This window comes from Pseudomonas sp. M47T1, assembly GCF_000263855.1.
Lineage (GTDB): Bacteria > Pseudomonadota > Gammaproteobacteria > Pseudomonadales > Pseudomonadaceae > Aquipseudomonas.
This window is the reverse complement of the sequence record NZ_AJWX01000016.1, coordinates 110517-157671: the sequence shown is the minus strand read 5'-3', so window position 1 is coordinate 157671 and position 47155 is coordinate 110517. Positions and strand designations below refer to the sequence as shown.

Annotated in this window: 40 protein-coding genes and 1 pseudogene (1 of these 41 running past the window's edge); 29 read left to right on the top strand and 12 right to left on the bottom strand. The window is 62.5% G+C overall.

What is annotated here, in order from left to right:
• The 6 genes from tssI to edd form a co-directional block, all read right to left on the bottom strand.
• Positions 1 to 919, bottom strand: a 919-nt coding sequence (gene tssI / locus PMM47T1_RS17700) for a type VI secretion system tip protein TssI/VgrG (protein WP_008371382.1), incomplete at its 3' end; no start/stop codon positions are given.
• Positions 920 to 1141: 222 nt separating this feature from the next.
• The gene (locus PMM47T1_RS17695; RefSeq protein WP_008371381.1) at positions 1142 to 1408 is read right to left on the bottom strand and encodes a DUF3077 domain-containing protein; all 267 of its coding nucleotides are present in this window, start codon (positions 1406 to 1408) and stop codon (positions 1142 to 1144) included.
• Between the two features lie 555 nt (positions 1409 to 1963).
• Positions 1964 to 3364, bottom strand: a complete 1401-nt coding sequence (locus tag PMM47T1_RS17690; RefSeq protein WP_008371379.1) for a sensor histidine kinase — start codon at positions 3362 to 3364, stop codon at positions 1964 to 1966.
• Between the two features lie 31 nt (positions 3365 to 3395).
• Positions 3396 to 4115 (bottom strand): response regulator, encoded by a 720-nt coding sequence (locus PMM47T1_RS17685; protein WP_008371377.1) that lies wholly within the window; start codon positions 4113 to 4115, stop codon positions 3396 to 3398.
• A 63-nt stretch (positions 4116 to 4178) separates the two neighbouring features.
• Positions 4179 to 5135: a glucokinase gene (locus tag PMM47T1_RS17680; protein ID WP_008371375.1), complete on the bottom strand. Its 957-nt coding sequence runs from the start codon at positions 5133 to 5135 to the stop codon at positions 4179 to 4181.
• On the bottom strand, positions 5132 to 6961 hold the full coding sequence (gene edd / locus PMM47T1_RS17675) for a phosphogluconate dehydratase (RefSeq protein WP_008371373.1): 1830 nt from the start codon (positions 6959 to 6961) through the stop codon (positions 5132 to 5134). The genes PMM47T1_RS17680 and edd overlap by 4 nt, the downstream gene beginning before the upstream one ends.
• A gap of 282 nt (positions 6962 to 7243) precedes the next feature.
• Between edd and gap the strand changes: the two genes are divergently transcribed.
• The 3 genes from gap to PMM47T1_RS17660 all read left to right on the top strand — a co-directional run bounded on the left by gap (position 7244) and on the right by PMM47T1_RS17660 (position 9943).
• Entirely contained in the window at positions 7244 to 8245 is a 1002-nt protein-coding gene (gene gap / locus PMM47T1_RS17670) for a type I glyceraldehyde-3-phosphate dehydrogenase (RefSeq protein ID WP_008371370.1), read from the top strand.
• A gap of 121 nt (positions 8246 to 8366) precedes the next feature.
• A complete protein-coding gene (locus tag PMM47T1_RS17665; protein WP_008371368.1) occupies positions 8367 to 8882 on the top strand; it encodes an RNA polymerase sigma factor in 516 nt (171 codons plus the stop codon).
• A gap of 158 nt (positions 8883 to 9040) precedes the next feature.
• Entirely contained in the window at positions 9041 to 9943 is a 903-nt protein-coding gene (locus PMM47T1_RS17660; RefSeq protein ID WP_081492677.1) for a FecR family protein, read from the top strand.
• A 98-nt stretch (positions 9944 to 10041) separates the two neighbouring features.
• Here the strand turns inward: PMM47T1_RS17660 and PMM47T1_RS30390 are convergent, their stop codons facing one another.
• Positions 10042 to 10305: a hypothetical protein gene (locus PMM47T1_RS30390; RefSeq protein ID WP_238536632.1), complete on the bottom strand. Its 264-nt coding sequence runs from the start codon at positions 10303 to 10305 to the stop codon at positions 10042 to 10044.
• Here PMM47T1_RS30390 and PMM47T1_RS17655 point away from each other — a divergent pair.
• From PMM47T1_RS17655 to PMM47T1_RS17635, 6 genes and pseudogenes are all read left to right on the top strand, one after another.
• Positions 10232 to 12739 carry a TonB-dependent receptor gene (locus PMM47T1_RS17655; protein WP_238536631.1) on the top strand — a complete coding sequence of 836 codons (2508 nt, stop codon included), beginning with the start codon at positions 10232 to 10234 and terminating at the stop codon, positions 12737 to 12739. The genes PMM47T1_RS30390 and PMM47T1_RS17655 overlap by 74 nt on opposite strands.
• A 113-nt stretch (positions 12740 to 12852) precedes the next feature.
• On the top strand, positions 12853 to 13467 hold the full coding sequence (locus tag PMM47T1_RS17650; RefSeq protein ID WP_008371360.1) for a biliverdin-producing heme oxygenase: 615 nt from the start codon (positions 12853 to 12855) through the stop codon (positions 13465 to 13467).
• 58 nt (positions 13468 to 13525) lie between these two features.
• Entirely contained in the window at positions 13526 to 13921 is a 396-nt protein-coding gene (locus PMM47T1_RS17645; RefSeq protein ID WP_008371356.1) for a YbaN family protein, read from the top strand.
• 132 nt (positions 13922 to 14053) lie between these two features.
• A pseudogene (locus PMM47T1_RS30935) lies at positions 14054 to 15334 on the top strand (PDC sensor domain-containing protein); the annotation flags it as partial.
• A 102-nt stretch (positions 15335 to 15436) separates the two neighbouring features.
• Positions 15437 to 16192 (top strand): methyl-accepting chemotaxis protein, encoded by a 756-nt coding sequence (locus tag PMM47T1_RS30930; RefSeq protein ID WP_425224434.1) that lies wholly within the window; start codon positions 15437 to 15439, stop codon positions 16190 to 16192.
• A 78-nt stretch (positions 16193 to 16270) separates the two neighbouring features.
• A complete protein-coding gene (locus tag PMM47T1_RS17635) occupies positions 16271 to 17635 on the top strand; it encodes a CoA transferase (protein WP_008371352.1) in 1365 nt (454 codons plus the stop codon).
• Between the two features lie 109 nt (positions 17636 to 17744).
• Here the strand turns inward: PMM47T1_RS17635 and arcD (PMM47T1_RS17630) are convergent, their stop codons facing one another.
• Positions 17745 to 19172, bottom strand: a complete 1428-nt coding sequence (arcD, locus tag PMM47T1_RS17630; RefSeq protein WP_008371350.1) for an arginine-ornithine antiporter — start codon at positions 19170 to 19172, stop codon at positions 17745 to 17747.
• A 435-nt stretch (positions 19173 to 19607) separates the two neighbouring features.
• On the opposite strand from arcD (PMM47T1_RS17630), the gene arcD (PMM47T1_RS17625) reads away from it, so the two are divergent.
• From arcD (PMM47T1_RS17625) to PMM47T1_RS17570, 12 genes are all read left to right on the top strand, one after another.
• Positions 19608 to 21035 carry an arginine-ornithine antiporter gene (arcD, locus tag PMM47T1_RS17625; protein ID WP_008371349.1) on the top strand — a complete coding sequence of 476 codons (1428 nt, stop codon included), beginning with the start codon at positions 19608 to 19610 and terminating at the stop codon, positions 21033 to 21035.
• 31 nt (positions 21036 to 21066) lie between these two features.
• On the top strand, positions 21067 to 22323 hold the full coding sequence (gene arcA, locus PMM47T1_RS17620; protein WP_008371347.1) for an arginine deiminase: 1257 nt from the start codon (positions 21067 to 21069) through the stop codon (positions 22321 to 22323).
• A 70-nt stretch (positions 22324 to 22393) separates the two neighbouring features.
• Positions 22394 to 23404, top strand: a complete 1011-nt coding sequence (locus tag PMM47T1_RS17615) for an ornithine carbamoyltransferase (RefSeq protein ID WP_008371345.1) — start codon at positions 22394 to 22396, stop codon at positions 23402 to 23404.
• A 116-nt stretch (positions 23405 to 23520) separates the two neighbouring features.
• The gene (arcC, locus tag PMM47T1_RS17610) at positions 23521 to 24450 is read left to right on the top strand and encodes a carbamate kinase (protein ID WP_008371343.1); all 930 of its coding nucleotides are present in this window, start codon (positions 23521 to 23523) and stop codon (positions 24448 to 24450) included.
• A gap of 60 nt (positions 24451 to 24510) precedes the next feature.
• Positions 24511 to 24882, top strand: coding sequence for a DUF5064 family protein (locus PMM47T1_RS17605; protein ID WP_008371341.1), 372 nt, complete (start codon positions 24511 to 24513; stop codon positions 24880 to 24882).
• A gap of 180 nt (positions 24883 to 25062) precedes the next feature.
• On the top strand, positions 25063 to 26568 hold the full coding sequence (locus PMM47T1_RS17600; protein WP_008371339.1) for a sigma-54-dependent transcriptional regulator: 1506 nt from the start codon (positions 25063 to 25065) through the stop codon (positions 26566 to 26568).
• A gap of 317 nt (positions 26569 to 26885) precedes the next feature.
• Positions 26886 to 27263, top strand: coding sequence for a glycine cleavage system protein GcvH (gene gcvH, locus PMM47T1_RS17595; RefSeq protein WP_008371337.1), 378 nt, complete (start codon positions 26886 to 26888; stop codon positions 27261 to 27263).
• A gap of 10 nt (positions 27264 to 27273) precedes the next feature.
• Positions 27274 to 30120: an aminomethyl-transferring glycine dehydrogenase gene (gene gcvP / locus PMM47T1_RS17590; protein ID WP_008371335.1), complete on the top strand. Its 2847-nt coding sequence runs from the start codon at positions 27274 to 27276 to the stop codon at positions 30118 to 30120.
• A gap of 135 nt (positions 30121 to 30255) precedes the next feature.
• A complete protein-coding gene (locus PMM47T1_RS17585) occupies positions 30256 to 31632 on the top strand; it encodes an L-serine ammonia-lyase (protein WP_008371333.1) in 1377 nt (458 codons plus the stop codon).
• Between the two features lie 30 nt (positions 31633 to 31662).
• Positions 31663 to 32784, top strand: a complete 1122-nt coding sequence (gene gcvT / locus PMM47T1_RS17580) for a glycine cleavage system aminomethyltransferase GcvT (protein WP_008371330.1) — start codon at positions 31663 to 31665, stop codon at positions 32782 to 32784.
• A gap of 369 nt (positions 32785 to 33153) precedes the next feature.
• Positions 33154 to 33366 (top strand): cold-shock protein, encoded by a 213-nt coding sequence (locus PMM47T1_RS17575; protein ID WP_007931076.1) that lies wholly within the window; start codon positions 33154 to 33156, stop codon positions 33364 to 33366.
• Between the two features lie 76 nt (positions 33367 to 33442).
• Positions 33443 to 33928 carry an RDD family protein gene (locus tag PMM47T1_RS17570; protein WP_008371327.1) on the top strand — a complete coding sequence of 162 codons (486 nt, stop codon included), beginning with the start codon at positions 33443 to 33445 and terminating at the stop codon, positions 33926 to 33928.
• Positions 33929 to 34048: 120 nt separating this feature from the next.
• Here the strand turns inward: PMM47T1_RS17570 and lptG are convergent, their stop codons facing one another.
• Both lptG and lptF read right to left on the bottom strand, forming a co-directional pair.
• Entirely contained in the window at positions 34049 to 35110 is a 1062-nt protein-coding gene (gene lptG, locus PMM47T1_RS17565) for an LPS export ABC transporter permease LptG (protein WP_008371325.1), read from the bottom strand.
• On the bottom strand, positions 35103 to 36218 hold the full coding sequence (gene lptF, locus PMM47T1_RS17560; RefSeq protein ID WP_008371323.1) for an LPS export ABC transporter permease LptF: 1116 nt from the start codon (positions 36216 to 36218) through the stop codon (positions 35103 to 35105). The genes lptG and lptF overlap by 8 nt, the downstream gene beginning before the upstream one ends.
• Before the next feature lie 302 nt (positions 36219 to 36520).
• Here lptF and PMM47T1_RS17555 point away from each other — a divergent pair, with 302 nt between their 5' ends.
• From PMM47T1_RS17555 to rlmF, 5 genes are all read left to right on the top strand, one after another.
• A complete protein-coding gene (locus tag PMM47T1_RS17555) occupies positions 36521 to 38011 on the top strand; it encodes a leucyl aminopeptidase (protein ID WP_008371321.1) in 1491 nt (496 codons plus the stop codon).
• 124 nt (positions 38012 to 38135) lie between these two features.
• The gene (locus PMM47T1_RS17550; RefSeq protein ID WP_008371320.1) at positions 38136 to 38564 is read left to right on the top strand and encodes a DNA polymerase III subunit chi; all 429 of its coding nucleotides are present in this window, start codon (positions 38136 to 38138) and stop codon (positions 38562 to 38564) included.
• A 6-nt stretch (positions 38565 to 38570) separates the two neighbouring features.
• On the top strand, positions 38571 to 38954 hold the full coding sequence (locus PMM47T1_RS17545) for a hypothetical protein (RefSeq protein WP_008371319.1): 384 nt from the start codon (positions 38571 to 38573) through the stop codon (positions 38952 to 38954).
• Between the two features lie 122 nt (positions 38955 to 39076).
• Positions 39077 to 41923, top strand: a complete 2847-nt coding sequence (locus PMM47T1_RS17540) for a valine--tRNA ligase (protein ID WP_008371318.1) — start codon at positions 39077 to 39079, stop codon at positions 41921 to 41923.
• 119 nt (positions 41924 to 42042) lie between these two features.
• Complete coding sequence (gene rlmF, locus PMM47T1_RS17535) at positions 42043 to 42987, top strand: 23S rRNA (adenine(1618)-N(6))-methyltransferase RlmF (RefSeq protein ID WP_008371317.1); 945 nt, start codon at positions 42043 to 42045, stop codon at positions 42985 to 42987.
• Positions 42988 to 43071: 84 nt separating this feature from the next.
• Here rlmF and PMM47T1_RS17530 read toward each other — a convergent pair whose 3' ends face one another.
• Positions 43072 to 43353: an HU family DNA-binding protein gene (locus PMM47T1_RS17530; protein WP_008371316.1), complete on the bottom strand. Its 282-nt coding sequence runs from the start codon at positions 43351 to 43353 to the stop codon at positions 43072 to 43074.
• A 407-nt stretch (positions 43354 to 43760) separates the two neighbouring features.
• Here PMM47T1_RS17530 and yejK point away from each other — a divergent pair, with 407 nt between their 5' ends.
• From yejK to PMM47T1_RS29160, 3 genes are all read left to right on the top strand, one after another.
• Positions 43761 to 44768 carry a nucleoid-associated protein YejK gene (gene yejK, locus PMM47T1_RS17525; protein ID WP_008371315.1) on the top strand — a complete coding sequence of 336 codons (1008 nt, stop codon included), beginning with the start codon at positions 43761 to 43763 and terminating at the stop codon, positions 44766 to 44768.
• A 4-nt stretch (positions 44769 to 44772) separates the two neighbouring features.
• Positions 44773 to 45129 (top strand): glutaredoxin family protein, encoded by a 357-nt coding sequence (locus tag PMM47T1_RS17520; RefSeq protein WP_008371314.1) that lies wholly within the window; start codon positions 44773 to 44775, stop codon positions 45127 to 45129.
• Between the two features lie 360 nt (positions 45130 to 45489).
• Complete coding sequence (locus tag PMM47T1_RS29160; RefSeq protein WP_081492676.1) at positions 45490 to 46785, top strand: DUF2599 domain-containing protein; 1296 nt, start codon at positions 45490 to 45492, stop codon at positions 46783 to 46785.
• 48 nt (positions 46786 to 46833) lie between these two features.
• Here the strand turns inward: PMM47T1_RS29160 and PMM47T1_RS17505 are convergent, their stop codons facing one another.
• Positions 46834 to 47155, bottom strand: the final stretch of a protein-coding gene (locus tag PMM47T1_RS17505) for a glutathione S-transferase family protein (RefSeq protein ID WP_008371312.1). Its footprint extends 614 nt past the window's final position; only the last 322 of its 936 coding nucleotides appear in the window; its start codon lies beyond the right edge, outside the window; it ends in the stop codon at positions 46834 to 46836.

Sequence of the window (47155 nt, the reverse complement as noted above, 5' to 3'; positions counted from 1 at the left end):
GGTCGGCCAGGGGCAGGAAGTGGCCGCTGACCAGGGTGGTTTGGTCGCTGCGGCCTTCGGCCAGGCGATAGTCGGCGCGGTGGCGTTCCAGGGCGCGTTGGCTCAGCTGCTTGCCGCGGGTGCGGTCGGTGAAGCGGCCGGGGTAGTCGTAGTCTTCCAGGTCGGGTTCGGCAGCGCTTTGGGTGCTGGGCCTGTAGGCCGATTCCAGGTCCAGGCGCGGCTTCTGGAAGTCATGGTCGCGACGGGTAACGCGGCTGGTACGGGTTTCCACGCGCACGCTGAAGCGTTTGATGACCGGATTGTCGGCGGTCATGCCGGTGTCCTGCACGTAGGAAGTGGGCGCGTCCAGCTTGGGAAAAAAGGTCTGGTCGTCGCCGAACACCAACAGGTGGCCGTCGTTGCTGTGCTCGAAGTGGTAGTGGATACCTTCTTCTTCGCACAGGCGCTGGACGAAGTGCAGGTCGGATTCGTCGTACTGCACGCAGTAGTCGCGGTCCGGGCAGGGTGCGCTCAGTTGGAACTGGTAGGCGTTGCCGAGGATGCCGTGTTCTTCGAGGATCAGGGCGATGATCTTCGGCGCGCTCATCTGCTGGTAGATGCGCTGGTTGATGCGGTGTGCCAGGTAAACCAGTTGCGGTGTCAGCACCACCTTGTAGCGGTGCAGGCGCTTGCCGTTGTCGCCCTGGGCGATCTGGTAGACCTGGCCGTGAATGCCGCTGCCGTTGGCGTCCAGGGCGAAGAACGCCTGCTGGTGCAGGAAGGTTTCGATGTCCACGTCGGGCCGCTCGCTGACCAGGTCGATCTCGAAGCGGTAGGGTTGGCTGATGCCCTCGATGCCGGTGAACGCGAGGACCTGGAAGTCGCTTTCCAGGCCGTCGAAGGTGATGCTGAATTGGGTCTGATCCGCGGGTGCGAACATTCCGTGTCCTCTCGGTGCTGCGGGTGTTGAACGGGCAGGGAGGTGTTGGATCCAGAGCTTCCTGCGCGGGGCGCGGATCTTAACATCAAAGAAAGTGCGCAACTTTTTGCGCACATGGGGTGCAGGCCACGGTTGGCAAGGGCTGGACGATTTTGTAACAGGAATATTTTGGGGGTTTGAGGGCGAATCTGCTCCCCACCAAGAGCAGATTCGCAGTTATCGCTACGCTTCGAGCCTGTCGATTGAGGCATCCACTAACGCTTTCCCCAACTGCACTAATTGAGCCGTGACCACCCCAAGCGAGCGGCTTAGCTGCAGGTCCGCATCACAATTCTCAGCGGCCAGCAGTTCGGCACAACCGAAAAACACGCTGGCCTGGGCCAAGGCTTCATGCACGGGGATGCCCGGCTGAACGCTGAATAGCGGGACGCCGTTGGCGGTTGGGCAGAAGGGAAGATGCTGCGTAAGAAGCATTGTTTCGTCTTGCATGGCTTGTACTCTGTGATTGATCAATAGATCACCCACACGGCCCGGTCACCAAGAAAACCGGCGCACGCGAAGGTGCCCTCACACGCAGCCGCCATCGAATGCAGCATGCGGTGTTTCTTAGTGATAAATCGGAGCCGTCAAACCCCATCACGGGTGTGCCGTGACGGGGTGGAGGATAGGGATCGAGGGAGTGTAGGTCAATCGATCGGCGGTGGGTTTTAGAGGTGCATGTCTTGGGTTTTTTGGTGTTCTTGAGATCGAGCGCCGCCCACGCGGCGCTTCCCGCCTCGCGCGCAAGCCCGGTCCCACGTTTCGGGCCAGTTTTGCCTGTGGCATCACCTGGTTCGCCTTGGTGCACCAACACAAATCCGCAGTGAACAAACAACGCGGACCAGGTGATGGCCCAGACATAATTGGCCCGAAACAAACGTGGGAGCGGGCTTGCGCGTGAGGCGGCGAAGCGCCGTGCGGACGGCGCTCGATCTCAAGGGCGCCAGAACAACAACGCCATGCACCTGTGCGCCCTCATGCGATCTCAAGCCAGGCCTGTAGCCGCTACGTGCGAGGCAGGTACAGGGTCACCCGCAACCCACGCTCAGGCAGGTTCTGCAGGCTGACTTCGCCGCCATGGCTGTGCGCGATGTTGCGTGCGATGCCCAGCCCCAAGCCGTACCCCTGCTGGTTGCTGGACAGGCGAAAGTGCGGTTCGAAGACTTTTTCCAGGCGCAGGGCCGGCACGCCGGGGCCTTCGTCGTCGACGTGGAGGATGAAAGCCTTGGCGTTGTCTTCGACGAACAGGTGCGCCCGCTCGCCGTATTTCAGGGCGTTGTCGATCAGGTTGCCCATGCAGCGCTTGAGCGCCAGCGGCTTGCCTGGGTAGGGCTTCCAGGCGCCGCCTTGCAGGGTGACCTGGCCGTTGCCTTCGGGGGCCACGAAGGGCTCGATCAGGCAGTCCAGCACGTGGTTGAGGTCCACCGGTTCGATGTTTTCGTGAATGTCGGTGTCTTTCACGCATTGCAGCGCGCCCTTGACCAGCAGTTCCAGCTCGTCCAGGTCGCGGCCGAACTTGGCCGCCAGGGCCTCGTCTTCCAGCAGTTCCACGCGCAGGCGCAGGCGCGTGATGGGCGTGCGCAGGTCGTGGGAGATGGCGCTGAACAGCTGGCTGCGCTCGGTCAGGTAGCGGCTGATGCGCCCGCGCATGGCGGTGAAAGCGCGGCTCACTTCGATGACTTCGCTGCCACCGCCCTCCACCTCCGGCTCTTCGGGCTCAGCCCCCAGCGACAGCTCGCGGGCAGCCCGTGCCAGACGCTTGAGGGGCCGGCTTTGCCAGTGCACCAACAGGCCGATGAACAGCAACAGGAACGAGCTGGTGAGCAGGATGAACCACCATTGCTGAGCCGGCAGGCCTTCTTCTTCAAGGCTGGTGTAGGGCTCGGGCAACAGCGAGGCGATGTACAGCCATTCGCCCTCGCCCAGGCGGATCTGGGTCACGAGCACCGGCGGGTTCACCGGTTCAAGGGTCAGCGAATAGTGCGCCCAGGACCGCGGCAACTCATCCAGCGCCAGGCCGCTGTTGAAGATGCGCAGGTCCTGGGGGCTGACGAACTCCACCGAGATGTCCATCTGCGAGCCCAGGCGCTCGTGCAGCACTTCGTCCACGGCGTTGATCACCGCCGCCTTGCGCGGCGTGGCCTCCAGTACGCGCATGTCCAGGGGCTTGTCGTTAAGCGACACCACGAAGCGCGTGCCGCCCATGCTGCGCAGCTGGTCCAGCACCATAGGCCGGTAAGCCAGCGGCAGGGAGCGGAAGTAGCTGACGCTGGCCGACATTGAATGGGCCAGGCTGCGGGCGCTGGTGACCAACCCTTCAAGCTGGGTGGCGCGCAATTGCGACACCCAGATCAGGCTGGACAATGCCTGCGCCAGCAGCACCACCAGCAGAGTCAGCAGCAGCATGCGCCCCAGCAGCGAGCGTGGCACCAGCCGGTTAAGCCGTGACAACGTTGGCCGCCAGCAAGTAACCACTGCCACGCACGGTGCGGATCAGCCGCGGCGGTTTGTCGGTGTCGCGCAAGCGCTGGCGCAGGCGGCTCACGGCCATGTCGACAATACGGTCCAGGGGCATCAGGTCGCGGCCACGGGTGGCGTTGCCGATGGTGTCGCGGTCGAGGATCTGCTGGGGATTGTCGAGAAACAGCTTGAGCAGGGCGAAATCGGCCCCCGACAGGAACACTTCCTCGCCGTCGGTGTGGAACAGCCGATGGCTGATCATGTCCAGGCGCCAGTCGTCGAATGCCATGATTTCACCCGAACGCTCCTGGCCAAACTGCGCCCGTCGCAGCAGCGCCTTGATGCGCGCCTGCAACTCGCGGGGGCTGAAGGGTTTGCCCAGGTAATCGTCGGCGCCCAGCTCCAGGCCGATGACCCGGTCGGCCTCGTCGGAACTGGCCGTGAGCATGATGATCGGCATCTGCGCCTGGCGGGGGTGCTGGCGCACCCAGCGGCACAGGCTGAAGCCGTCCTCGTCGGGCAGCATGACGTCGAGGATGGCCAGGTCCGCCGGCGCTTCGTTCAAGGCTTGGCGAAATTGCTGGCCGTCACCCGTGGTGCGGACGGTGAAGCCCGCGCGGGTGAGGTAGGTGTCCAACAGTTCGCGGATTTCCTGGTCGTCGTCGACCAGCAGAATCGTTTTGCCGGCAGTGGTCACGTGCTGCGTCCTTGTGTCCAGCGTCGGGTCGAGGCGCCCGATCAATAAACGCAGATTAAACGCCTACCCCCGTGCTTGCTGCAAGGCCACACCTGCACCAATCAGCCCCGAGAACTCGGCAGTCACAACCCACACGGGAATGCCCTGGAAGTATTCGCTCATGCAACCCTTGTCGGCGAAGCTGTCGGCGAAGCCGCTGGCCAGGAACAATTCCAGGAAACGCGGGATCACCCCACCCACAATGTACACGCCGCCTCGACCGCCAACAGTGAGCACGTTGTTGCCGGCCACACGGCCCAGGAAGCGACAGAACTGCTCGATGGTGGCCAGGGCCACCGGGTCGCCGGCCAGGCCGGCCGAGGTGATGGCCGCAGGCGTTGCCAGGCTTGCCGGGTGGCCGTCGACCGCGCAGATAGCCTGATACAGGCGCAGCAGGCCGCCACCGCTGAGAATGGTCTCGGCGCTGACGTGGCCGATCTCGTTCTGAATGTGCTGGCGCAACTGCGCTTCACGGGCATTGCCCACCGGCAAGTCCACATGACCGCCTTCACCCGGCAACGCCATGTAGCGCTCGTCGCCCAGGTTCAGCAGGGTGCCCACACCCAGGCCGGTGCCTGGGCCAATCACTACCGCTGCGCGCTCAAGGTCGGGCACGCCAGGGCAAACGGTCTTGAATTCGCCGTCTTCCAGGCGCGTCATGCCCAGGGCCATGGCGGTGAAGTCGTTCACCAGCAACAAGTGCTCTACCTGCAAGGTTTCGCAGAACGCCTTGCGGCTCAGGCGCCAGTGGCTGTTGGTGAAACGGAATTCATCACCACTGACCGGGCCGGCCACGGCCAGGCACACGGCGCCAATGGCCCCGCGCTCATGGCCCAGGTCCTTGAGGTAGACGCCAATGGCTTGCTCGGGGCTGGTGTAGTCCGCGGTAGGGAATACCCGTACAGAGTGCAGGTTGTTGTCTTCCCACAACGCGAAACGCGCGTTGGTACCGCCAATATCGCCAACAAGGGCGAGCTTCATTTGAGAATCTCCAGGCCGGACGTGAAGGCGCTGGCGCCCTGCTCCGCCGAGCTGAAGGCCAGTCGCATGAAACCGAACAGCTCGCGACCGCAACCCACGGCATTGGCCAGCTGGCCGACGGCAGGCGTGCGCGCGGCGAATTCGGCGGCGTCTACCAGCACCTCCAGGGTGCCCTTGACGCCATCGACACGAATCATATCACCGTCGCGCACTCTGGCCAGCGCGCCGCCATCAAAGGCTTCCGGGCACACATGGATGGCCGCCGGGATCTTGCCCGACGCGCCCGACATGCGCCCGTCGGTCACCAGCGCCACCTTGTAGCCACGGTCCTGAAGCACCCCCAGGAAGGGGGTCATCTTGTGCAGCTCGGGCATGCCGTTGGAACGCGGGCCCTGGAAACGCATCACAGCGACGAAATTGCATTCCAGCTCGCCGGCCTTGAAGGCATCGGCCAGGTCTTGCTGGTCTTCGAACACCCGCGCCGGGGCCTCGACCACCTGGTGCTCAGGGGCCACGGCGGAGACTTTCATCACGCCACGGCCCAGGTTGCCTTCCATCACGCGCAGGCCGCCTTCAGGGGAAAACGCACGGGCCACCGGGCGCAGGATGTTCTCGTCCAGGCTGTCCACTGGGCCTTCGCGCCATACCAGCTTGCCGTTATCCAGAAACGGTTCCTGGGTGTAGCGGCTCAGGCCATGGCCGGCCACGGTGTTGACGTCTTCGTGCAGCAGGCCTGCGGCCAGCAGCTCACGCACCAGGAACGACATGCCGCCCGCAGCCTGGAAGTGGTTGATGTCGGCCTTGCCGTTCGGATACACGTGGGACAGGGTTGGCACCACTTCGGAAAGGTCGGCCATGTCCTGCCAGGTGAGGATGATGCCCGCGGCCATGGCGATGGCCGGCATGTGCAGCGTGTGGTTGGTGGAACCACCGGTGGCGTGCAGGGCGACAATGGAGTTGACCAGCGACTTCTCGTCGACGATCTCGCCGATGGGCATGAAGCTGGCGCCGCTGGCCTTGGTCATGCGGGTGACCTGGTGCGCAGCTTCCACGGTAAGCGCATCGCGCAATGGCGTGTTCGGGTTGACGAAAGAGGCGCCCGGCAGGTGCAGGCCCATTACTTCCATCAGCAACTGGTTGGTGTTGGCGGTGCCGTAGAAGGTGCAGGTGCCCGGGCTGTGGTAGGACTTCATCTCCGACTCCAGCAGCTCTGCGCGGCTGGCCTTGCCTTCGGCGTAACGCTGGCGCACGTCGGCTTTTTCCTTGTTGGAAATGCCCGACGGCATCGGCCCGCCCGGTACAAAGATCATCGGCAGATGGCCGAAACGCAGGGCGCCCATCATCAGGCCCGGCACGATCTTGTCGCAGATGCCCAGCATCAGCGCGGCGTCGAACATGTTGTGCGACAGCGCCACGGCGGTGGACATGGCAATCACTTCACGGCTGGCAATGCCCAGTTCCATGCCCGGCTCACCCTGGGTGACACCGTCACACATGGCCGGCACGCCGCCGGCGAACTGGCCTACCGAGCCAATCTCGCGCAGGGCCTGCTTGAGCTGCTCGGGGTAGGTTTCATAGGGCTGGTGCGCCGACAGCATATCGTTATAGGACGACACGATGGCGACGTTGGCGGAGTTCATCATCCGCAGCGCGTTCTTGTCTTCGGTGCCGCACCCGGCCACACCGTGGGCGAAGTTGGCGCATTGCAGCTTGGCGCGCATAGGGCCATCACTGGCAGCCCCGCGGATCAGTTGCAGGTAACGCTCGCGCGTCGCGCGGCTGCGGTCAATCAGCCGTTGGGTAACCTCTAGAACGCGGGGATGCATGTGAAGAACTCCAGGCTATGGGGGTAACCGCTGCACCGAATTTCCCATTATCCCATCTGCCGCCTAGGCTCAGTGCAAAGGCTTGCTTTTGATCAACAGGAACAGCCGCGCCGGTCACTCGTTGTAGATAAAACAAAATATTGCCACCAAAAAGGCTTGTTTTCTATTTTTTTGCGAATAATCTTGTAATTCCAATAACAAAACAGATTTTGTGAACGTTTCCGCCGGCCCAACACCTCATATTGAGAGGGCACCGCACACAATCTGAACGCAGGTACCGACATGACTCTTCGAATTGCCATCAACGGTTTTGGCCGCATCGGCCGCAACGTTCTTCGCGCACTGTATACCCAAGGCTACCGTCAGGACCTGCAGGTCGTCGCCATTAATGATCTGGGTGACAGTGCCATGAACGCCCACCTGCTGAAATTTGACAGCGTGCACGGCGCGTTCGATGCCACGGTGCAGTCCGACCAGGAAAGCATCACCGTGAACGGTGACCGTATTGCGGTCAGCGCCATTCGCAACCCCGCCGACCTGCCGTGGAAAGCCGAGCGCGTGGACGTGGTGTTCGAATGCACCGGCCTGTTCACCGACCGCGCCAAGGCCGCCGCACACATCAGCGCCGGCGCCCGCAAGGTGATCATTTCGGCCCCGGCCAAGGGCGTTGATGCCACCGTGGTGTACGGCGTGAACCATGACGTGCTGCGCGCCTCGCACCAAATCATCTCCAATGCCTCCTGCACCACCAACTGCCTGGCGCCCGTGGCCCAGGTGCTGCACCGCGAACTGGGCATCGAACAAGGCCTGATGACCACCATCCACGCCTACACCAACGACCAGGTGCTGACCGACATGTACCACACCGACCCGTACCGGGCGCGGTCAGCCACCCAGTCGATGATCCCCAGCAAGACCGGTGCCGCCGAAGCGGTAGGCCTGGTACTGCCGGAACTGGCGGGCAAGCTGACGGGCATGGCCGTGCGTGTGCCGGTGATCAACGTGTCGCTGGTGGACCTGACCGTGAACCTGTCGCGCGAAGCCAGCGTCGACGAGGTCAATGCCTTGATGAAGGAAGCCAGCCAGCACTCCAAGATTCTGGGCTACAACACCCTGCCGCTGGTGTCCTGCGACTTCAACCACAACCCGCTTTCGTCGGTGTTTGACGCCAATCACACCAAAGTGGCCGGCAAGATGCTGAAAGTCATGGCCTGGTATGACAACGAGTGGGGCTTCAGCAACCGCATGTTGGATAACTGCCTGGCGCTGTGCAACGCGCAATAAGCCCTGGCTACCCCGTAGCCGCCTGACGACCGCGGCTACGTGGGTTTGTTACACGGAATGACTTGACCAAAGGCATAGATGATAAGCATTATCATTAACACCTAATTGGCCCGGTACCGCTGTGAGTCAGTCACACTTCAATTCCGTCTTCCTTGCCCAGCGCCTCAGCCTGCTGCGAACCCTGCAGCGCATGGTCAACAACCCCAGCACCGCCGAAGACCTACTGCAGGAAACCTACCTGCGGGTGACGCGCGCGCTGAGTGAACGGGCCATCGACCATTTGGAACCCTTCGTCTTCCAGACCGCGCGCAACCTGGCGCTTGACCACCTGCGCGCGCGCCGCGTTCAGGAACGTACCCTGCTGGAGGACGTGCCCAGCGAGGTCGTGCACAGCATTGCCGCCAGCCAGAGCACGCCGGAAGAAGCCGCCCATGCCGAGCAACTGCTGATGCGCCTCAACACTAGCCTGAGCCAGCTGACCACCCGCCAGCAACGCATCTTTATCCTCAGCCGCCTGCACGGTTGCAGTTACCTGGAAATCGCCGGCGAACTGGACGTCTCCGCCAGCACAGTGCAGAAGGAACTGAAATTGATCATGGCCATTTGCGTCGGTGTGGCGCAACGCATGGATTACTGACTGGTCTTACAGACGGCTTGTAGGACCGCTCTGAAGTGAAACGACGTTCACCTCAAGAGCATCCAGTCTTTGGTAAGCTGCCACACTCGTCGTACCGCCGTCATGAACTCGCCGCCCGAGGAACCCGCGTGACCGAACACCCCGCCACCGACAGCGCCATGGATCAGGCCCTGGACTGGTTGATCCGCCTGGAATGTGCCAGCGCCGGCGAGCGCCTGGAGTTCGAGCAGTGGCTGGGCGCCTCGACCGCCAACGCACAGGCCTTCGCCCGTGCCAGTGCCGTGTGGAACAGTGCGGCGGTCAACCAGGCCGCAAAACAACTGGACACCGTGACGCCTCGCTCGTGGCGCGCGCGACTGCGGCCGTTTTTCAAGCCCATGGCCGCAGTTGCGGTTATCCTGGTGGGCGTATTCACCTTTACCAACCTGCCCCTGCGCCTGGAAGCCGACCACCTGACCGTGGTGGGCGAGCGCCAGCGCCTGGAGCTGGACGACGGCTCCAAGGTGCTGCTCAACACCAACACGGCGTTTTCCTCGCACATTGACAAGGTGCAGCGTGAAGCCCGGCTGTACCAGGGTGAAGCCTTCTTCCAGGTCAACGGCAGCCGCCAGCAGCCGCTGGAACTGCAGGCCGGCCCCGTTCGCGCCACCGTGCGCGATACCGACTTCGCCGTGCGCCTGCTCGACGGCGTGGCCCAGGTTCAAGTGCAACGCGGCAACGTCGACCTGCTGGGCGGCGGCGATGCACGCGTGCGCCTGAGCGCCGGCGACAGCATCCGCATCGGCCCCAAGGGCTTTGGCCAGCGCCAGCATCTGGATGCACAGAAAGACCTGGCCTGGGTGCAGGGCCGCCTGGTTTTCGAGAACTGCCCGCTCAGCCAGGTACTGGATGAACTACGCCGCTACTACCCCGGCTGGATCGTCAACACCAACGAGCAACTGGCCAAGGTTGAAGTTACCGGCAACTACCGTCTGGAAAACCCGCTGGACGTGGTGCGCTCCCTCGCGCACATCACCTCGGCGTCGATGCGCGAATACCCGGCCCTCGTCATCCTCAACTGAACGCCGTGGCAGCCACTGGCTTGCGTGAAGTCGATGCGTAGGCGCTGCCGGACGGCGACGAGAAGGTCCGCAGGACCTTCGGCGGTGTAATGTCGTCATCACCTCACCAATTTATTTTTACGCGATCCCTCATCCTGCTTCGTCTCGTTATAGCCAATGCAACTGATTCGCATTTTTAGTTCATTGAACACTATAACGCCGCGCGACAGGGAGCGCTCTTCGATGTCTTCAGGTTTCAATTGTTTCAGCACCGCCAAACCCGGCCCACGCACGTTGTCCGCGCTGACCATGGCCATTGTGCTGGCGGCCACCCAGATGGCCCCGGCAATGGCTGCCGAACCTGCCGCCGGCAGCCAGGCCATGGGCAATTACACCTTTGCCATTGGCCAGCAGTCGCTGGTATCGGCCATCAATGCCTTCACCCAGGTGACAGGCTGGCAAGTGGGGCTGTCGGCCGAACTGGGTCAGGAGGTGCAATCGCCCGGCGTGCGCGGTTCGCTGAAACCCGAGCAGGCCCTGGAGCGCCTGCTGCTGGGCACCAACCTGAGCGTGCACAAGCTGGGCCCGAACAACGTGGTACTGGAACGCCGCAACACCGGCGCCATTGCCTTGCAGCAGGTGACCGTCAGCGCCACCCGCAACGCCCAGGACGTCAACAGCGTGCCCGCCACGGTGACCGTGCAAGACCGCGACACCCTGGACCGCAACAACGTCAACACCATCAAGGACCTGGTGCGCTACGAACCTGGCGTATCGGTAGGCGGCGCCGGCCAGCGCTCGGGCATTACCGGGTACAACATTCGTGGCATCGACGGCGACCGCGTCCTCACCCAAGTGGACGGCGTGGAAGTACCCGCCAGTTTCTTCAACGGCCCCTACGCGCAAACCAACCGCAACTACGTGGACCCGGAAATCGTGAAGCGCGTGGAAATCCTCCGCGGCCCGGCCTCTTCCCTGTACGGCAGCAGCGCCATCGGCGGCGCCGTCAGCTACTACACCCTGGACCCCGAAGACATCATCAAACCCGGCCAGGACTTCGGCGCGCGCCTGAAAACCGGCTACAGCTCTGCCGACCGCAGCTGGCTTAAATCCGGCACCGTGGCCGGCCGCCAAGGCGACTTCGACGCCCTGCTGCACCTGAGCCAGCGTGATGGCCATGAAACCGAATCCTACGGCAGCCACGGCGGTACCGGCCTGAACCGCACCGCCGCCAACCCGGAAGACGCCAAGACCACCAATGTGCTGGCCAAGCTGGGCTGGAACTATGGCGACGACGCGCGCCTGGGCCTGACCTACGAAAAGTACAAGGATGACCGCGACACCAACCAGAAGAGCGCGGTGGGCGGCCCATTCGTCAATGGCGCAGGCTTTGGCATGTACAAGGCACGCAGCGGCAACACCACCACCTCGCGCGAACGCTTCGGCATCGAAAACAGCTTCGGCCTGGACAGCTACCTGGCCGACCACGTGAAAATGACCCTCAATTACCAGATCGCCAAGACCGACGAGAGCACCGAGGAAATTTACGCGCCATCGCGCGTGGTGTACCGCACGCGCGACACCCAGTACAAGGAACGGACCTGGGTCTTCGATGCGCAGTTGGACAAGTCCTTCGCCATCGCCGACACCGACCACCACTTGACCTACGGCACCACGCTCAAGCAGCAGAAAGTTACCGGCCTGCGTACCGGTGAAGGTATCTGCATGTCGGTGGCCACTTACTGCACCTCGATTGGCGCGGTGAGCACCAACACCACCGACACCCCGGCCGCGGCCAGCGACTTCCCGGACCCTACCGTCAACACCTACAGCCTGTTCGCCCAGGACGAGATCAAGTGGAACCAGTGGACCTTCCTGCCGGGCCTGCGCTATGACTACACGCAGATGAAACCGCACATCACCCAGGAATTCCTCAACACCGCAGCCCAGAGCGGTGACGCCGTGAGCGCCGAGGAGAAAACCTGGCACAAGGCAACCCCACGCCTGGGCGTGACCTATGCCTTCAACGACAACTACACCTGGTATGGCCAGTACGCCGAAGGCTTCCGCACACCGACCGCCAAGGCGTTGTACGGCCGTTTCACCAACACCTCCCAGGGTTATACGGTGGCCCCCAACCCGGACCTGAAGCCTGAAAGCAGCAAGAGCTTCGAGACCGGCCTGCGCGGCCAGTTCGAGCACGGCAACTTTGACCTGGCGGTGTTCTACAACAAGTACCACGACTTTATCGACGAGAACTCGCTGACCCCGGGCTACACCGAAACCACGTTCCAGAGCGTCAACATCAAGAAGGCCACCATCAAGGGCGCCGAGGCCAAGGGCCGCCTGAATCTGGATACCTTCGGCCTGCCTGCCGGCCTCTACACCCAAGGTTCGGTGAGCTATGCCTACGGTCGCAACGACGATGACGGCCAGCCCCTCAACAGCGTCAACCCGCTGACCGGCGTGTGGGGCCTGGGCTACGACCAGGACAACTACGGCGGCCTGCTGAGCTGGACCGTGGTGAAGAAGAAAGACCGCGTGGACAGCAGCAGCTTCCACACCCCGGACGGCACCAGCACCCAGTTCAAGACGCCGGGCTTCGGCATTCTCGACCTGACCGGCTACTACAAGGTGACCAAGGACGTGACCGTCAGCGCCGGCCTGTACAACCTCACCGACAAGAAATACTGGCTGTGGGATGACGTGCGCGGCTACGACAGCGTGGGCGAAGCGGCCGTGACCCAACCGGCCAACCTCGACCGCCTGACCCAGCCGGGCCGTAACTTCTCGGTCAATCTGATCTGGGACATCTGAGGCCATTCGCGGTACCGTTGCCCGATTGAACGGTGCTGCGAAGTTTTTTTACTGAGTTTGCCGTGCTGATTCGTCTAGTAAAGCAGCCCCTACGTTTTCAAGGACCCCTGCATATGAGTGCCATCGAAACCTCCACGGCCCCGGCCAGCGAGCAGCCAGCCCTGCGTTCGGCCCGCCTGCGCCAGGCCAGCGCCGTGCTGCACGACCAGCTGGAACACGCCGTGGGTGACCACGCGCCGTTCGACAGCCGCGAAAGCTACGGCCGTTTCCTGCAGATGCAGTACCTGTTCCAGTCCGAACTCCAGCACCTGTACAACGACCCGCAGTTGAACAAGCTGTTCCCGGACCTGGCCTCGCGCTGCCGCGCCGACGCCGCCCTGGCCGACCTGAACGACCTGGGCCTGGCCGTGCCTCAAAGCGTGCCCGGCGCCCTGCAAGCACCCAACCAGGCCACCGCCCTGACCTGGATTCGCGTCTCCGAAGGCTCCAAGCTTGGCGCGGCCATCCTCATCAAGCGTGCCGAGGCCATGGGCCTGAGCGAAACCTTCGGTGCCCGTCACCTGGCCGAACCCGAAGGCGGCCGCATGCGTGGCTGGAAAGCCTTCAACGCCATCTTCGACGCCCTGCCCTTTACCCCGGCCGAAGAAGCCGACGCTGATCAGGCCGCGGTTGACGCCTTCTCGCGCCTGCAAATACTCTTGCAGCACACCTACTGCGCTCAAGCCTGAGCCGGACCCGGCCGGTGGCTTGCCACCGGCCAGCCGCCGCCTTTCAAACGCTGATGTCATGACCCGCCCATTGCCTTCCAAAACCGCGCGCATCCTGTTTGGCCTGCTCGCCTATGTCAGCCTGGGCATTGGCCTGGTAGCCATCGTCATCCCCGGCCTGCCCACCACCGAATTCATCCTGCTGGCGGCCTGGGCCGCTACCCGCAGCTCGCCACGCCTGAGCGCCTGGCTGGAAAACCACCGGCTGTTCGGCCCCATCCTCAGTAATTGGCGCAACGGCAAGGTCATCGTCCGCCGGGCCAAGGTCAGCGCCACCCTGAGCATGCTGGTGTGCTCGGTGATCATGTTGCTGACCCTCAAGCATGCCTGGCCGGTGTTCGCCGCCATCGCTTGCATGCTGGTGGTAAACCTGTGGATCTGGTCACGCCCGGAACAGCCCGCCCGCGATCTTTGATAGCCGCCTGTCAAAAATATTTAAAGTTGTAGGCGTATACGCCGATTTCCCGGTATCGCTGAAGAGATTCGGCGGGCGGGGTCGTGCTCGATCCTCGCTGTCCCGACTGGTCAACTTGTGAGTGCGCGCCCCATGTTCGACAACTTATCGATTCGTCTCAAGATCGTGCTGCTGGCAGGCCTGTGCCTGCTAGGCGTGGCAGGCCTGATCGTCGGGATAAACCTGTACCAGACCAACCAGAACAACGCGCTGGTCAGCGATTCCAGCCGTAAAATGCTGACCGAAAGCGTGCAGGACCTGCTGCAGACCAAGGCCGCTGAAAAAGCCGCGCAAATGCAAAAGACCTTCGGCGACAATCTGCTGGTGGCCAACGCCGCAGCCGACCAGATACTGGGGCTCAAGGCCCTGGCCAGCCACCGTGGCCTGCCGCCCGCGGCGCTGCGCGAAGACATCAACCAGGCACTGAAAACCATCTTCGAGCGCAACCCCAAGGTACTTGGCGTATGGACCTCGTTCGAGCGTCAGGGGCTGGACGGCCATGACGCTGACTTCGTCAACGACGATAAGCGCACGTCCAACGAAAGTGGCCGCTTCGCCCCCTACTGGAGTCGCTCCGGTGGCACCGGGCTGAACACCGTCACCTCGGAAAGTGACATGAATAAGACCGAGCTCAACCTGACCGGCACCCCGTACAATATTTGGTACACCTGCGCCCGTGACAGCGGCAAGCCTTGCCTACTGCAACCCTATACCGACACCGTGGGCGACAAGCTGATGCTGATGACCAGCATCGCCGTGCCGCTCATCGAGCAAGGCAAGGTCATTGGCGTGGTGGGTATCGACCTGGCCCTGGATTCTTTGCAGACATCGGCCGAACGCGCCCAGCGCGACATCTTCAACGGCGCCGGGCATATCATGATTGTATCAACCGCCGGCGCCCTGGCAGCCAACAGCGGCGACGCCAGCCTGCTGGGCAAGAAGGTCGACCAGGTGCTGGGCGACGAAGGCCGCCAGATCATGCAACTGATCGGCGCCAACCAGGCCAAGGTCATCAAGCAGGGCGACACTATTCGCGCCGTGTACCCGGCCGCGCCCATCACCGACGGCAGCCCGTGGGGCGTGGTCATCGACCTGCCGGAAAAAGTGCTGCTGGCCGACTCGGTCAAACTCCAGGGCGTACTCGACACCGCCCAGACCCGCGGCACTATCACCGTCATCGTGGTTGGCGCCATCGCCACCCTTGTGGGCCTATTACTGCTGTGGCTCACCGCCAGCGGCGTCACCCGCCCCATCAACAGCGTGGCAGCCATGCTCAAGGACATCGCCAGCGGCGATGGCGACCTGACCCAGCGGCTCAAATACACCAAGAAAGACGAACTGGGCGAACTGGTCAGCTGGTTCAATCGTTTCCTCGACAAGCTGCAACCTACCATCGCGCAGATCAAGCAGACCGTCAGCGAAGCCCGCACCACGGCCGACCAGTCCTCGGACATCGCACGGCGTACCAGCGACGGCATGCAGGTGCAGTTCCGCGAAATCGACCAGGTGGCCACCGCCTCCAATGAAATGAGCGCCACCGCCCATGACGTCGCCAACAGTGCCTCGAATGCCGCCAGCGCCGCCCGCGGTGCCGACCAGTCGGCCAAGGACGGTATGGCGATCATCGAGCGCAGCACCCGTGACATCAACGTATTGGCCGAGGAAGTGAGCAAGGCAGTGACCGAGGTTGAGGCCCTGGCGGTGAACAGCGACCAGATTGGCTCGGTGCTGGAGGTAATTCGCAGTATTGCCGAACAGACCAACCTGCTGGCACTCAACGCCGCCATCGAGGCCGCGCGGGCCGGCGAAAGCGGCCGCGGCTTCGCCGTAGTGGCCGATGAAGTGCGCAACCTGGCCAAGCGCACCCAGGATTCGGTGGAAGAGATTCGCCACGTGATCGAACGCATCCAGAGCGGCACCCGCGGGGTGGTGCAAACCATGCATTCGAGCCACGCCAAGGCCCAGGAAAACGCCGGCCAGATCCAGCAGGCCGTGCAGGCCCTGGGCAAGATCAGCGAAGCGGTCACCGTGATCAGCGACATGAACCTGCAGATCGCCAGCGCCGCCGAGGAGCAAAGCGCGGTGGCCGAAGAGGTTAACCGCAACGTGTCGGCGATTCGTACCGTGACCGAAACCCTTACCGGCCAGGCCACCGAATCGGCACAAGTCAGCAGCCAATTGAACGCGCTGGCCAGCCAGCAGATGAAATTGATGGATCAATTCCGCGTTTGATGGTCAAACCCTGTGTATTGTCGAGGCAATGCACAGGGACTGTTGCGGCGACGGTCCCTCAACCGGAGCGCCCATGCGATGCCTGAATTACTCGCCAGCTTTGCCCACGCACTGCACCTGCCGCTCGACGACCTGCCCAGGGTTGCCTTCCCCGGCGTGGGCGCCCTGCCCTCAACGTTTGCAGTAAGCGATTTTGCCACTGCCAGCATCGGCGTCGCCGGGCTGGCAGTGGCGGATTTGCTGCGCCAGCAGGGCCACTGCGTTGACTCATTGAGCGTGGATAGGCGCTTGGCGTCCTTCTGGTTCGCCAACAGCCTGCGGCCCATGGGCTGGGCGCCTCCGCCAGCCTGGGACCCCATCGCGGGAGACTACGCCAGCGCTGACGGCTGGATTCGCCTGCACACCAATGCCCCGCATCATCGCGCCGCAGCGCTGCGCGTGCTGGGCGACTGCGCCGACCGCGACAGCGTGGCGGCGGCAGTCAGCCAGTGGTCGGGCGAGGCGCTGGAAAGCGCCGTGATCGAGGCCAACGGCTGCGCTGCGCAGATGCGCGACCTGGCGCAATGGGCTGCCCATCCGCAGGGGCAGGCCGTGGCCGAAGAAGCGTTGATCCATCGAGTGCCTGGCCCGCAACAACGCCCACTGGCCTGGCACGGCAACCGCGGGCAGCCACTGGCGGGCATCAAGGTGCTAGACCTGACCCGAATCATTGCCGGGCCGGTGGCCACGCGCTTTCTCGCCTCGATGGGCGCCGATGTACTGCGCATAGACCCACCCGGCTGGGAAGAACCTTCGGTAGTGGCAGAGTTGACCCTGGGCAAACGCTGCGCCCGCCTGGACCTGCACGACAGCCTCGACCGCCTGACCTTCGAACGCCTGCTGGCCCAGGCCGATGTGTTTGTGCACGGTTACCGCGCCGACGCCCTCGAGCGCCTGGGTTACGACCACCAGCGCCTGCAGCAACTGGCCCCGGGGCTGGTAGACATCAGCCTCAACGCTTACGGCTGGACCGGCCCGTGGCGCAACCGTCGTGGCTTCGACAGCCTTGTGCAGATGAGCAGCGGCATCGCCGCCGCCGGCCAGCAATGGCGCCAGGCCGACGCACCAGTGCCGCTGCCGGTGCAGGCGCTGGATATGGCCACTGGTTACCTGCTGGCGGCTGCGGCCATCACCGGCCTGCGTGAGCGGCTGGCCACCGGCCAGGCCAGTTCGGCGCGGCTGTCGCTGGCCCGCACGGCCAAGGCCCTGGTAGACCACGGCCAGGTCACCACCGACCTGCCCTTGGCAGCCGAAACCGGAGGCGACTTGGCCAGCCAGATCGAACACACCCCCTGGGGCCCGGCCCAGCGCCTGACGCCGCCCTTGCAGATGCCCGGAACGCCCATGCAATGGGCCTGCCCGGCGGGCGAACTGGGCGCCTCGCCTGCCAGCTTCCCCAACTGACCGCGCGGCTACGCCTGGGGAACCGACTCTGTGGGCGCTGGCTTGCGCGCGAGCTATTGAGGCCTGAAAAGCTCGTTGGCAAGCCAGCGCCCACACAGGGCAGTCGCGCTTACAAGGTCAGGGCGCCGCTGTAGAGGCCGTAGGCTGCCAGCGCCGCGCCGAGCAGGACAGCGGCGAATATCAGCTTTTCCCAGCCGGTGAACAACGGCTGGCCCTGTTCGCGCTTGGCCTTGGCGAACAGGACCACGCCGGGCGCATACAGCAACGCCGACAGCAGCAAATACTTGAGCCCACCGGCATACAGCAGCCACAAGGCATACAACAAGGCCGCGCCGCCGATCAGCAGGTCGCGTTGACGCAAGGCTGCGCGCCCTTCATACGTTTCACCGCGCACGGCCAGCAGCACCGCATAGGCGGCCGACCACAGGTAGGGCACCAGAATCATCGATGACGCGAGGTAGATAAGGCTGTTATAGGTGCCCGCCGACACCAGGATGATCAACAGAAACAGCTGAATCATCAGGTTGGTCATCCACAGGGCGTTTACCGGCACGGCGTTGGCGTTTTCCTTTTTCAGGAACCGCGGCATGGTGTGGTCACGCGCAGTAGCGAACAGAATCTCGGCACACAGCAACGCCCAGGACAACAGCGCGCCCAGCAAGGACACCGCCAACCCCAGGCTGATCAGCAACGCGCCCCAAGGCCCGACAATGTGTTCCAGCACCGCGGCCAGGGACGGGTTCTGCAGCCCGGCCAACTGCGCCTGGGTCATGACGCCCAGGCTCAGCACGTTCACCAGCACCAACAGCGCCAGCACACCGAGAAAGCCCACCACGGTGGCCTTGCCTACGTCCGAACGTTTTTCGGCACGTCCCGAATACACGCTGGCGCCTTCGATACCGATGAACACGAACACCGTCACCAGCATCATGTGCCGCACTTGCTGGATCACGCTGCCAAGGCTGGGGGTTCCAGCGCCCCAAATGTCCTGAGTGAAAATGTCCGCCTTGAACGCCACCGCGGCAATGATCACGAACATCAACAACGGCACCACCTTGGCCACGGTGGTCACCTGGTTGATGAACGCCGCTTCCTTGATGCCGCGCATCACCAGAAAGTGCACGGCCCACAGCAACAGTGAGGCGCAACCGATGGCCACTGGCGTATTGCCCTGGCCAAACACCGGGAAGTAATAGCCCAGGGTACTGAACAGCAGCACGAAGTAGCCGACGTTGCCCAGCCAGGCACTGATCCAGTAACCCCAGGCCGAGGAAAAGCCCATGTAGTCACCGAAGCCAGCCTTGGCGTAGGCGTATACCCCCGAGTCCAGCTTCGGCTTGCGATTGGCCAGGCTCTGGAAGACCAGTGCCAGCATCAGCATGCCCACGGCGGTGATCGCCCAGCCAATCAGGATGGCGCCCGCCTCGGCCCGTTCAGCCATGTTCTGCGGCAGCGAGAATATGCCGCCGCCGATCATCGACCCCACCACCAGGGCAATCAATGCGCCAAGCCGCAGTTTCTGTCCCGGTTCTGCCATGCCGATGCTCCTGCGCTGCTGCGTTAAGGGAGGGTCAGGAAACGAGGTTAAATATAGTGCGATTTTCTGCACCTATCCTTTTTAGACTGAAAAAACAGTGAACTAATCGCGACGCGACCTAAAGAAAGATAGCAGGCTAATTAACCACCGGATCACACCTCAATAGAATCAAGCAAATAAGAAATTTTCCCAGCAAATAGTTGCTAAATCGAAAAACAGGGCTAATTTCTACATTCTCGGGACCGGTCGACTTTCATGTCACCACGCAAGGAAGCCCCACAGTACAGGGCCTCCGTGCGACCGAGCACCAACATCCAGCGAGCAAAACGAACTTGTACATCAACATGGAATACGCACATTAGATGACATGGATCATGCCTGCGAAATAACACCGGACGTACGCTATAGCCTCTTCTCCTGGAACGGAGTCTCATAATGTCAGCAGCTAATGACAAACTACGACTGGGCGCGCTAGTTGCGCTCGTGGTGGGCTCGATGATCGGTGGCGGCATCTTTTCGCTACCGCAAAATATGGCGGCAAGTGCCGATGTTGGCGCGGTATTGATCGGCTGGGCCATCACTGCCGTCGGCATGTTAACCCTCGCTTTTGTCTTCCAGACCCTGGCCAACCGCAAACCGAACCTGGACGGCGGCGTATACGCGTACGCCAAGGCCGGCTTCGGCGACTATATGGGTTTTTCGTCGGCCTGGGGCTACTGGATCAGCGCTTGGCTGGGCAACGTCGGCTACTTCGTGCTGCTGTTCAGCACCTTGGGCTATTTCTTTCCGATATTTGGTGAGGGCAACACCCCGGCCGCTATCATTTGCGCGTCGATTCTGCTGTGGGCCGTGCACTTCCTGGTGCTGCGTGGCATTAAGGAAGCCGCCTTCATCAACTTGGTGACCACCGTGGCCAAGGTAGTGCCGCTGGTGTTGTTCGTGCTGATCGCCCTGTTCGCCTTCAAGCTGGACATATTCACCGCCGACATCTGGGGCAGCATGAACCCCAACCTCGGCAGCGTGATGAACCAGGTGCGCAACATGATGCTGGTAACCGTGTGGGTGTTCATCGGCATCGAAGGCGCCAGTATCTTCTCGGCCCGCGCCGAAAAACGTTCGGACGTGGGCAAAGCCACCGTGATCGGCTTCATTACCGTGCTGCTGTTCCTGGTGCTGGTGAACGTGCTCAGCCTGGGCATCATGACTCAACCGGACCTGGCCAAGCTGCAAAACCCCTCCATGGCCGCCGTGCTTGAGCACGTGGTGGGCCACTGGGGCGCAGTGCTGATCAGCGTCGGCCTGATCATCTCGCTGCTGGGTGCGCTGCTGTCCTGGGTGCTGCTGTGCGCCGAAATCATGTTCGCCGCCGCCAAGGACCACACCATGCCGGCCTTCCTGCGCAAGGAAAACGCCAATCAGGTACCGGTCAACGCCTTGTGGCTGACCAACGCCATGGTGCAGATATTCCTGATCATCACCCTGTTCTCGGCCAGTACCTACCTGTCGCTGATCTACCTGGCCACCTCGATGATCCTGGTGCCCTACCTGTGGTCTGCGGCTTACGCGCTACTGCTGGCCGTGCGCGGCGAGACCTACGAACAGGCCATCGCCGAGCGCAAGAAAGACCTGATCATTGGCGGCGTCGCGCTGATCTATGCGCTATGGCTGCTGTATGCCGGCGGGGTCAAGTACCTGCTGCTGTCGGCCCTGCTCTACGCCCCTGGCGCCATCCTGTTTGCCAAGGCCAAGCACGAACTCGGCCAACCCATTTTTACCAACGTGGAGAAATTGATATTCGCCCTGGTGATCGTCGGTGCCCTGGTCGCGGCCTACGGGCTGTATGACGGGTTTTTAACGCTTTAACCCTTGTTTGTGAATCTGGAGGAACACTGCAATGTCCACGGAAAAAATCAAATACGGCGTGCATTCCGAAGCAGGCAAGCTGCGCAAGGTGATGGTCTGTTCCCCAGGCCTGGCCCACCAGCGCCTGACCCCCAACAACTGCGATGAACTGCTGTTCGACGACGTGCTCTGGGTAAACCAGGCCAAGCGTGACCATTTCGACTTCGTCACCAAAATGCGCGAACGCGGCATCGATGTACTGGAAATGCACAACCTGCTCACCGATATCGTCGGCCAACCCGAGGCCCTGGACTGGATATTGTCGCGCAAGATCACCCCTGACCAAGTGGGTGTGGGCCTGGTCAACGAAGTGAACAGCTGGCTGCGCAGCCTGGAACCGCGCAAGGCCGCGGAATTCCTGATTGGCGGTGTATCGGCCGACGACCTGCCGGACACGTTCGGCGGCAAGACCATCCAGATGTTCCGCGACTTCCTCGGCCACTCCAGCTTCATCCTGCCGCCGCTGCCCAACACCCAGTTTACCCGCGACACCACCTGCTGGATTTACGGCGGCGTGACGCTCAACCCCATGTACTGGCCCGCGCGACGCCAGGAAACCCTGCTGACCAGCGCCATCTACAAGTTCCACCCCGAGTTCACCGACGCCGATTTCCAAGTCTGGTACGGCGACCCTGACGTTGATCATGGCAGCGCCACCCTTGAAGGCGGTGACGTGATGCCCATTGGCAACGGCGTGGTGCTGATCGGCATGGGCGAGCGCTCCTCGCGCCAGGCCATTGGCCAACTGGCGCAGAGCCTGTTCAAGAACAAGGCCGTGGAACGGGTGATCGTCGCCGGCCTGCCCAAGTCCCGCGCGGCCATGCACCTGGACACTGTGTTCAGTTTCTGCGACCGCGACCTGGTGACCATCTTCCCGGAAGTGGTGAGCCAGATCGTCGCCTTCACCCTGCGCCCGGACGAAAGCAAGCCAGGCGGCATAGACGTGCGCCGCGAAGAGAAAACCTTCCTTGATGCGGTGGCCGAGGCGCTCAACCTCAAGACCCTGCGCGTGGTGGAAACCGGCGGCAACAGTTTTGCCGCCGAACGCGAGCAATGGGATGACGGCAACAACGTGGTGGCCGTGGAGCCGGGCGTGGTCATCGGTTATGACCGCAACACCTACACCAACACCCTGCTGCGCAAGGCCGGTATCGAGGTCATCACCATCAGCGCCGGCGAACTGGGCCGCGGCCGTGGCGGCGGCCACTGCATGACCTGCCCAATCATTCGCGACCCCATCGATTACTGACCGCACTTGATGCCTGGCGGCCATTACCCGTGGCCGCCAGGTCGATAACCGATACCCAAGGAGATCCATCATGGCTTTCAACATCCGTAACCGTAACTTGCTCAGCCTGGAACACCACACCACGCGCGAGTTGCGTTACCTGCTGGACCTGTCTCGCGACCTCAAACGCGCCAAGTACACCGGCACCGAGCAGCAACACCTGAAGGGCAAGAACATCGCCCTGATTTTCGAAAAAACCTCCACCCGCACCCGCTGTGCCTTTGAAGTGGCCGCCTACGATCAGGGCGCGAACGTTACCTACATCGACCCCAACTCTTCGCAGATCGGCCACAAGGAGAGCATGAAAGACACCGCCCGCGTGCTCGGGCGCATGTACAACGCCATTGAATACCGTGGCTTCAAGCAGGAGATCGTCGAGGAGCTGGCCAAATTCGCCGGCGTGCCGGTGTTCAATGGCCTGACCGACGAATATCACCCTACCCAGATGATCGCCGACGTGCTGACCATGCGCGAGCACAGCGACAAGCCGCTACATGACATCAGCTACGCCTACCTGGGCGACGCGCGCAATAACATGGGCAACTCGCTGCTGCTGATCGGCGCCAAGCTGGGCATGGACGTGCGCATCGCCGCGCCCAAGGCCCTGTGGCCCCATGACGACCTGGTGGCCCGTTGCAAGCAATACGCCGAGGAAAGCGGCGCACGCATCACTCTCACCGAGGACCCGAAAGCGGCGGTGAAGGGCGTGGACTTCGTGCACACCGACGTGTGGGTGTCCATGGGCGAGCCAGTGGACGCCTGGGGCGAGCGCATCAAGCAACTGCTGCCCTACCAGGTGAACGCCGAGCTGATGAAAGCCACCGGCAACCCACGCAGCAAGTTCATGCACTGCCTGCCGGCGTTTCACAACTCCGACACCAAGGTGGGCAAGCAGATTGCCGAGCAGTATCCGAACCTGAAGAACGGCATCGAAGTGACCGACGACGTGTTCGAGTCCCCGGCCTGCATCGCCTTCGAACAGGCGGAAAACCGCATGCACACCATCAAGGCAATCCTGGTGTCGACCCTGGCCGACCTGTAATCGGCCCCCCGTAGCAGCTGCCGCCAGGCGGCGTCCGGCCTCGACCCCGAGTGGCCTGCGGACCCAGCCTCACGGCAGTTGCTACATCGGATTGCCTTTCAAGCGAGGAACATTCCATGCGTATCGTCGTTGCACTGGGCGGTAATGCCCTTCTGCGTCGTGGTGAGCCCATGACCGCAGACAATCAGCGCGCCAATATCCGCATCGCCACCGAACAGATCGCCAAGATTGCCCCCGGCAACGAACTGGTGGTGGCCCACGGCAACGGTCCGCAAGTGGGCCTGCTGTCGCTGCAGGCTGCGGCCTACACCTCGGTTTCACCCTACCCGCTGGATGTGCTGGGCGCCGAAACCGAAGGCATGATCGGCTACATGATCGAGCAGGAACTGGGTAACCTGCTGGACTTCGAAGTGCCATTCGCCACCCTGCTGACCCAGGTGGAAGTCGACCCCAACGACCCGGCCTTCCAGAAACCCACCAAACCCATCGGCCCGGTGTACAGCAAGGAAGAAGCCGAGCGCCTGGCCCAGGAAAAAGGCTGGAGCATCGCCCCCGATGGCGACAAGTTCCGCCGCGTGGTGGCCAGCCCCAAGCCCAAGCGCATTTTCGAGATTCGTCCGATCAAATGGCTCCTGGAGAAGGGCAGCATTGTCATTTGCGCCGGCGGCGGCGGCATTCCCACCCTGTACGGCGAAGGCCGCAAGCTGCAAGGCGTGGAGGCGGTGATCGACAAGGATCTGTGCTCGGCGCTGCTGGCCGAGCAACTGGACGCCGACCTGCTGGTGATTGCCACTGACGTCAAGGCCGCCTACATCGACTGGGGCAAACCCACCGAAAAGGGCATCGCCCAGGCCCACCCCGACGACATGGAAAAGCTCGGCTTCGCCGCCGGCTCCATGGGCCCCAAGGTGCAAGCAGCCTGCGAGTTTGCCCGCAACACCGGCAAGGTCGCGGTGATCGGCTCGCTGGCTGACATCGACGCCATTGTCAAAGGCTCCGCCGGTACCCGCATCAGCACGGCCAAGCCGGGCATCAGCTACTTGTAGTCGAACCTGAGGGTAGGCCCGGGGGTCTATCCTCTACCTTTTCTTTCGAGGAGTTCTGCCATGGCCCAGTTCGAACCCGGTCACCTGCACATCCAGCGAGCGGCCCTGCAGCCCAATGACTTCAGCTACGACATCAACCTTCATTACGAAGTGCTGCACGACGCCAGCCGCGGCAAGTACGTGCATTTCAACGTCGAGGGCCACATCAACGACAAGCCCTTCAAGGACGAATTCGACCTGGACAAGAACGAGTGGTACAACTTCGCCAGTTCCGCCGACCACATCGCGCGCCGCAACGGCCTGCCCACCACCAGCGTGTTATCGCTGTCGATGCACAGCCACTATGACGCCTGTTTCGAGGATATTCGCGACCGCATTGGCGCGCAATCCGGGGATGCGGTGTCGGCGGAGCATCTTGACCCCCATGGCTGATTCGCAGGACAACCTCCAACGCTGTAACAACTCCTGGCTTGCGGGAGCTGATTTGCCAGCGAGCAGTGGAGGCCCGAAAGCTCGCCGGCGAGCCGACGCCCACAGGGCAGTGCTGCTACAACGGCCATGCACGGCCGTGGCATACTGACGCCCCCTGCTGTCCAGGCCCCCTGCCCGCCCATGCGCATTCACGTCAGTTTCATCGATCGAGTCGGTATTACCCAGGAAGTGTTGGCCCTGCTGGGCGCGCGCAATCTCAACCTGGATGCCGTGGAGATGGTTCCCCCCAATGTCTACATCGACGCCCCCACACTTAGCCCCAAGGTGCTGGACGAGTTGCGCGATGCGCTGTTGAACGTGCGCGGTGTACAAACGGTGAATGTGGTAGACATATTGCCCGGCCAGCGCCGGCATCTGCAGCTTGATGCCCTGCTGGCGGCCATGACCGACCCGGTGCTGGCACTGGACAGCGATGGCAACGTACTGCTGGCCAACCCCGCGCTGATCAGCCTGTATGGCCGTGAACCGGCGGGCGAATCGGTGACGGAGCTATTTCGCGACCCGACCCTGCTCGATACTTTGCTCGACCAGGGCTTTCGCCTGCCCCTGCGCGAGGTCAGCGTCAACGGCGAGACCTTGCTGCTGGACGCCACGCCGATCACCAACGCGGGCGCGCTGCTGACCCTGTACCCGCCCAACCGCATCGGCGAACGGCTGGCGGCCCTGCACCATGACCACGCCGAAGGCTTCGATTCGCTGTTGGGCGACTCGCCGCCCATTCGTACCTTGAAAGCCCGCGCCCAGCGGGTGGCGGCACTGGATGCGCCCTTACTGATCCAGGGCGAGACGGGGACCGGCAAGGAGCTGGTCGCAAGGGCCTGCCATGCCATCAGCGCCCGCCACAGCGCGCCGTTCCTGGCCCTCAACTGTGCGGCGTTGCCTGAGAACCTGGCGGAGAGTGAGCTGTTCGGCTATGCCCCAGGCGCGTTCACCGGCGCCCAGCGCGGTGGCAAGCCGGGGCTGATGGAGCTGGCGCACCAGGGCACAGTATTCCTCGACGAAATCGGCGAAATGTCGCCGTACCTGCAAGCCAAACTGCTGCGTTTTCTCAATGACGGCAGCTTCCGCCGGGTGGGCGGTGACCGCGAGGTAAAGGTCAACGTGCGCATTCTCAGCGCCACCCACCGCAACCTGGAGAAAATGGTCAGCGAGGGCACATTCCGCGAAGACCTGTTTTACCGCCTGAACGTACTCAACCTTGAAGTACCGCCCCTGCGCGAACGCGGCCAGGACATCCTGCTGCTGGCCCGCTCGTTCATGCAGCAGGCCTGTACGCAGATCCAGCGGCCCATCTGCCGCCTGGCGCCGGCCACCTACCCGGCACTGCTGGGCAACCGCTGGCCAGGCAATGTGCGCCAGTTGCAGAACGTGATCTTCCGCGCGGCCGCCATTTGCGACGGCGCGCTGGTGGACATCGGCGACCTGGACATTGCCGGTACGGCCGTGGCCAGGCAGAACGACGGCGAAGTGGAAAGCCTGGAACAGGCCGTGGACGATTTCGAACGGGCGCTGCTGGAAAAGCTGTACACCCGCCACCCCTCCACACGCCAACTGGCCACGCGGCTGCAGACTTCGCACACTGCCATCGCTCATCGCCTGCGCAAATACGGTATCCCTGGAAAATAGCGGTAGCCGGCGGCTCCACGCGGGCGCAGGCTTGTCCGGAATGATATCGATACACTGTATCGGTATCATTCCATGCGATCCGCAGTCCCCATTCCCAAGGGCCTGATCCCCATAGGAAATTTTTAGTCCGCAGCCGCGTAGCGATTTCGCTACAACCACCGTTCGCCTGCTCGCTCAAATACCCTCTAAACGCCTGGTTTCAAAGGGCTTGGCCAGGTTGGCAACGAACTTGCTATAGAACCTCCAGACCCCGTCCGGTGCCCCGCCCCGGACACATCCATTGCGTCAGCCAGCCGTCATCTGGCTTAGGAGTTTCCATGAGCGAATTGCGTTTTACTGTCGAACACGAATGGCTGCGCGTTGAAGCGGACGGTAGCGTAACGGTTGGCATCACCCCGTTCGCCCAGAACGCGCTGGGTGACGTAGTGTTCGTGCAATTGCCGGAACTGACCACCTACGCCCGGGACGCCGAGGTCTCGGTACTGGAATCGGTAAAGGCCGCCAGCGCCATCAACATGCCCCTGGACGGTGAAGTGGTTGAAGTGAACAGCGAACTCGACGCCAGCCCGGAATTGGTCAACGAAGACGCCCTGGGCGCCGGCTGGTTCTTCCGCTTCATACCGGCCGACGCCAGCCAGGTCGCCGAACTGCTGGACCAGCAGGCCTACGACAACCTGATCGCCGCCCAGGCCTGAGGACTCGACCATGACCACCTCGCTGACCACCACCAACGAATTCATTGCCCGTCACATCGGCCCGCGCGCCAATGATGAGCAGGCCATGCTGGCCACCCTGGGTTATGACAACCTTGACGCCCTGACCGCCAGCGTGATCCCCGACAGCATCAAGGGCACCAGCGTACTGGACCTGCCGGACGGGCAAGGCGAAGCCGAGGCACTGGCCGCCATCAAGGCCATTGCCGCGCAAAACCAACTGTTCAAGACCTACATCGGCCAGGGCTACTACAACTGCCACACCCCGGCGCCGATCCTGCGCAACCTGCTGGAGAATCCGGCCTGGTATACCGCCTACACCCCCTACCAGCCGGAAATTTCCCAGGGCCGCCTGGAAGCACTGCTCAATTTCCAGACCCTGATCAGCGACCTGACCGGCCTGCCGATTGCCAACGCCTCGCTGCTGGACGAAGCCACCGCGGCTGCCGAAGCCATGACCTTCTGCAAACGCCTGAGCAAGAACAAGGGCAGCCACCGCTTCTTCGCGTCGAGCCACTGCCACCCGCAAACCCTCGACGTGCTGCGCACCCGCGCCGAACCACTGGGCATTGAGGTGGTGGTCGAGGACGAAGCCGAGCTGGGCGATGTCAGCGATTACTTCGGCGCCCTGCTGCAATACCCGGCCAGCAACGGCGACCTCTTCGATTACCGCGAACTGATAGAGCGCTTCCACGCCGTCAACGCCCTGGTGGCGGTGGCCGCCGACCTGCTGGCCTTGACCCTGCTGACCCCGCCCGGCGAATTCGGTGCCGACGTGGCCATTGGCAGCGCCCAGCGCTTTGGTGTACCGCTGGGCTTCGGCGGCCCGCACGCCGCCTATTTCTCTACCCGCGATGCGTTCAAGCGCGACATGCCCGGCCGCCTGGTGGGCGTGTCCATCGACCGCCACGGCAAGACCGCCCTGCGCCTGGCCATGCAAACCCGCGAACAGCATATCCGCCGCGAGAAGGCCACCAGCAACATCTGCACCGCCCAGGTACTGCTGGCCAACATCGCCAGCATGTACGCCGTGTACCACGGGCCGGCCGGCCTCACCCAGATTGCCCGGCGCATCCACACCCTGACCGCCATCCTGGCCCAGGGCCTGAGCGCCATGGGCGTCAAGGTCGAGCAGGCATACTTCTTCGACACACTCTCCCTGGCCACCGGCAGCGCCACGGCCGAGCTGCACGCCAAGGCCCGCGCCGCCGGCCTGAACCTGCGTGAAATCGACGCCCAGCGCCTGGGCCTGTCCCTGGACGAAACCACTCGCCAGGCCGACGTGGAAGCCATTTGGGCACTGTTCGCGGGCCAGCAGCCGGTGTTCGCCACCCTGGCCGCTGCCGTCGCCGACCGCCTGCCGGCCGCCTTGCTGCGCCAGTCGCCGATCCTCGCCCATGAAGTGTTCAACCGTTACCACTCCGAAACCGAGCTGATGCGCTACCTGCGCAAGCTGGCCGACAAGGACCTGGCGCTGGACCGCACCATGATCCCGCTGGGCTCGTGCACCATGAAGCTCAACGCCGCCAGCGAAATGATCCCCATCACCTGGCCGGAATTCGGCAGCCTGCACCCCTTCGCGCCTGCCGAGCAGAGCAAGGGTTACCAGTTGCTGACCGACGAGCTGGAAACCATGCTGTGCAAGGCCACCGGCTACGACGCGGTGTCGCTGCAGCCCAACGCCGGTTCCCAGGGTGAGTACGCCGGCCTGCTGGCCATTCGTGCCTACCACCACAGCCGTGGCGACGAGCGTCGCGACATCTGCCTGATTCCCTCGTCCGCTCACGGCACCAACCCCGCTACCGCCAACATGGCGGGCATGCGCGTGGTCGTGACTGCCTGCGACGAGCGCGGCAACGTTGACATCGAAGACCTGCGTGCCAAGGCCATCGAGCACCGCGAGCGCCTGGCCGCGATCATGATCACCTACCCGTCCACCCACGGTGTGTTCGAGGAAGGCATCCGCGAAATCTGTGCCATCGTTCACGACAACGGCGGCCAGGTGTACATCGACGGCGCCAACATGAACGCCATGGTCGGCCTGTGTGCCCCGGGCAAGTTCGGCGGCGACGTATCGCACCTGAACCTGCACAAGACCTTCTGCATCCCCCACGGCGGTGGCGGCCCGGGCGTCGGCCCGATCGGCGTCAAGTCGCACCTGGCGCCGTTCCTGCCAGGGCACGGCACCATGGCGCGCAAGGAAGGCGCGGTCTGCGCGGCGCCGTTCGGCAGCGCTTCGATCCTGCCGATTACCTGGATGTACATCCGCATGATGGGCGGCGAAGGCCTCAAGCGCGCTTCGCAACTGGCCATCCTCAACGCCAACTACATCTCGCGCCGCCTGGAAGAGCACTATCCTGTGTTGTACACCGGCAGCAATGGCCTGGTGGCCCACGAGTGCATCCTGGACCTGCGCCCACTCAAGGACAGCAGCGGCATCAGCGTCGACGACGTGGCCAAGCGCCTGATCGACTTCGGCTTCCATGCCCCGACCATGTCGTTCCCGGTGGCGGGCACGCTGATGATCGAGCCGACCGAAAGCGAATCCAAGGCTGAACTGGACCGCTTCTGCGACGCCATGATCTGCATCCGTGAAGAAATTCGTGCGGTGGAAAGCGGCACCCTGGACAAGGACGACAACCCGCTGAAGAACGCACCGCACACCGCGGCCGAACTGGTGGGCGAATGGGCGCATGCCTACAGCCGCGAGCAGGCGGTGTACCCGCTGGCCTCCCTGGTGGAAAGCAAATACTGGCCGCCGGTCGGGCGCGTGGACAACGTGTTCGGCGACCGCAACCTGGTGTGCGCCTGCCCGTCGATCGAGGCCTACCAGGACTGATTGGCGACCTCTGATTCCCTGTGGGGGCGGGCTCTGTTCGCGAACGGAACACCTCGGTGCCCCTTCGCGGGCAGAACCCGCCCCCACACGGGAATGGTCGGCCTCACACAGGCTGCATTCCACTGGAGCACGTGTATGTCTTTAAGCGTTTTCGACCTCTTCAAGATCGGCATTGGCCCTTCCAGCTCCCACACGGTGGGGCCCATGCGCGCCGCCGCGCGCTTTGTCGAAGGCCTGCGCCGCGATGACCTGCTGGCGGCGACCACTGGCGTCAAGGTCGAGCTGTACGGCTCGCTGGGCGCCACCGGCAAGGGCCACGGCAGCGACAAGGCCGTGCTGCTGGGCCTGGAAGGTTCACACCCCGACACCGTTGACACCGAAACCGTCAACGCACGCCTGCAGGCCATTCGCGACAGCGCACGGATCAATCTGCTGGGCGAGCACAGCATCGCGTTCATCGAAAAGCAGCACCTGGCGATGATTCGCAAACCGCTGCCTTTCCACCCCAACGGCATGATCTTCCGTGCCTTCGACGAAAGTGGCCTGCAGATTCGCAGCCGCGAATACTACTCGGTGGGTGGTGGTTTCGTCGTGGACGAAGGCGCGGCCGGTGCCGACCGCATCGTCGAGGACACCACGCCGCTGCGCTACCCGTTCAAGACCGCCCAGGAGCTGCTGGCCCACTGTGCGGAACAGGGCCTGACCGTCAGCCAGTTGATGCTGGCCAACGAGGGCGCCTGGCGCCCGGAAGCCGAGACTCGCAGCGGGCTGTTGCATATCTGGCAAGTCATGCAGGACTGCGTCGAGGCCGGCTGCCGCAACGAGGGCATTCTGCCTGGCGGGCTCAAGGTCAAGCGACGTGCCGCGGCCCTGTACCGGCAACTGTGCAAGAACCCTGAGGCCTCCCTGCGTGATGCCCTGTCCGTGCTGGACTGGGTCAACCTGTATGCCCTGGCCGTGAACGAAGAAAACGCCTTCGGCGGCCGCGTAGTCACCGCGCCCACCAACGGCGCAGCCGGTATCGTGCCGGCGGTGCTTCACTACTACATGCGCTTTGTTCCCGGCGCCAATGAAGACGGCGTGGTGCGCTTCCTGCTGACGGCTGCGGCCATTGGCATCCTCTACAAGGAAAACGCTTCGATCTCTGGCGCCGAAGTGGGCTGCCAGGGCGAGGTGGGCGTAGCCTGCTCCATGGCCGCCGGCGCCTTGTGCGAGGTGATGGGCGGCAGCGTACAACAGGTGGAGAACGCCGCCGAGATCGGCATGGAACATAACCTGGGCCTGACCTGCGACCCCATTGGCGGCCTGGTGCAGGTGCCCTGCATCGAACGCAATGCCATGGGTTCGGTAAAGGCCATCAATGCGGTGCGCATGGCCCTGCGCGGCGACGGCGTGCATTTCGTCTCGCTCGACAAGGTGATCCGCACCATGCGCCAGACCGGCGCCGACATGAAAAGCAAATACAAAGAGACCGCCCGCGGCGGCCTGGCCGTCAACATCATCGAGTGTTGATTCGCCGTTTTTCGAATTCAGGAGTCAACAATGTCCGAACAACTGCAACAAACCCCGCTGCACGCCCTGCATCTGGAACTGGGGGCACGCATGGTGCCGTTCGCCGGCTACGACATGCCCGTGCAGTACCCGCTGGGGGTCATGAAGGAGCATTTGCATAGCCGCGAGCAGGCTGGCCTGTTCGATGTATCGCACATGGGCCAGATCCGCCTGGTGGGCAGCGATGCCGCCAAGGCCCTGGAAACCCTGGTGCCGGTGGACATCATCGACCTGCCCGCAGGCATGCAGCGCTACGCCATGTTCACCAATGATCAGGGCGGTATTCTCGACGACCTGATGGTCGCCAACCTGGGTAACGACACGCTGTTCCTGGTGGTCAACGCCGCCTGCAAAGACCAGGACCTTGCCCACCTGCGCGCGCACATTGGCGATCGCTGCCAGATCGAGCCACTGTTCGAGGAACGCGCCCTGCTGGCCCTGCAAGGCCCTGCCGCTGTCACCGTGCTGACGCGCCTGGCGCCACAGGTCGCACAGATGACTTTCATGCAATTTGCCAGCGTGCAACTGCTGGGCGTGGACTGCTACGTCAGTCGCTCGGGCTACACGGGTGAAGACGGCTACGAAATCTCCGTGCCCGCCGCCCACGCCGACGCCCTGGCACGCCGCCTGCTGGCCGAACCGGAAGTGGCCGCCATCGGCCTGGGCGCCCGTGACTCGCTGCGCCTGGAGGCGGGCCTGTGCCTGTACGGCCACGACATGAACACCCAGACCACCCCTATCGAGGCCAGCCTGCTGTGGGCCGTTTCCAAGGCGCGCCGCGCCGATGGCGTGCGCGCCGGCGGCTTCCCTGGTGCCGAAGCGGTATTTGCCCAACAGCAGACCGGCATCACCCGCAAGCGCGTTGGCCTGCTGCCACAGGAGCGCACACCCGTGCGTGAAGGCGCCGAGATCGTCGACGAAAGCGGCACCATCATCGGCACGGTGTGCAGCGGCGGCTTCGGCCCTACCCTGGGCGGCCCGGTTGCCATGGGCTACGTGGACAGCGCCCACGCGGCACTGGAAACCCCGGTATGGGCCATCGTGCGCGGCAAGAAGGTAGCCATGAAAGTCAGCAAGATGCCATTTGTGGCACAGCGCTACTACCGCGGATAAACAGTGGGCTATGGCAGCCCATCGGGCTGTCATTTTGCCGACATGTTGGCCGTGTTTTATTCGATATCGAACTGACGTTAGAGCATTCGAAAATAGCCGAGTAAAACCGTCAGAAACCCCGATAGGAAAAGGCCCGAACGGTGGTAAAAAAGGTGGAAAAGCTGCGTGGCGCAGGGCTTGTTTTTCTTCCCGAAGTTAGCGTAGAGTTTCCTCACTGTGTTTGCATGGGTCGCTATGGTTCGTGACCTGGGCAGTAGCTCTGAGATTTGCTACAACCCGTTCGACGTCTCTTACTTTCCTGCAACCAGCCCAGTATCTCTTTCACCTGAAAGAAGCTGTCATTAATTCAAGTTCCAAGGAAATAAGAAAATGTCCCAACGTCAGAGCGGTACCGTCAAGTGGTTTAACGACGAGAAAGGTTTTGGTTTTATCACTCCAGAAAGCGGTCCGGATCTGTTCGTGCACTTCCGCGCTATTCAGGGCAACGGCTTCAAGAGCCTGAAAGAAGGCCAGAAAGTGACTTTCATCGCCGTTCAAGGCCAGAAAGGCATGCAAGCTGACGAAGTTCAAGCCGAAGGCTGATTCGTTGCTTGAAACAAAGCCCCTGCCGGGAACGCCAGGGGCTTTTTTGTGCCCGTGATTCAATGGAGTGCCAAGGATGACCCGACGACTCAGCCCTCAGGGCGACTTTACCCCCGCCAGCTTTGGCCGCCGCATGGCCGCCGTGCTGTATGACTTCCTGCTGTGCGTGGCCCTGCTGATGGTGACCACGCTGGTGTACAAGCTGATCATGATGGCCTTCATCGGCGAAGCGCGCCTGCGGGCGCTGTCCGAATCCGGTGCGCTGGATGGCGACCCCTTCCTGTCGACGCTGCTGTTCTGCGCCCTGTTCGCCTTCTTCGCCAAATTCTGGATGCGCACCGGCCAGACCCTGGGCATGCAGGTATGGGGTGTGCGCGTGCAAAACACCGATGGCACCGCGATCAGCATCTGGCAGGCACTGCTGCGTTTCATCGTCGCCATCGGCTCATGGCTGTGCTTTGGCGCTGGTTTCTGGTGGGCGCTGATCGACAAGCAGAAACGCGGCTGGCATGACATCTACTCGGGTACGCAGTTGGTGCACATCCCCAAGCGCAAGCCCTGAAACCCGTATTTAGGGGGATGCAGAGTCACCTTTGCGGCCGCAGCAGCGGCCTGATTCTGGCAATTCGCGGCGGCCATGAAAAAACCGACCCTGAGGTCGGTTTTTTCATGGCGACAGGGCTTAGCCCGCGCGGCGCAACAACCACCAGCCCACCACCGCACAGACCAGCGACGGGATCACCACCGCCAGCAGCGGCGGGAAGCCGAATACCAGGCTGGACGGGCCCAGCAGGTCCTGCACGATGCGGAAGGTGAACCCCACCAGCACGCCGGTGAACACACGCTGGCCCAGGGTTACCGAACGCAGCGGGCCGAAGATGAACGAGATCGCCATCAACACCAGCGCGGCAGTCACCAAGGGTTGCAGGATCTTGGTCCAGAACGCCAGCCAGTAGGTGCTGTTACGCAAGCCCTGGTCCGACAGGTAGTGGATGTAGCTCCACAGCCCAGTGATGGACAGCGACTCGGGCGCCATCACCACGGTGCTCAGCAGCTGCGGCGTTACCGTGACGTCCCACTCCTCGGAGGGAGAATTGATGACCTCGGTGCGGTCGTCGTGGAACACCGTGGTGGCCACGTCATTCAGGTTCCAGTGGCCGTCGGCGTACTGGGCCTTCTTCGAGAAGCTGGCCGTCTTGATGTGGCGCTCGCTATCGAAGGTATAGCGGGTCACGCCATACAGCAGGCCGTTGGGCTGCACGGTGTTGATGTGGATGAACTGCTGGCCTTCACGGTGCCACAGGCCATGGCGACCACTTTGCGCATCACCGATGCCCTGGGCCAGGGAACGGTCGGCCTGGGCCTTGGCCTCGGTAACCGGGGCAATGTATTCACCCACCAGCAGGCCGCAGACCATCAGCACCAGCATGGGCTTCATCACCGCCCACACAATGCGCGACACCGACACGCCGGCGGCGCGCATGATGGTCAGCTCGCTGTTGCTGGCCAGGGTTCCCAGGCCAATCAGGCAGCCGATCAGCGCTGCCATCGGCAGCATGTCGTACAGGCGCCGTGGCGCGGTCAGCATCACGAACCAGGCCACGTCACCGAGGCCGTAGGTAGGGCTGATGTCGCTCATTTCGTCGATGAAGGCGAACAGCGTGGCCAGGCCGAGGATCACCCCCAGCACTGCCAGGATTGCCATCAGCACACTGCTGCCGATGTACCGGTCGAGCTTAACCATGGGCCACCTCCGTCGACGAGCGACGACTGGCCATTTTCAGGCGCAACGGTTCCCAGTACATCAGCCCCAGGCCGATAGCCAGGAACAGCCCATGCACCCACCATAGCCCCAGGCTGGAGTGCAGCTTGCCTTTTTCCATGGCGCCACGCGCGGAGATCAGGATCGTCAGATACGCCATATACAGAAGAATCGCCGGCAACAGTTTGAGGAAGCGCCCCTGGCGCGGGTTGACCCGAGCCAGCGGGACCGCCATCAGGGTCACAATAAATACCAGCAAGGGCAGCGACAGGCGCCATTGCAGTTCGGCCGGGTCGTTCGCCTCGCCGGAAAACAGCTTGCTGCTAGGGATGGCGTCGCGGTCGGTGACTTCTTCACTGACCTCGGGCTTGGGCAGCATCACGCCGTAGGTGTCGTACTTGATGGCGCGATAATCCGCCTGGCCGGGGATACCGTCGTAGCGGAAACCATTGGTCAGGATCAGGTAGCGGCTGCCGTCGGGGCGGCGCTCCTGGCGGCCTTTCTCCCCCAGCAACAGGGTAATGCCTCGGTCCTTGGCGTCCTGGCCCAGGCGCTTCTGCGAAATGAACACGCCGCCCAGGTTAATGCGGTCGTCACTCATGCTCTCGGTGTAGGTCACCCGGCTTTCATCGCGCAGGGCCTGGAAGCGGCCCGGCTCCAGGGTATCGAATTCGGTCATGGCGTCCTGCTGGTTGAGCACCAGCGAGAACTGCTGGGCGCCCAGCGGCGCCAGGCTCAGGCTCAGCCAGGCGACCAGCGCGGCCACCAGGGCAGCCGGCACCATGGTGATGGCCAGCAGGCGCTGCTGGCTCATGCCGGTGGCGGCCAGCACGGTCATTTCGCTTTCCAGGTACAGGCGGCCGTAGGCCAGCAGGATGCCGAGGAACAGCCCCAGTGGCAGGATCAACTGCAGGAAGCCCGGCAGGCGATAGCCCATGATGAGGAACAGCACACCCGGGTCCAGGGCGCCGGAAGCGGCCTGGGCCAGGTACTTGACGAAGCGCCCGCTCATGATGATCACCAGCAGTACCGCACTGACGGCACTGAGGGTGAGCATGACTTCGCGGGACAGATAACGGAAGACGATCAAACCGGACACTCCAGGGTTGTCAGGCTCAGACGGCCAAACAAGGATTAGCTACCACGTCGGTGGTCGGCACGCGCAAGGCGCACCGGTGGAAAAAGTTGGCGCATTATCCTGTGATTGGGCCTGCCTGTCACTTCGTGTGCACATACAGTTGCGCAAAGCCTGCGCCAAGGGTTGTCAGGCCCGGCCGGCTGGGGTCAAACTGGGACCTTTGACCTGGCCGCCACACGTTGCGCCAGGCAGTTTCACTTCAGCGCATCCCATTAGAGGCTGCGTATACCGACAGTTCATTAGGGGACCCGGAAATGGAATTGGTTGTAAAAAGCGTCAGCGCTGAAAGCCTGAAGACCGCAACCCTGGTCGTCGCCGTGGGCGAAGGCCGCAAACTGGGTGCCGTCGGCCAGAAGGTCGATGAACTGAGCAGCGGCGCCCTCACCGCCGTGCTCAAGCGCGGCGACCTGTCCGGCAAGCCCGGCCAGACCCTGCTGCTGCACAGCCTGCCGGGCCTGAAGGCCGAGCGTGTGCTGTTGGTAGGCACCGGTGCCGACGAGCTGCTGGGCGACCGCGCCTGGCGCAAACTGGGCGCCGCCGTGCTGGGCGCGCTGAAAGGCCTGGGCGGCAGCGATGCCGTGCTGGCACTGGACGAACTGGGCGTTAAAGGCCGCGATGCCTACGGCAAGGCGCGCCTGCTGGCCGAGACCCTGCAGGATGGCGAGTACGTCTTCGACCGCTTCAAGAGCAAGAAGGCCGAGCCCCGCGCCCTGAAGAAAATCACCCTGCTGACCGACAAGGCCAGCCAGGCCGACGTCGAGCGCGCCGTGGCCCATGCCAGCGCCATTGCCGCCGGCATGAGCTTCACCCGCGACCTGGGCAACCTGCCGCCCAACGTCTGCCACCCAAGCTTCCTGGCTGAAGAAGCCAAAGCCCTGGGCAAGGAGCACAAGAACCTGAAGGTCGAGATCCACGACGAGAAGAAACTCAAGGAACTGGGCATGGGCGCCTTCATGGCCGTGGCCCAGGGCAGCGAGCAGCCACCGCGCCTTATCGTGCTCAACTACCAGGGTGCAAAGAAGTCCGACAAGCCGTTCGTGCTGGTGGGCAAGGGCATTACCTTCGACACCGGCGGCATCAGCATCAAACCTGCGGCCGGCATGGACGAGATGAAGTACGACATGTGCGGCGCTGCCAGCGTGTTCGGCACCCTGCGCGCGGTATTGGAACTCAAGCTGCCGATCAACCTGGTGTGCCTGCTGGCCTGCGCCGAGAACATGCCGAGCGGCAGCGCCACGCGCCCTGGCGACATCGTCAGCACCATGAGCGGCCAGACCGTGGAAATCCTCAACACCGACGCCGAAGGCCGCCTGGTGCTGTGTGACACCCTGACCTACGCCGAACGCTTCAAGCCTCAGGCGGTGATCGACATCGCCACCCTGACCGGCGCCTGCATGGTCGCCCTGGGCGCCCACACCTCGGGCCTGATGGGTAACAACGAAGAGCTGATCGAACAACTGCTGGACGCCGGCAAGACCGCCGACGACCGCGCCTGGCAGCTGCCGCTGTTCGACGAATACCAGGAACAGCTGGATTCGCCGTTCGCCGACATCGCCAACATCGGCGGCCCGAAAGGCGGCGCCATCACCGCGGGCTGCTTCCTGTCGCGCTTTGCCAAGAGCTACAACTGGGCGCACCTGGACATCGCCGGCACCGCCTGGGTCAGTGGCGGCAAGGACAAGGGCGCCAGTGGCCGCCCGGTTCCCCTGCTGACCCAGTACCTGCTGGACCGCGCTGGCGCGTAAGGCGACGGTATAACCTGCAGGAGCGGACCGTGTCCGCGAAAGGCGTTGCGCGTTCTGCCAGGCGGAACGCGGTGCGCCCTTCGCGGGCACCGCCCACTCCTACACGGACTGTGTAGACCCAACCATGACCAAAGTCGACTTCTACATTCTGCCCAGCCCGCTGCCCGCGGCGCGGCTGGACTTCGCCTGCAAGCTGGTGGAAAAGGCCTGGCGCCTGGGCCACCGGGTGTACCTGCATTGCAGCGACGCCGAGCAGCGCGAACAGCTCGATGCGCGCCTGTGGGCGTTCAAGGGTGAAAGCTTCGTGCCCCACAGCCTGGCCGAAGAAGACCCCGAGGCGGTAATTGCCCTGGGGCTCGATGACGCCCCTGCCAGCCACCAGGACCTGCTGGTCAACCTGGCCCTGAAGGTGCCGGCCTTTGCCAGCCGCTTTGCCCGCGTGGCGGAAGTGGTGGTGGAAGACCCCGCTATTCGTCAGGCCGCACGGGAGAGTTTCCGTTTCTACCGTGAACAGGGCTATCCTCTGCAAGATCACCGCTTACAGCGACTCTGAGCCACCATGGACACTGCAAACAACTTACCCAAGTCCGCGCACCTGCTGGACGACCTCGAGTCGATCCGCAAGCTGCTCGGCGACGATACCCTGCAACCGCCGCTGCTGACTGAAACCGTGGTCAGCGCCGAACAGATTCCGTTGCTCTTCGACCAGCTCGAAGCCCAGCAGAAGGCCGAGGCCCAGGCCGCACCTGAGCCAGCCCCCGCCCCCCCACCACCGCCCACCCCGGCACAAAACCGCCAGGACACCCTGCTGCACCTGGATGCCGAGTTGCGCGCCGCAGCCCAGTTGATCATGCAAGACGTGATCGACGATTTCGCTCCGCACATCGAGACCGAAATCAAGCGCCGCCTGGAAGCGCGCATGGAGCGGCTGCTCAACCCGTGAGCCCTGACTTACTCTGATTTTCTCTGTGGGGGGACTGCGAGGATAGCGCCTACCGATCCCGGCCCTTCCCCGTTATACTAATCGGCTTTCCTGAATAAATGCCTATTAGGGTCCCGCCGAGCATGGATAAGACCTACCAGCCGCACGCCATTGAAACTTCCTGGTACCAGACCTGGGAGTCCGAGAACTATTTCGCTCCGCAAGGCGCGGGCGACTCGTACACCATCATGATCCCGCCGCCAAACGTCACCGGCAGCCTGCACATGGGCCATGGTTTCAACAATGCGATCATGGACGCCCTGATCCGTTTCCGCCGCATGCAGGGCCGCAACACCCTGTGGCAGCCCGGTACCGACCACGCCGGTATCGCCACCCAGATGCTGGTAGAACGCCAACTCGAAGCCCAGGGCCAGAACCGCCACGACCTGGGCCGCGAGAAATTCCTGGAAAAAGTCTGGGAATGGAAAGACCAGTCCGGTGGCAACATCAGCCGCCAGATCCGCCGCCTGGGCTCGTCCGTGGACTGGAGCCGCGAGCGCTTCACCATGGACGACGGCCTGTCGGAATCGGTCAAGGAAGCGTTCGTGCGCCTGCACGAAGACGGCCTGATCTACCGCGGCAAGCGCCTGGTCAACTGGGACACCAAGCTGCACACCGCCATCTCCGACCTGGAAGTGGAGAACCACGACGAGAAAGGCTCGTTGTGGAACCTGCGCTACCCCCTGGCCGACGGTGCCAAGACGGCTGAAGGCCTGGACTACCTGGTGGTTGCCACTACCCGTCCGGAAACCATGCTCGGCGACGCCGCCGTGGCCGTAAACCCGAACGACGAGCGCTACCAGGCGCTGATCGGCAAGTTCGTCGAACTGCCGTTGGTCGGCCGCCTGATCCCGATCATCGCCGACGATTACTGCGACCCCGAATTCGGCACCGGCTGCGTGAAGATCACCCCGGCCCACGACTTCAACGACTACGAAGTCGGCAAGCGCCACAACCTGCCGCTGCTGAACATCTTCGACAAGAACGCCAACGTGCTGGCCGCAGCCCAGGTGTTCAACCTGGACGGCACCCTGAACGACAGCGTCGACGGTACCCTGCCGGCCGAATACGCTGGCCTGGACCGTTTCGAGGCGCGCAAGCAGATCGTTGCCGCCTTCGATGCCGCCGGCCTGCTGGTCAGCGTCGACGACCACGCCCTGAAAGTGCCGAAGGGCGACCGCTCGGGCACCATCATCGAGCCGTGGCTGACCGACCAGTGGTACGTGTCGACCAAGCCGCTGGCCGAGCCTGCAATTGCCGCCGTTGAAGACGGCCGCATCCAGTTCGTGCCCAAGCAGTACGAGAACATGTACTTCTCGTGGATGCGTGACATCCAGGACTGGTGCATCAGCCGTCAGCTGTGGTGGGGCCACCGTATTCCGGCCTGGTACGACGAGTCCGGCAAGGTCTACGTAGGCCGCAGCGAAGAAGAAGTGCGCGCCAAGAACGGCCTGGGCGCCGACGTGGTCCTGAACCAGGACAACGACGTGCTCGACACCTGGTTCAGTTCGGGCCTGTGGACCTTCTCCACCCTGGGCTGGCCGGAACAGACCGAATTCCTGAAGAAATTCCACTCCACCGACGTGCTGGTCACCGGTTTCGACATCATTTTCTTCTGGGTCGCCCGGATGATCATGCTGACCATGCACTTGGTGAAAGACCCGGACGGCACCCCGCAGGTACCGTTCAAGACCGTCTACGTGCATGGCCTGGTGCGTGATGGCCAGGGCCAGAAGATGTCCAAGTCCAAGGGCAACGTCCTGGACCCGCTGGACATCATCGACGGCATCGACCTGGAAGCGCTGGTTGAAAAACGCACCAGCGGCCTGATGCAGCCGAAAATCGCCAAGAAAATCGAAAAGCAGACCCGTGACGAGTTCGCCGACGGCATCGCCAGCTATGGCACCGACGCCCTGCGCTTCACCTTCTGCTCGCTGGCGTCCACCGGCCGCGACATCAAGTTCGACATGGGCCGCGTGGAAGGCTACCGCAACTTCTGCAACAAGATCTGGAACGCCACCCGCTACGTGCTGGACAAGGGCGAAGACTGCGGCCAGAACGGCGAAGCCTACGAACTGTCCCTGGCTGACCGCTGGATCATCTCGCAGTTGCAGCGCACCGAAGCCGAAGTGACCCGCCAGCTGGACCAGTTCCGTTTCGACCTGGCCGCCCAGGCCCTGTACGAGTTCATCTGGAACCAGTACTGCGACTGGTACCTGGAGCTGTCCAAGCCTGTGCTGTGGGACGAGAACGCCCCGGTAGAGCGCCAGCGCGGCACCCGTCGCACCCTGGTGCGCGTGCTGGAAGTGGCCATGCGCCTGGCGCATCCGTTCATGCCGTTCATCACCGAGGAAATCTGGCAGCGCCTGGCGCCGCTGGTAGGTGCCGAAGGCAAGACCATCATGCTGCAACCGTGGCCAGTGGCTAACGAGAGCCGCATCGATGAGGCGGCCGAGAACGACATCGAATGGCTTAAAGGCCTGATGCTGGGCGTGCGCAACATTCGTGGTGAAATGAACATCGGCCCGGGCAAGCCCCTGGCGCTGTTCCTGAAAAACGCCAGTGCCGAAGACAAACGCCGCCTGGTCGAGAACGAAGCCCTGCTGAAAAAGCTGGCCAAGCTCGAGTCCATCACCGTGCTGGAAGCCGGCGCCGAAGCCCCCCTGAGCGCTACCGCGCTGGTGGGCGAGTTGGAAGTGCTGGTGCCCATGGCTGGCCTGATCGACAAGGACGCCGAACTGGCGCGCCTGGACAAGGAAATCCAGCGTCTGCAAGGTGAAGTGCAGCGCGTGGGCGGCAAGTTGTCCAACGCCGCCTTCGTCGACAAGGCACCGCCTGCGGTGATCGACAAGGAGCGCGCGAAGATGGCCGAGGCCGAGCAAGCCCTGAGCAAGCTGGCCGAGCAGCACGCGCGCATCGCCAGCCTGTAAATCCTCCGTCGGCCCCTTCGCGGGCAGAGCCCGCTCCCACACTGGTTTGATGTACACAAAACCTTGTGGGAGCGGGCTCTGCCCGCGAAAGGGCCAGCACGGACAACGGAAAATCCCCCATGTCCGCCCCCAGCAAACCCACCTTCCACCCCCGCAACCGCCATCAAGGCCGTTACGACTTCCCGCAACTGATCAAGAGCAGCCCCGAACTTGGCAAGTACGTGATCCTCAACCCCTACGGCAAGGAAAGCATCGACTTCGCCAACCCGGCGGCAGTCAAGGTGTTCAACCGCGCCCTGCTCAAGGCGTTGTACGGCATCCAGCACTGGACGATTCCAGAAGGCTACCTGTGCCCGCCCATCCCCGGGCGCGCCGACTACATCCACGCCAGCGCCGACCTGCTGGCTGATACCAATGGTGGCGAGATCCCCCGTGGCAGCTCGGTTCGCGTGCTGGACATCGGCACCGGTGCCAACTGTATCTACCCCCTGCTGGGCCACAGCGACTACCGCTGGCAGTTCGTGGGCTCAGACATCGACAGCGTGGCCCTGGCTTCGGCCAGAGCCATTGTCCAGGCCAACAAGCTCGACAAGGGTATCAGCCTGCGCCCGCAGGACAATGCCAGGCACATCCTCACCGGCCTGCTGAAGCCCGATGAGCGCTTCGACCTGACCTTGTGCAACCCGCCCTTCCACGCCTCCCTGGAGGAAGCCACCCGCGGCAGCCAACGCAAATGGCGCGCACTGGGCAAGGCCGACCCCAAGCGCAAGCTGCCGGTGCTCAATTTCGGCGGGCAAAGCAGTGAGTTGTGGTGCGAAGGGGGCGAGATTCGTTTCGTCACCCAGTTGATCAACGAGAGCGTGGGGGTGGGCCAGCAGGTGCTGTGGTTCAGTACCCTGGTGTCCAAGGCTTCGAACCTGCCTCCCATCCAGGTGGCGTTGAAGAAGGCTGGGGCGTTGCAGGTGCGTGTGGTCGAGATGGGCCAGGGGCAGAAGCAGAGCCGCTTTGTGGCCTGGACGTTCCAGACCGACGCGCAGCAAAATGCCTGGTACAAAAAAGCCTGACATCACAAAACGTGTAGCCGCAGGCACAAAAAAAGCCGTGATCGGGTTGCCCCGGTCACGGCTTTTTCATGATTGGTTACAAGATTACTTGTTAACCGAATCAGTCAGCACTTTGGCTGGAACGAACTTGACGACTTTCTTGGCAGCGATTTCGATCGGTGCGCCAGTCGAAGGGTTGCGGCCAGTGCGAGCTGGACGCTCAGTGATTTTCAGCTTGCCAATGCCTGGCAGGGTGATTTCGCTGCCATTTTCCAGCTGGTCGGCAACGATCTGGCCCAGTTGCTCGAGAGCATTGCGCGCGGTGGTTTTTGGCGCGTCGATGGCTTCAGCGATGTCGGCGATCAGTTGGTCTTTGGTCAATGCCATGGTGGTGTTCCTTCCCTATCAAATTCAGTTGGATTGCAGAGTGCACATCAGTCAAAAACGCCGTAACCCCTCAGGGCCGGCAATCGGTCTACAGCCACGCCAATCGCGAATGTAGATGCACAAATCGGTATTTGGTTCGACCTGACGGCAGCTATCTGCAGGCGATGCGCCCTTGTGGAGCGCAAGACCGGGCAAAACTAGCACACAGAAACAGAAATATCCGCCACTACCTGGCCATTTGTTCAGGTTTATCGCCGCTTTGGTTGAAAAATAGACAAAAGTCTCTAAATCAAGCCCTGAAACAGCGTCGCCGGGCAGGCAAACCCCCAGTTGCGTTACACTTGGCGCCTTTGCCCAAGGCCGACACGCTCGCCCTGGCCTCCCCCTTTCGACGCACCGAGAAGCCCATGCCGATCCGTCACTGCATTGTCCACCTGATCGAAAAGAAACCCGACGGCACACCAGCAGTGCTGCATGCCCGCGACACGGAACTGACCGAGTCCCAGGCCATCGAGAACCTGCTGGCCGACCTCAATGACAGCTACAACGCCAAGCAAGGCAAGGCATGGGGGTTCTTCCACCCCGAGTCCGGCGCCCACCCGTTCAGCGGCTGGCTGAAGCAGTACATGGACGCCGAGCAGGATTTCACCGCGTTCAGCCGCGAGTCAGTCGAGCACCTGCAAAAACTGATGGAAGAGTCCAACCTGTCCACCGGCGGCCACGTGCTGTTCGCCCACTACCAGCAAGGCATGACCGACTACCTGGCCATTGCCCTGCTGCACCACAGCGAAGGCGTGGCCGTGAACGCCGAGCTGGACGTGACCCCGTCACGCCACTTGGACCTGGGCCAGCTGCACCTGGCTGCGCGCATTAACATTTCCGAGTGGCAGAACAACAAGAATTCCAAGCAGTACATTTCGTTCATCAAGGGCAAGAACGGCAAGAAAGTCTCGGAATACTTCCGCGACTTCATCGGCTGCCAGGAAGGCGTGGACGGTCCGGGCGAAACCCGCACCCTGCTCAAGGCCTTCAGTGACTTCGTGGAAAGCGAAGACCTGCCCGAGGAAGCCGCTCGCGAGAAAACCCAGGCCCTGGTGGAATACGCCACTACCCAGACCAAGCACGGCGAACCAGTAGGGCTTGAAGAGCTGTCCGGGCTGATCGACGAAGACCGTCCGCGCGCCTTCTACGACCACATACGCAACAAGGACTACGGCCTGTCGCCCGAAATCCCGGCCGACAAACGCACCCTCAACCAGTTCCGCCGCTTCACCGGCCGCGCCGAAGGCCTGTCCATCAGCTTCGAAGCACACCTGCTGGGCTCCAAGATCGAATACGACGAAGAAGCCGGCACGCTGATCATCAAGGGCCTGCCTACCCAGTTGACCGACCAGCTTAAGCGCCGCAAGGACTGACCGGGTGCTGGCCAAGACCCTCAAGCGCGTGTTGCCCATACTGCTGGTGGTGGTGATCGCCCAGCAGTGGGGCAAGATCGAAGCATTCTTCAACCCTACCTCGCAGTTGAGCGCACAGGCGCGCGCCAGCGCCCAAGTGACGTTGTATTCGACCGACTGGTGTGGGTACTGCAAGGACTTCAAGCGCTTCCTGGACCGCCAGGGGGTGGCGTACAAGGAGTTCGACATCGACAAGGACGCCCAGGCGCGCCATCGCTATGAGGCACTGGGCGGGCGTGGCATTCCGATGCTGGACGTGAATGGCACGTTGCTGCGCCAGTATGACGAGCCGCAGATGATCAAGGCCCTGCAACCTCACTGACGCCGCCGGGACATGTAGCCCGACCGCCGCCTGGTCACCGGCCTTGTACATTTCGCTCATCAAGGGCAAGAACGGCAAGAAGGCCTTTGGATTCCGACGCTGGTACCAATGGTGTGTCGCTTCGCCAATACAATACACACGGCATCATCAACGCAGGGTGCCGGCCAAACAAAAATAATTGCATTAGAACGCCCCCGCCTGAATACTTAGTTACTCCATAAAACCTCAGAAAAATTAAAATCCATCGTACGGCCATCACCTGTCAGTTCTGACAGGTGACATAATATTACAAAACTCACACGATAATTGCCCTGGCGCCTCAATATACAAGATCCGCCTCCCCCAAAGAGAACCACGGGCATGAAAAACTATCGACCCCATCCCTGTTTATTACTTACATTATTCATCATTATATCCAACGCACTGGCCGACACCGATACCGACGCGCCTGCAGCACTCGGCAGAATCAAGGCCAACTACAACTCTACAAACAATAACTGTCGAGACGCCAGCAACACACCACGCGGACACTATTATTGCAGCGGTGTTTTAATTCGCGGCACTGACGACGGAGACTTCAACCCTTGGGACCCCAGCCCATTTCGCCAAGTGATGGGAAGCGTATCCTATTCCTGGATCAGGAAGGATGTCGGGACCAACCACTTATACAAAGCCCAGGGTTTCATTCTAAGATCACCCATGGATGACATCGCGCTCAACCAGCCACCCAACTCGAACGGTTGGATGTGCCTCTTTCCGTTCGACGGCTTCACCTCCAACACCAACCGAGGCATGAACGGATGCGATGCAATCACTGCTGAAATGGCCAACCAAGCAGGTCTGCCTTTCGTTTATGTACCACCGCGCAAGCCAACCAGCAACGGCAATAATTTCGGTTCGTGTGGGAAGCTACTGATTACTACGGCACAGCAGTGGCTTGCTTTCTTTAAACAACGCGGGGAAGCGCTATGGGACCAATGCTCTTGGGATATCGAAGACCAGGATGGATGGAATGCCGCACTGACCGTTCATCAATCGCCTATAGATCCTCCGTATCCAGAAGGCGTTGAAGCCAGTTGGTACACGACAGGTCATATGGAACTCTTGAAGCGCACCGGCACCACCGACGCAGGTACGCTCGCACATATCGATGCCTTTTACTACGACCCCAATAGCCCCGGAAGCTTGGACGCAGCCAAAAATTTCCAACGAAAACTGAAGGCATCTGGATATTCTGCCCCGATCCTGCAACTCAATTTTTCCGCCGCACCGGAAAACCGCTTTATCTATAGCGCTGGGGATCAAAGCGAAGCCTTTACCAACTTATGCCCGGCCGGATATATCGAAAAAGGTGAATGGGTATTCCGCTATGACCCTGGCACTCAACACAACGAGTGGACATTGATGGTAACACCGACTCCCTGCGGGCGAGACATTCGCGAAAACGGGACCAATCAAGAGTACTTGGAGCTATGGAATAAGTTTTCCGGGGATGAGCAGTGGAAAAATAATGATCAAGGCGGCATGCGTCGACAACTGGTATGCCACCTGGTAATCGCCCGCTATAAGAGCACGTGGAACCTTGAACCTTTTCGGCCCGACGTCTCGCATGAGCAATCCATCAAGGATGGCTGCAATTCTGTAGTGGCCCAGTAAACGGCAAAACCGCGTGCCCCGCCTCTTCCAAGAGGCAGGGCATTTAGATCAAGCGGCTTTCAAAACAAAGCCCAACCGAGGGAAGTGCACATGCACCACGCCCGCCTTGGGGTCCTCACGGCGCAGGATCAACTCTTCGCCCCCGGCGTACAGCAACTCCCCCGCCACGGGGTCCACACCATAGTCAATCGCCGACACGGTCACCTGGTCCCCAGCCTTGAAGCCATTGGGGTCCACGAAGCCATCCTCGGGCAATGCCGCCGGCGTGCTGGCATTGGCAATCTCCAGTGCTTGTTCGGCGCTGAGTTCGCTGTAGGTGCCATGCCCGAAGCCCATCACCCGGCCCAGCCAGGCGTGTACTGCCGGGTAG

What these genes read in the sequence shown, in the direction of transcription:
- PMM47T1_RS17585 (WP_008371333.1), top strand. Translation starts at nt 30,256, where the DNA reads ATGTCTTTAAGCGTTTTCGACCTCTTCAAGATCGGCATTGGCCCTTCC.
- PMM47T1_RS17655 (WP_238536631.1), top strand. Translation starts at nt 10,232, where the DNA reads ATGGCCATTGTGCTGGCGGCCACCCAGATGGCCCCGGCAATGGCTGCC.
- PMM47T1_RS17545 (WP_008371319.1), top strand. Translation starts at nt 38,571, where the DNA reads ATGGACACTGCAAACAACTTACCCAAGTCCGCGCACCTGCTGGACGAC.
- edd (WP_008371373.1), bottom strand. Translation starts at nt 6,961, where the DNA reads ATGCATCCCCGCGTTCTAGAGGTTACCCAACGGCTGATTGACCGCAGC.
- PMM47T1_RS17550 (WP_008371320.1), top strand. Translation starts at nt 38,136, where the DNA reads ATGACCAAAGTCGACTTCTACATTCTGCCCAGCCCGCTGCCCGCGGCG.
- gap (WP_008371370.1), top strand. Translation starts at nt 7,244, where the DNA reads ATGACTCTTCGAATTGCCATCAACGGTTTTGGCCGCATCGGCCGCAAC.
- PMM47T1_RS17570 (WP_008371327.1), top strand. Translation starts at nt 33,443, where the DNA reads ATGACCCGACGACTCAGCCCTCAGGGCGACTTTACCCCCGCCAGCTTT.
- PMM47T1_RS17660 (WP_081492677.1), top strand. Translation starts at nt 9,041, where the DNA reads ATGGATCAGGCCCTGGACTGGTTGATCCGCCTGGAATGTGCCAGCGCC.
- PMM47T1_RS30930 (WP_425224434.1), top strand. Translation starts at nt 15,437, where the DNA reads ATGCAGGTGCAGTTCCGCGAAATCGACCAGGTGGCCACCGCCTCCAAT.
- PMM47T1_RS17575 (WP_007931076.1), top strand. Translation starts at nt 33,154, where the DNA reads ATGTCCCAACGTCAGAGCGGTACCGTCAAGTGGTTTAACGACGAGAAA.
- arcD (WP_008371350.1), bottom strand. Translation starts at nt 19,172, where the DNA reads ATGGCAGAACCGGGACAGAAACTGCGGCTTGGCGCATTGATTGCCCTG.
- PMM47T1_RS17540 (WP_008371318.1), top strand. Translation starts at nt 39,077, where the DNA reads ATGGATAAGACCTACCAGCCGCACGCCATTGAAACTTCCTGGTACCAG.
- lptG (WP_008371325.1), bottom strand. Translation starts at nt 35,110, where the DNA reads ATGGTTAAGCTCGACCGGTACATCGGCAGCAGTGTGCTGATGGCAATC.
- PMM47T1_RS17635 (WP_008371352.1), top strand. Translation starts at nt 16,271, where the DNA reads ATGCCTGAATTACTCGCCAGCTTTGCCCACGCACTGCACCTGCCGCTC.
- PMM47T1_RS17690 (WP_008371379.1), bottom strand. Translation starts at nt 3,364, where the DNA reads ATGCTGCTGCTGACTCTGCTGGTGGTGCTGCTGGCGCAGGCATTGTCC.
- PMM47T1_RS17650 (WP_008371360.1), top strand. Translation starts at nt 12,853, where the DNA reads ATGAGTGCCATCGAAACCTCCACGGCCCCGGCCAGCGAGCAGCCAGCC.
- gcvP (WP_008371335.1), top strand. Translation starts at nt 27,274, where the DNA reads ATGACCACCTCGCTGACCACCACCAACGAATTCATTGCCCGTCACATC.
- PMM47T1_RS17600 (WP_008371339.1), top strand. Translation starts at nt 25,063, where the DNA reads ATGCGCATTCACGTCAGTTTCATCGATCGAGTCGGTATTACCCAGGAA.
- PMM47T1_RS17605 (WP_008371341.1), top strand. Translation starts at nt 24,511, where the DNA reads ATGGCCCAGTTCGAACCCGGTCACCTGCACATCCAGCGAGCGGCCCTG.
- arcC (WP_008371343.1), top strand. Translation starts at nt 23,521, where the DNA reads ATGCGTATCGTCGTTGCACTGGGCGGTAATGCCCTTCTGCGTCGTGGT.
- gcvH (WP_008371337.1), top strand. Translation starts at nt 26,886, where the DNA reads ATGAGCGAATTGCGTTTTACTGTCGAACACGAATGGCTGCGCGTTGAA.
- PMM47T1_RS17695 (WP_008371381.1), bottom strand. Translation starts at nt 1,408, where the DNA reads ATGCAAGACGAAACAATGCTTCTTACGCAGCATCTTCCCTTCTGCCCA.
- PMM47T1_RS17615 (WP_008371345.1), top strand. Translation starts at nt 22,394, where the DNA reads ATGGCTTTCAACATCCGTAACCGTAACTTGCTCAGCCTGGAACACCAC.
- PMM47T1_RS17555 (WP_008371321.1), top strand. Translation starts at nt 36,521, where the DNA reads ATGGAATTGGTTGTAAAAAGCGTCAGCGCTGAAAGCCTGAAGACCGCA.
- gcvT (WP_008371330.1), top strand. Translation starts at nt 31,663, where the DNA reads ATGTCCGAACAACTGCAACAAACCCCGCTGCACGCCCTGCATCTGGAA.
- PMM47T1_RS17680 (WP_008371375.1), bottom strand. Translation starts at nt 5,135, where the DNA reads ATGAAGCTCGCCCTTGTTGGCGATATTGGCGGTACCAACGCGCGTTTC.
- PMM47T1_RS29160 (WP_081492676.1), top strand. Translation starts at nt 45,490, where the DNA reads ATGAAAAACTATCGACCCCATCCCTGTTTATTACTTACATTATTCATC.
- arcA (WP_008371347.1), top strand. Translation starts at nt 21,067, where the DNA reads ATGTCCACGGAAAAAATCAAATACGGCGTGCATTCCGAAGCAGGCAAG.
- rlmF (WP_008371317.1), top strand. Translation starts at nt 42,043, where the DNA reads ATGTCCGCCCCCAGCAAACCCACCTTCCACCCCCGCAACCGCCATCAA.
- PMM47T1_RS17645 (WP_008371356.1), top strand. Translation starts at nt 13,526, where the DNA reads ATGACCCGCCCATTGCCTTCCAAAACCGCGCGCATCCTGTTTGGCCTG.
- arcD (WP_008371349.1), top strand. Translation starts at nt 19,608, where the DNA reads ATGTCAGCAGCTAATGACAAACTACGACTGGGCGCGCTAGTTGCGCTC.
- PMM47T1_RS30390 (WP_238536632.1), bottom strand. Translation starts at nt 10,305, where the DNA reads ATGGCCTGGCTGCCGGCGGCAGGTTCGGCAGCCATTGCCGGGGCCATC.
- PMM47T1_RS17530 (WP_008371316.1), bottom strand. Translation starts at nt 43,353, where the DNA reads ATGGCATTGACCAAAGACCAACTGATCGCCGACATCGCTGAAGCCATC.
- yejK (WP_008371315.1), top strand. Translation starts at nt 43,761, where the DNA reads ATGCCGATCCGTCACTGCATTGTCCACCTGATCGAAAAGAAACCCGAC.